Here is a 57,671-nt window from a genome sequence, read left to right as displayed (position 1 = left end):
CAGATTTAAAACTATTGTGTTTAAAATAGATAATGGTAACAAAAGTAACTTTATAGAGTTAGTGTATATAGAGTTAGTGATAGATTTAGTGTATGAAGTCGAAGGAAAATGTGGTTATATAGAATATTTGTGTGCCGACAAGAATCCTTCCTATAGTTATTATAAATTAGCAAATAAAACTATGGACTGGTATTGTGTATATAGTATAATTTGTATTATCTAGATGTCTTTACTTTTTATATAAATCTTATGAATAAGTCAGAGCTTATTACTAAAATTCATGAAAGCTATCCTTTTCTAACAACCGCCCAAGTGGCTGATGTGGTGAATATTGTTTTTGAAGAGATGGTGAGTTCTTTAGCTAAAGGAAAAAGAATAGAGATTAGAGGTTTCGGATCTTTCTCTATAAGGAGAAGAAAGGTGCAGGCTAAATTTCCAACATCCCCTGAAGAAAAAATTGCCTTTGAAGAAAAAAATGTTGTTTATTTTCGCGAGGGTAAAGAATTTTTCAATCAACTAAATTCATCAGATGAGCATTAAGCAGAAGCGCAGTAGATATTATTTCGGATTTTTAGCTGAAGTCATTGCTTCTTGGTATTTGCGCTTTAAGTTTTATAAAATAATTGACCGTAGATATAGAAGTCCTTTTGGTGAGATTGATCTTGTGGCTAGAAAAAATAACCAAATAATATTTATTGAAGTTAAAGCAAGAAGAGACATTAGCTTAATGGATTTTATTAGCAAAAGGCAGCAACAAAGGATTACTAAAGCGGCAGAGTTTTTTCTAATTAGGAATCCTAGATATCAAAGATATCAAATATGCTTTGATGTGATTATTATGAATAAAATTTTCATTCCTAAGCATTTTAAAAATTATTGGTGAAAGTATTTATAAATTTCTTCTGCAGTTTTTTTGCTAATTCCTTTAAGAGCTACTAGTTGTTTGATACTAGCATTTTTAATTTCATCTATTGAAGTAAAATGAAGAATCAGAGCTTTGCGACGTTTAGGGCCAATTCCTGGTATTTGGTTTAGTTCTGAGAAATTCATAGCTGAAGAACGTTTTTTTCTATGGCTGGTGATGGCAAAGCGATGAGCCTCATCACGAAGAATTTGTAAATATTTCATAACGGCAAAGGATTTATCTAAGGTGAAGCTTTCTTTATTCATTCGGTGAAAAACTTCTTTGCCAGCGTTGCGCTCAACTCCTTTAGAGATGCATACTAAAGGAATATCTAAATTTAAGTTCTTTAATACAGAATCTGCCGAAGTTAAGTGGCCTTCTCCTCCATCAATAAGCAGTAAATCAGGAAGGTTTTCTTTCTTAGACAAACGTTTATTTAACATTTCTTTTAGCATTGCGTAGTCATCACCAATATCAGTGGTTTTGATATTATATTTGCGGTAATGTCTTTTGCTGAATCCATCTTCAGTGGCTACAATCATTGCTCCAACAGCGTGAGCCCCCATGATGTGGCTGTTATCATATACTTCAATTTTTTTAATTGGATGATTAATTTCAAATAATTCTTGAACTTGTTTTAATAAGATTTTTTTTTGATGTTTTTCTTCATATTTTCTATTTAAGGCAATTTTACTATTCTCTTGAGCAAATTGTATAGCTTTAAACTTTTCTCCAGATTTAGGAAGAATAATTTTGGCGTTGAATGCTTCTGTTAATTCTTTTAGTTCTTCTGGAAGGATATTTACTATGGTTTCTTTTGGAATTGAATTATTTTGGTATAGTTGGGCAATGAATAAAGCTAAGATTTTTTCTTCCTCTTCATCTGCAACCCTATCAAAGAAGAAGCAACGATTGCCATAATTTTGACCATTACGAAATAGGAATAATTGGATGCAGGCTATGTCTCCTTCTTTTGTTATTCCTATTACATCTGCATCTTCTAAATTAAATAAATTGGCGTTTTTATTTTGGATATAATTTAAGGAGCGTAATTGATCTCGATATTTAGCGGCCTTTTCATATTCCATATTTTTACTTGCTTGTTGCATATTTAAACTTAGCTCTTGTTGAAGCTTGACAGACTTTCCTTTTAGGAAAGCTAAAGCCTGATTTACATTGTCCTGATATGCTTCTGGAGTTATTTTGTTAACGCAAGGAGCAGAACAGCGTTTTATCTGGTATTGCATACATGCAGTTTTACGTGATGAGAAGAAGCTATCAGAACAATTACGCAAGAGAAAGTTTTTTTCTAAGAATTCGATAGTATCGGTGACTATTTTTGAAGAGGCGAAGGGGCCAAAATATTGCCCATTAGTACTTTTTCTGCCGCGAAACTTGAGGAGTTGAGGAAAGTTATGATTTTGAGTTAATAGAATATAAGGCATCGACTTATCGTCTTTAAGCAGAATGTTATATTGGGGTTTGAGACTTTTGATTAAATTAGCTTCTAGGATTAAAGCTTGAGCTTCAGTATTAACAGTTATGATTTCTAATTTTGCAGTTTTATTAATTGCGAGTTTCATTCTTTCGCATAAGCGATTAAGTTGTGTATAATTAATTATTCTTTTAGATAAATCTTTAGCTTTGCCAATATATAAAACTTTGTCATCTTTGTCTAACATGCGATAAACCCCAGGAAGATTAGGCATATTAAGTAATTCTGTTTTTATAATTTCTATAGCAGTTTTTGTTATCATTTTAACCATATTGATTGCAAAAATTTTATACACTAAAAATGTGGATAACTTTGTTGATGTTTTATAGTATAGCTCTCAGGTCTTAGAAAAACTAGTGCTTTAAGATAGTTTATAAAATAATCAAGTGTTTGCAAGATATTATCTTGACATGAGTAAAACTGGGGCTTGTAGAGCATTGGTTAAAATACTAATCTATTTCTCTTTAAAAAGTGAAGGCTTTATAAACGTGTATTTAGTTAATTGTGCATAACTTATAGTTAATATTCATTGTTTAGTTAACTTCTTACTATAATATATAGCTTCTTATAAAGAATATTGTATATAATAATTTATTTTATTTGAGTATTAATAAAATCTTTGGGAGGTTGAGTAATGAAACAAGCAAAATTAGTAGCTATTTTAAATATAACTCCAAATTCTTTTTCAGATGGTGGATTATTTGTTGAGCCATCAGAGGCTTTAAAACAAGTGCAAAAATTGGTTCAAGCAAAACCAGATGTTATAGATATAGGTGCTGTTTCTACCAGACCTAAAAGTGTTGCTCCTAGTATTAAAGAAGAGAAAAATAGGTTTGATAAAGTGTTGCCAGCAATTTTACCGGCTATTAAAGATTCTTCTGTGGAAGTTAGTGTGGATAGCTATAACTTTGAGGTGTTACAATATTTGATGGAGAAAATGCCAATAGCTTGGATTAATGATCAGAGTGGATTTGAAGATAAGAGAATTATAGATCTTGCTAGGGATACAGATATTAAATTAGTTATTATGCATAATGTAACTCTTCATGTGGATCCAAAGAGGACGGTTCCTGAAGATTTAAATGTTACTTCAGTTGTAAAAAATTGGTTGCTAGAAAAAGCTGAATATTTAATGGATAATGGTATTAGAAAAGAGCAGATTATATTTGATCCTGGTGTTGGTATGGGCAAAACTGCCGAGCAAAGCTGGCAGTTAATTAGAGATGCTAAAATATTTGTAGATTTAGGTTATCCCATATATTATGGTCATTCTCGTAAATCTTTCATGAATTTAATTACAGATCAATCATTTTCACAAAGGGATATAGAAACTGCCGTTATATCAAGCTATCTCTCAAGTCAAGGTGTTGATTATTTGAGAGTGCATAATGTTGAAATGAATGCCAGGGCTATAAGCGTTAATAAGTATCTTGGTCGATTATCTTGCTATTATAATCTTATTTCCTAAAGGAAAATTAGGTATTACATATTTTTGCATCATTGTCATGTGTCTCAAAGTGCTTGATCAGATGGAATAAGAATAAAACTTGATTTTTAGAAGCTAAAATATATAATCTACTTTTAAAGTGATTGTTAATTTAGAGGACTAATATTATATGAGAAGAGTAGTTATAACTGGTATGGGGATTGTTTCTCCTTTTGGTGTTGGGCTTGAAGAAAATTGGCAGAAGTTAATTAATAGCAAGTCTGGTATTTCTAAAATTGAGCGTTTTGATACAGCCAATGTTCCTAATAAAGTAGCTGGTGAACTTAAATATGGTGAAGGAGAAGGGAAATTCAATCCTTTGAATTATCTTTCAAATAAAGAAATGAAGAAAATGGACTACTTCATTACTTATGGAATGATTGCTGCAATTGCCGCTGTTGAAGATGCAGGATGGACTCCAACAGACCAAGAAGAGCTGGATATGACGGGTGTTATGATTGGTTCTGGTATTGGTGGTTTGCCAACCATTGAGGAAACATCGATAACTTTAAATAATAATCCTGAAAAGAGGACTAGTCCTTTCTTTATTCCCTCAGCATTAATTAACTTGGTATCAGGGAATTTGTCAATTAAATATGGTTTTAGTGGACCTAACCATTCGGTGGTTACCGCTTGTTCAACGGGTGCACATGCAATTGGTGATGCAGCAAGATTAATTCAATATGGTGATGCCAATGTTATGGTTGCTGGTGGTACAGAAGGAGCCATTTGTAATGCAAGTATCGCAGGTTTCTCTGCAGCCAAGGCTTTATCCACTAGATTTAATGACGTGCCTGAAAAAGCTTCCCGGCCTTGGGACAAAGACCGTGATGGTTTTGTAATGGGTGAAGGGGCAGGTATCCTTGTTTTAGAGGAATTGGAGCATGCCAAAAAACGTGGTGCAAAAATTTATGGAGAGATCGTTGGTTATGGTTTAACTGGGGATGCATATCATATTACATCTCCTCATCCAGAAGGAAGAGGTGGTTTTAGAGCTATGCAAATGGCAATGAAGAGGGCGAATTTAAACATAGATCAAGTAAATTATATTAATGCACATGGTACTTCAACTCCTATGGGGGATGAGCTTGAACTTGGCTCTGTTCAGCATTTATTTGGTGATAATGCTAAGAAGATGGCAATGTCTTCCACTAAATCTTCAATTGGTCACTTGCTTGGAGCGGCAGGTAGCGTGGAGGCGATTTATTCTATATTAGCTATGAGAGATAATATTGTTCCGCCAACTTTAAACTTAGATAATCCTCCTGAAGAGGCGGTGATTGATTTAGTAGCTCATACTGCTCAAGAAAGACGAGTTGATGTTGCGTTATCAAACTCATTTGGTTTTGGTGGCACCAATGCTTCCTTAATCTTTAAGCGTTATGAAGACTAGAATAATACTAATTACGTTAGTATTTATTTCTATGATTGGCTCAAGTTTAGTATATCTAGAATTGAGCCATTATATAAATGCTCCAAATAACCAGAGCAAGGCTGTTCGCCTAATTATTCCTCGTGGATATTCCGTAAAAAAAATTGCTAAAGAATTAGCTAAGCATCAAGTTATTAAATATCCTAGGGTTTTCTGGACAGTACATAGGGTATTCTTCCCCGATACTTACATGCAAGCTGGAGAATATGAAATTCCTCCCCATAGCTCGGTTAGAGACATTATTGATATGATGCATGAGGGGAGAGTTATTGTTCATAAGTTTATGGTTCCTGAAGGTGGTCTTGCAAAAGAAGTTATTGATCAAGTTATTGCTGAAGAAATGTTGATTGGTAATGTAACTCGTAAATTTAAAGATGGAGATTTTTTAGCTGATACTTATCACTATACTTATGGCGAAACAAAAATGATGCTATTGAAGCGTATCTATAATAAAAGTCAGGATATAATTGATGAACTATGGAATAAACGTGAAGCTAACTTGCCTTTATCTAATAAAGAAGAGGCTGTGATTCTAGCTTCAATTATTGAGAAAGAGACAGGTATAGAGTCTGAGAGATCTAGAATAGCTGGAGTATTTGTAAATCGTTTGCGTAAGAAGATAAGGTTGCAGGCGGATCCTACAGTAATTTATGCTATTACTCAGGGTCAATATATTTTTAAGCGTAGCATTACTTCAAAAGACCTAAGAATAAAATCACTTTATAATACCTATTTGTATACGGGGCTGCCTCCTACAGCAATATGCAATCCGGGGATTAAATCACTTGAGGCTGCGCTTCACCCTTTAAATACTAAAGAAATATTTTTTGTCGCTGATGGGAAAGGGGGGCATAATTTTTCAAGTACTCTTGCTTCTCATAATAAATATGTAAATCATTATCGCAGAGAATTAAAAAGAAAGAGGTAAGTAAAAATGTTTGAGGAAGCCATAATCTTAATATTAGCTTATTTTATGGGTTCGATTCCTTTTGGTTTGCTGATTAGTTTATGTTCAGGTCGTGGAGATATACGCAAACTTGGCTCTGGAAATATTGGTACAACTAATGTATTGCGAACTGGCGGTAAAGTATTGGCTCTGCTAACTTTGATAGCAGATAGTGGAAAAATAATATTAGCTATTTTTCTTGCTAAAATGCTAGGCTTTAATATGGATTATTTAGTAGGAAGCGCGAGTTTTATTGGACATTTATTTCCTGTTTGGCTAAAGTTTAAAGGTGGAAAAGGAGTGGCTAGTTTTTTAGGTCTCGGTTTATATTTATTTCCAAAAGTTGCTTTAATGCTGATGGCCACGTGGATTATTACATTTGCAATATCCAGCTATTCTTCTTTGGCTGCAATAGCTGCTGCAATAGCGGCTATTATTTCTTTGAGTATAACTATGCCTGTGGGGGGTAATTTATTTTTAATGATTACTCTTATTATACTTATTTTAATGAAACATAAAGAGAATATTGTTCGTTTGATTGAGGGTAGAGAGTCAAAGTTTTCAAAGAAGTAATCTTTTAGAAAATTGGGTCAGAATCCTGGTAATATTCATAACCTGCTCCCGATAGTTCATTTAGTTTTAATGATTCTATGTCATGGATTGACGTTATTTCATTATAATATTCCATAGCTTTTTCTAAAGATAATCCAATGATTGTTAAGGTTAACCCTACAATTTTTGTATCTGGTCCGTTAAAGTGAAAGGCTTCTCCCGTGTTTGTAAAAGCAATTCCTAATATATTATTGTTTTCAAGTATGAACTTTAATCCTTTATATGTAATCATGTAGGTATCCCTTATTTGTAAATAATTTTTTAACAATATTAACATGGTTTATTGATCTTTGCAACAGATATTAATATTTTTTAACTGCTGTTTTATAATTGAAGGCTTTGATATGGAGCAAATTATATTGCTATATTCAATGAAATACACTACCCTATATGTGAGTTATTGAAGCATTCGTAGCTCAGCTGGATAGAGCATTGCCCTCCGAAGGCAAAGGTCGGACGTTCGAATCGTCTCGGGTGCACCAATGAGCTTTATATAAATGGAGTTAGAAAGAATGTTACACTTAAAGGACTTTAAAGATTTAAGTAAGTTTCTTAAACATCAAGAAAAGGATCAAGAAATAGTGTTCTGTAATTTTCGTTTTACAGATCCTCGAGGAAGATGGCATCATATGACATATCATATCGATCAGCTTTCTCAAGATACTTTTACTAGAGGTGTGATGTTTGATGGCTCATCAATTAGTGGCTGGAAAGAGATTCATCATTCAGACATGATTATGTTACCGGAGTTATCTTCAGCTTTTATAGACCCTTTCTCACTAAATCCAACTTTGGTATTTATTTGTGACATTATTGATCCAGTGGATGGAAAAGCATATATTCGAGATCCTCGTTCTACACTACAAAAAGCTAAAGATTATTTGAGTAAATCTGGCTTAGCGGATGAGGCATTTTTTGGACCAGAATTAGAGTTTTTTGTTTTTGATTCAGTACGTTTTGATGTCGAAGCTAATGAATCTTTTTATAAAGTGGATTCATCTGAGGGGCCTTATAATACTGGTCGTGAATTTAAAGAAGTAGGTAATCTTGGTCATAGACCAGTGGTTAAAGGTGGTTATATGCCAGTGATGCCTATGGATCACTTTAATGATTTACGAGGTGAAATGTGTTTGTTTCTTAAGCAAGTAGGGATAACTCCATTAATGCACCATCACGAGGTTGCTTCGAGTCAATGTGAATTAGGTTTCAGGTTTGGTGATTTAATAGAAACTGCCGATAATATTCAGAAATATAAATATGTGGCGCATAATGTAGCAGATGGTTTTGGTAAAACGGTAACTTTTATGCCTAAACCAATTCTTGGAGATAATGGTTCTGGAATGCATGTTCATCAATCTCTTTGGAAAGATGGTAAGCCATTATTTTCTGGAGATAAATATGCAGAATTATCAGATGAATGTTTATATTATATTGGTGGAATAATTAAGCATGCTAAGGCAATTAATGCATTTACTAATCCATCTACCAATAGCTATAAAAGATTGGTTCCAGGATTTGAAGCTCCAGTATTACTTGCTTATTCTTCGCGTAATCGTTCAGCATCAATTAGAGTTCCTTATGTTCATTCTGCTAAAGAGAAGAGAATTGAAGTACGTTTTCCTGATCCTACAGCTAACCCATATTATGCATTTGCTGCGATGTTAATGGCAGGACTTGATGGTATTAAAAATAAGATCCATCCTGGTGAAGCAAGTGAAAAGAATCTATATCAATTACCAGAAGAAGAATTAGCAAAAATTAGCACAGTGAGTTATTCATTGAAAGAATCTCTATCCAGTCTTTCGGAAGACAGAGAATTTTTAAAAGTGGGTGGAGTGTTTACTGATGATCAGATAGATGCTTATATTAAGTTAAAAATGACAGAAGTTGCAGAGGTGGAACAATCACCACATCCTGCAGAATATAAATTATATTATAGTAGCTAGAGGAATCTTATGCATAAACATATTAAAGTTGGTAATGTGACATTTGGAAATGATTTGCCATTTGTTTTAATTGCTGGACCATGTCAGATTGAGTCTCGTCAGCACGCTCTTGAAATGGCAGAAGCATTATCTTATATCGCTAAGGAGATGAATATTGGATTTGTTTATAAATCTTCTTTTGATAAAGCTAATCGCACAAGTATTGAAGGAAAAAGAGGAGTGGGATTAGCTAGTGGATTACCGATTTTAGAAGAGGTGAGAGAAACATTTGGCTGTCCGGTATTAACAGACGTTCATACAGAGGAACAATGTGCTATTGTTGGAAGGTCTGTTGATATTCTTCAAATCCCTGCTTTGTTATGTCGTCAAACAGATTTACTTGTTGCTGCTGCTAAAACTGGTAAAGTTGTTAATGTAAAGAAAGGGCAATTTATTGCCCCTTGGGATGCGACTAATATTGTTGCTAAGATAGAGTCATGTGATAATAACAATATTATGCTTACTGAGCGTGGTACATCTTTTGGTTATAATACTTTGGTTTCTGATATGCGTTCATTGCCTATTATGAAGAAAACGAATTATCCTGTTATATTCGATGCTACTCATTCTGTGCAACAGCCAGGAGGACAAGGTGGATCCAGTGGAGGACAGAGAGAATTTGTTGAGGTTTTAGCAAAAGCTGCTGTGGCAGTTGGAGTTGCGGCAGTGTTTATGGAAACTCATCAAGATCCAGATAATTCGCCTAGTGATGGACCTTGCATGGTGCATTTAAAAAACATGCCTAAATTGGTGTCTAAGCTAGTTGAATTTGATAAAATTGCTAAAATGGCTTAATTATAATTTAAGTATTAGAAATTAAGCTGGAGGCCTCGAATCCTATAGGGACGGGGAGTTTTTTGCTATAAATTGCTATGGCTTTAAATAATTCTCCCATTTGTTTTGGGTGAATTAGGCGGTTTAGCCTTGAGTCAATATCTTTTTGTACTTCGGGGCTGGCATTTTTCTTAAGCATTTCAGCGCGAATATGAATGCCAAGATTTTTTAAGAGTTCTCCTTGAGGAACACTGCCATATGTTTTGCAATTATTAGCCAAAGCAGATTTTTTAAGAGCAAAAAAGTCTACATGGGCTGTTAGATCCGCTCTTCCAATATCATTAAAGATTGGATGATATTTATGGTCTTTAATTGCTTGAAGAGTGTAATTATAAGCAGTTCTTTCTAATGGATTTATATCATATCCATAATCAATAGCTAATAGATATCCTGGAGTTTTTTTAAAAATTTCTGCTAGATGTTGAATAATTTCTAGAGCTGGATAGCATATTTCAACAATAGATAAATCTTGGCTATTAGGATGTTCTTCATTTAAAGAATTGCTTAAGCTGTCTGGAATGACTGTTTTTATTATATTGTATTCCTCAAGATTTAAGGTGACTGAGCGCTCATACCAAACATCTTTCTCTTTAACGTATTGGTTAATGGGGAGGCAATCAAAAAATTCATTAGCTAAAACAACAATAGGTAAATCATTAGGTAGAGAATAAATGCTATTATGCCATTTACAAAAAATATTATAGGCGTCAAGGCGTTGCTTTTGAATTTCAATTAGGCGCTTATTAGTTTCAAGAAAATGAATATTAAGAGTTTGATGAAAATTTTCTATATGTTTTGTGGCTCTCAGTAAGTCTTCCATTAAGGTAGCGCGTCCTGGACCTAATTCTACCAGGTTAAATTTATCAGGGCTACCTAGTTTTATCCATGAATCAACTACATATATCCCAAGCATTTCACCAAATAATTGGCTTATTTCTGGAGAGGTAACAAAATCTCCATCTTTGCCAATAGGGGTATGTTGAATATAGTATCCTTCATTGAGATTATACATGGCCTCACTCATGAACTGTGCCATGGTGATTGAGCCATAATCTTGAATTGCTTGTCTGAGATTTCCTATAATTTTCATTTTTGCTTATGCTTTATGCTGTAATATATTATATATGATCCTGCTAGTATCATGGGGATAGAAAGTAATTGTCCCATGGTAATCTTAGCAAAGACAAACCCTATATGTAAATCTGGTTCTCGATAGTTTTCAATCAATCCACGAAATAAAGAGTATAAAAGTAAAAATAGACCAGATGCCATACCTTTAAACTTACGAATTTTATCATATAAGAAAAATAAAATTAGAAATAGTATTAGGCCTTCAAGCAATGATTCATATAATTGACTAGGATGACGAGGAAGAATTTGGTTAGGAAAAATTACTCCCCAAGCTACTTCAGTGGTTCGCCCATATAATTCTCCATTAATAAAATTTGCAATACGTCCTAGAAATAAACCAATGGGCGTGGCGCAGGCTAGTAAATCCATAACTCTAAAGAATTCTACTTTATGTATTCTACAAAAAATGTATGAAGCAATAATTACCCCCAGCAGACCGCCGTGGAAAGACATGCCACCTTCCCAGGTTCGAAGAATTTGTAATGGATTGCTTAAATATAAGAAAAAGTCATAAAATAAAACATATCCTAAACGTCCACCAATAATAATTCCTATTATGATATAAGTGATAAGATCATCAATTTTTTTAGTTTCTAACGGATTGGTTTTGTTGAGTTTATTTAGGTGTTTAATATATATCCAAGACAGTAAAATACCTGCCAAATATGACAAAGAATACCAGGTTATTTTTAAAGGGGTGTTGCTTATTGATAATATTACAGGATCAATATTAGGAAAAATAAATGCCATTGGTTAATTAAGTGTTTTGATATTTTTATATTATAATATATTATATATTTAATAATGGGAGAAAATTATGAGCAATTCTTCAGATTTTACAAAAGTAGTGAATAGTGCTTTTTCAGCTGTTGGTGGAGTGGTAAGCGATGCTAAGGCAGAATTAGATGATAGAATAATGAACTATCTTAGCAAAATGGATTTGGTTAAAAGGGAAGAGTTTGAAGTTGTTCAAAAAATGCTTAAAAAATATTGTTTAGAACAAGAAAAGCTAAAAAAAAGAATTGCTGAATTAGAAAATAATTTAAAGGAGTAGTGATGGTAAAAGATTTAAATAGAACAATTAGAGTGAGAGGGGCTATCAAGATTGTTATAGGAATACTGATGTTAGCACTAGTTGATCTGGTAGTATACATAGGTGCTGTAGTCAGATTCATTGGTGGATTGAGTTTGATATCAGGTATAGCAACAAAGATCACTTCTTTCTATTCTCAAGACAAGGAAAAAAAAGCATTCTGGCAAGAGCGCACTAAGAAACTAATGTATTTTGGAGGTGTATCATTTATAGGTGGCTTCGCTGCAGCTATACCTTTTTTAGCAGGTTTTGCTGTAATATTTGAAGGAGTCTATAATATAGTTAAAATGCAGGAATCTTATGGTATTAAACCTGGCTTAAAAAAAGTAGGAAAGTTTATGGAGAATCTTGTGAGTGGTGCTTTTAGATCAAAAGCTTCAGCAGATTCAGATGCAATAGATGTAAAAATTTTAGAGGAAAAGAAACCTGCTGCGAAGAAGCCTGCTATAAGAAAAAATGCTGCCAATAGCGCAAAGAAAAAATCTCCTACTTCAAGTAAAAAATAGAGTAATAATTTCTACTTGAGTTTAGTATATTTTCTGAAGTGACAATTACCAGGCTTTGCAGTAGAATCACAAAATTAGATTTAAGTTGTATAAGCCAGTTTTCCTGTTTTATCATGACTTAAGCTTTTTATTAATATTAAAAATTTCTTAGAAATATGAAAGCTTTATGCGAATAAAACTATCAAAGAAAATTGTAATTGTTATTTTAAGTCTTTTGCTTGCAGCGGGTGTGGGAAGGATATTAAAAGTTAAAGGGTATATCCCTAAGGATGCCTTTTATCAAGGTTTGGTCAAGCTTGATGTTGCCAAGCAGTGTTATAACGCATATAAAACTATGTTAGAAGTTTTTAATCAAGAAGGCTTAGATTACAAAAAAGAAAATGAAAAAATTATAGCTAGTAGTTTAGTTAAACTTTTAGATCAAAATGCTGAAATATCTGAAATTCCTAAAATTCCTTCCGTAACTCATAAAGTATTTTTTATATCACTAAAATCTCCTCCAGTCTTAAATGATTTTTATATTGAAGAAATGAAGGTCAATTTTAGCAAACTAAATAGCTTAGGTCATGATTGGCAGCACAATATTTGGACTAATAAAGCTGATTTTATTCCCGAAGAAATTAGAAATATAAAAGGGGTTCGAATAAGAGATGTGGAGGAATTTAAAGATAGTCAATTATATGAAATATTATTAGAAATTCTTGATAAGGGGCAAGATATAAAACCTCATCTTGCTGAAGCCTCTGATTTGATTCGTTTGATGGTCCTACAAAAATTCGGTGGTATTTATAGCGATATGGATTATGAAATTTATAATCCTAAGGCATTGTATGAATTAATGCAAAAATTTGATTTTATTGGTGGTCGGGAGAAACAAACAGAATTTAGTTATTATGGAAATGCATTTATAGCTGCCAAGCCTAATCATCCTGTTATAAATGAAGCATTAAGAATGTCGTTAAGAAATAGGGTTGTTAATTTAGAGCGACCAATTTATATAGAATATCCATGTAAAGGATATGATAAACTGTATTTTAATGGTCCCCCATTACTTACTATTGCTTATTTTAGAAAGAATAATATAGATAGTAACAATGATGTAATTCTACCCCCGTGGATGATTTATAATTTGAACTTTGCCAGATTTAAAAATGGGATTTCTTATTCTAACGAAGAAGATTCTAATCTTAGCTTCTTTGAAAGAGTTAAAAGAATGTTTAGAATAAATGTTGCAAAAGACATCAATAAAGTTTGTAATTACTCTCGTATTACTAAAGATCATTTCAATCTAAACAATCAAAATTTAGATCAGTTAATTATAGATTTTACAGATAATATTACCATAGAAGATGTTCAAAAATATTATGAAATCGATGATAATATGATTAGTGAAGACTATAAAAATAATATTTATTATAACATACAAAATAGAAGAGATTTCGATATAATAGGCGCAGATATGTTTTGTGGAAGCTGGACCTTTGGTGGAAAGGTTTTTAGAAGAAAATATTATTGGAACCTACCTTGGTCATACTCTAAGTGAAAGATAGTAAATGAAAAAATATTTTATAATAGTTGGTTTATTTATTATAGCTTTGGCTTTTATTCCTGGAGTTCAAAAATTTTTTGAAAAACAAAGATATTATAAATATTTATTGAAGATGAATATAATTAAATATTGTTATGTGGCTCATCCAGATATTAAAGAAATTATTGCTCAAGAGGGGTTCGATTATTTTTCTCAGGATAGGGAGGTTACTTCTAATAGCTTAAGAAAATTGGAAGATAAAACAATTAAGAAAAAAGATACCCCTACTATTCCAACAATTAGTCATCGAGTATATTTTTCTGCACAAGATTCTCAAAAAAAACTAGATGACTTTTACATTGAAGAGATGAAACTTCATTTTAATAATCTGAATAGTTTAAGTAACACTTGGAAGCATTTTATATGGACTAATCAACCGAGTTTATTTCCGGCTGAAGTAATAGATATCAAGGGAGTGGAAGTTAGGTCTATAGAGGAGTTTAAAGATCATCCAACATATGATTATGTTGTTGAAGCTCTTAATAAGGGGAATAATTCAAGGCCATATTTGACAGAGGCAACAGATTTTGTCCGTTTAATGGTTGTCCAAAAATTTGGTGGAGTATATACGGATAATGATTATGAGATTTATAATTTAGAAAAGTTTTCTGATTTAATGAATAAGTTTGATTTTATTGGAGCTAGAGAAACTATAAGATTGGATAGTTTCTATACCAACTCATTCTTTGCTGCTAAACCAAATCATCCCATCTTAAATGACATTTTAGAAAGAAGATTAAGAAACTATAATATAATAGATGCTCCAATTTATACTAAATATCCATGTAATATTTACGATAGAATTTTATTTAATGGTCCAGTATTGATGGCAATTTCTTATTTTGCTAAAAATAACATAGATGGCAATGATGATATAATTTTGCCCTCATGGATGATGATGAATATGGACTTTTCTCGATATAAGAACAACAACTGTAAACTGTCTGAAATTACTAAAGATTCTTTTAAGAAAACTAGTGAAAATTTAAATGAGATTATTGCAAGTTTTGTTATTAAGCCAAAGCTAGAGGAGTGGCAACATACATATAATCTTGAGAATCCTTCTAGTGAGCAAAATATTTACTATAATCTTAAAGATAGAGCTATGTTTAGTATTATAGGTTCAGATGCATCTTGTGGAACTTGGATTATTAAAGGCAATCATAAGAAGTTTCATTATTGGAATTGGCCTTGGAATAAATAATTATGTATATCACTACAAATTTAGAGCTGAAGAAGTTTTGTGATAGTATTAATAATGAAAATTTTATTAGTATTGATACAGAGTTCTGTAGAGATAAAACTTACTATCCTCAATTATGCTTGGTGCAGATAGCTACCAAAGATACAGCAGTTATTATTGACCCCTTAATTGAAGAATTAGATTTAAATATTCTAAATTCTATTCTTCAAAATTCCAAAATTACAAAAGTATTTCATTCTGCGAAGCAAGATTTAGAAATTATACTTATTATTTTTAATGAGTTGCCAAAAAATATTTTTGATACTCAGATAGCAGCAAGTTTCTGTGGAATGGGAAGTTCTATAAGTTATGAGTCCTTAGTGGGTGAGGTTTTAGGAGTTAAGATTGATAAAAGTCATTGTCTTAGTGATTGGACTAAGAGGCCATTATCTAATCAGCAGATTAGTTATGCCCTAGGGGATGTTACTTATTTATATACAATATATCCTAGATTATTGTCTATGTTAGAAGAGCAGGACAGGGTATCTTGGGCTGAAGAAGAAATTAGTAATCTTAATCAAGTAGACAATTTTTTTGTTAATATGGATCAAGCTTGGTCTAAGTTAAGAAACAAGCATCGTATAAAAATTAATTTAGTTATTAAAAGATTGGCGTCTTGGAGAGAATTGCAAGCAAGAAAATTTAATCTTCCTCGTAATCATTATTTAAAAGAACAATACTTATTTGATTTAGCTAGGATTTCACCTATTACTATGGTGGAGCTAAGAAGAATAAAACATTTTGAGAAAGTTTCAGAGGAAGATGGAGAGGAGATTATTTCTATAATTAGGGATGCTCTGAATGAACAAACAGAATTAGATTTATCTGATAAAGGATCAGATGAAGAAAAAATAAACACAACATTATTGTCTAAGCTAAAAATATTATTGGTTGACAAGTCAGAAAAATATTTATTACCACCGAGTCTTATTTCTACCATACAGGACCTAAAAAATTTCTGCAAATTAAATTCTTCAGGTGAGGGTTTGATAGTAACTGGTTGGAGGTATAAAGTATTTGGTGAGGAAGCTATGAGGTTAAAGCAAAATTTCATATCATCTATTTTAGAAAAATAATTTGACTATAATTTATGATTAAGATAAGATTCCACTTAAAGGTTATTATTAATAAATTAACAATAACCTTTAAAGGGGTGATTTAACATTTTTGTATTGGAGAGTTAAACGTGCCTTTTAATGTAGATTCATTCATTTTCCTTGTTTTTTTAGTAATAAACTTAAGTGCCGGTATATTTTTTGGTAGAGGTATCAAAAGCATCAAAGAATATGCAATAGGTGGTAGAAATTTTTCTACCTTAACGATAGCTGCTACATTGGTGGCAACCTGGATTAGTGGAAGCGCTTTTGTTAATGATTTGTCTCAATCATATAGTAATGGTTTATATTTTATTTGGGCAATAATGGGGGCCTCATTATGTTTCTTGGTCATTGGTTGGTTCTTTGCTCCAAGACTTGCTGAGTTTCTTGGGAAAGTTTCGATAGCTGAGGCTATGGGAGATTTATATGGTAAGAATGTTAGAATAATATCCGCTCTTGCTGGATGTGCAGCCACTTGTGGATATATGGCGGCACAGATTAAGGTTTCTGGAATGTTATTTGAATACGCATTTAACCTTCCTAGTGAGTATGGAATGATTGCTGGGGCTACTATTGTGGCAATCTATTCTTCTTTTGGTGGAATTAAATCAGTTACTTTTACAGATGTAATTCAATTATTTACTTTTGGTACCATAATTCCAACGCTAGCTTTTTTTGTATTTGGTAGTCTTGATAGTATGAATGTTGTATTAAGCACTGTTCAAACAAGTGAGCTATTTAATTACAAAGAAGTGTTTGATTTTACTCAGCCGAAATCATTATATTACTTGTTTCTATTTTTATATTTTATGATGCCAGGTTTTGAACCACCAATTTTTCAAAGAATTTCAATGGCAAAAAGTACATCCCAAGTCAGAAAATCATTTATGATTGCTGGATTTACATGCTTATTTATTTTAATTATTATGTCTTTTATTGGTGTGTTGGTTTTATCTTTAAAACCAGGATTAGAAGCAACAGATGTAATAAAACACGTTATTTTCGAATATTCATATGTAGGTTTAAAAGGGTTGACTATGATTGGTATCATGGCAATGGTCATGTCAACCATTGATTCTTTTATTAACTCTACTTCGGTATTATTTGTACATGATTTCTGTAAACCTTTAGGAGTGAAGTGGGTTAAGAATGAGCTTATGTCTTCTAGAATTACAGCTTTAGTTGTAACCATAATTTCTTTAAAACTTGCTTTATCTGGCGGTAATATTCTCCAGCTTATTATTTTAGGAGCAAGTTTCTATGCGCCTGTTGTTACAGCTCCTTTTATTATGGCTGTATTTGGTTTTAGAACCAGTTCTAAATCTGTGTTAATTTCAATGGTGGCTGGTATTTCTACAGTAATCTTTTGGACAATAATTTTACCAGATTGTGATATAGATAGCGTGATTCCAGCTATGTTTGTTAATATCCTATTTTTAGTGGGAAGTCACTATCTTTTAAAACAGCCTGGAGGGTGGATAGGTATATTAGATGAGGCTCCATTAAGAGAATTAAAACAGCAGAGAAAAGTAAGACTAGAGAATTTCAAGAAATCTATAGTAAACTTTAGATTATTTGAGTTTCTTAAAAAATATACTCCTGCTCAGGAACATCTTTATATTTCGGTTAGTTTGTTTTGTATTATTTCAATTTTTGCAGCTATGTATGCTATTCCAAAAGATTTTCATGTTAAATATGAAGATTTAATAGATTTTGCTTTTCCCACTTCTTTAATTTTAACAACTTCTTTGATGAGTTATCCATTATGGCCAAATTTATTAAGAGAAAAACAGGCAATAGTGGTTATGTGGAATTTAGTGGTTTTCTATGTATTAGTTTGTGTAGGGTTCCTATTTGTTATTTGTACAGATTTTGCTCAAGCACAAATGATGATGTTTATGGTTAATCTGATTATGCTAGCTGTAGTAGTTAGATGGAAGTTGGCTTTATTAATGATAATAATGGGAGTATTGAGTACTATTACCCTCTTTAAAATTTACACAGGAGCAGATATTGGGTTAGATGGTCTAGAGGCTTTAAAATTTGAAGTTAGTTATGCTTTATTGTTTATGAGTGCCATATTGGTGGCCTTTTTTAAACCACAACAAGATAGGCAAGAATTAGTGGAAGCTAAAATGGGTCTTTTGGGAGAGCAGATGGATAGCATAGATAATGAGCTCAGAAGATCTATGAAGATTAAAAATGAGTTTCTTAATAATATTAGTCATGAGGTTCGCACTCCAATAACAGGGATAGCGGGTCTAAGTCAATCATTATATGATTCTTACGATAACTTGAGTGAAGATCAGCGACGTGAGACTACAAAAAATATCGCTCAAAACTCACAGCGTTTATATAGTTTGATGGAAAATATTTTAGATATCTCAAAATTGGCTAGTTTAAATTATACTTTAGATAAGAAAGAAATAAATTTAAGTAAACTAATTAGAGATAGAATCAGTATTTGTTCTAAAATATACCTGGAAGATAAAGAATTAGAGTTTATTAGAGATATAGAAGATAATATTGTGGTAAATTGTGATGAACATTATATTCAATCCACTTTAGATAATTTGATCATTAATGCTATTAAATATAGCCAGGCGGGTAGAATTACTATTACTTTAAAGAGAGATAACCATAAAGTAAGATTCAGCATTAAGGATGAGGGAGTTGGAATTCCAAAGTCTGAATTAAAGAATATTTTTGATCCTTTTGTAGTTAGCTCTAGAACTTATACACCAGCTGGCGGCAGAGGAATAGGTCTAACTTTATGTAGAAAGGCTATTGAACTACATGGTAATAAGATATGGGCAGAGAGTGACGGGGAGAAAGGATCAACTTTTCTTTTTGAGTTGACTCTATAATTGATTCTGGCATATGCTATACCAAGTTTTATCTGAAATGTTTTCTGTTTTACTAGAGCCGGTGATGATGATCTCATCTTCAGCTCTAGTTAAGGCTACATATAGCAATCTTAAATATTCTGCGTATTCTTGAGCCATATTTTCAGATTTTATATTTATTATATCTTCCGAATAATATTTTGCTTTTCCTGGCCAGAGTAAATTGTGCTCATTTAGCCAAAAAATACTAGTGTCATTATGAGGAAGGTTGGTAGTGTCAGTTAGGATAACTATTGGAGCCTGCAATCCTTTCGCTCCATGAACAGTCATAATTCTTACTTTATTATTATTTTGAGATAGATCTCTTTGGACCTCCATTTCTGTCTTATTCAAGAAAGTTATAAATAATTGTAGATTAGAAATATTATCTTTCTCAAATTCTTCTACAAGGTCTAGGAAAGCATCTAATACATCATTAACTTCAATACCGAAATATTTGATAAATTTTTCTCTATATCCTTTTGACTCTATTAACTCAAAATAGAATTCATATAATAAATTAGGAATTAGACTCTCCATGAAACAAACAATATCTTGGTATTTTTTGGTTTCTTTTAAGCGGTTCCATAATGATTCTTCTCTTGTGCAACATAGGTTTAGTAAATCTTCTTCAGATAGATTAAACATTGGAGATTTAAGGACTATAGCTAAATTTAGGTCATCATCATTACATAGAACAAAATTACTCAATGCTATTAAATCTAGAACAGCAGGATGTTCAAGTAATTTAATCCTATCTAATCCACTCACGGGAATATTCATCTGTCTTAGACTTTTAATTAGAGTATGGATAAAGTCATTTCTTCTGCGTGTTAGGATTAATATATCACCAGGATTAATATTACGATTTTTGCTAGAGATAAATTTCTTACTTTCTAACCAAAGGGCAATATTTTTTGCAATTTTTATAGCAAGCAAATCATCTGCATTATGATATTTCTTAGAGTTGTAATCATTGGGTAATTGCCATGATTTATCTATTGTTGCTTTTGGTTCAATAACTAAGGGCCATACTTCAACAGATCCCTCAAAATTTTTGCTAACTAGATGCTGAATATTATCTTTTTCTGCGCTTACTAAAGGTCTTATATGATCTTGATTGAAAATATCGTCAACAAATTGTAAAACTCTACTTCCGGAGCGAAAAGAGGTATTTAGTTGGGTGCGAATTACATCTTGGGGTAGATATTGATCCATAGCATTAAAAATAGATGGATCAGCTCCTTGAAATCTAAAGATAGATTGTTTTGAGTCCCCTACTATAAATAAACTCTTGGTTGCTTCGTTGTCGTAAAAAAACTCTTCGCTGATTTTATTTATTATTGACCATTGATTAGGGCTATTGTCTTGTGCTTCATCAATTAGTATATGATCTATTCCTCCATCCAGTTTATAGCGAATCCAGTCGGCATATTCACTATTACTAAGTAAATTACTAGATAAGCTAATTAAATCGTCGTAATCAAGGGTGTTATTTTGCTTTTTTAAATCTTGATAAACTATTCTTATGTAATAACTCAAAGTAATAAATGCTTGAGTTAAATTCTTAGTTTTAATTTCATTGTATATTTTGTTAAACTGTAAAACTCTCTGTTGCTCAGAAATTAATATTTCATATAAATGAGGATTATCTTGGCCAAGTTTCTTAGTTATTATAGATTTTAATGCTGAGCCTGTTTTGCTTAAGAAACAAGATAGATAATCATTTATTATCATAATTTGAATTTCTTTCGTCGTTTCTAAGAATTTGCTTAAGTTATTAGCACGAGTAATATCAGATTTGCTGCCTGTATTTAGTATGTTAATATGAGATTGATTTATTGGTATTGATCTTAAAAATTTGGAGACTTCTATTTCTTCATCATTATGAAGTTCTAAGTTTAAATTTTGGTTGGTTTCAAAGAAATGGTCTAATTTTTCTCTATTATTAATAATTTCTTTTATTAACTCTTCCAAGCTATATTCTTTAATGTGCCAACTTAAGTATTTTATGCTTGGTTCTAGTTGAGGATAGTCATTGATTGAATCTAAAAGAATGTCTTTTGCTTGTTCTATAAAATTTCTTATTTTATTGTTATCTAGCAAAGTAAAGTTTAAATTTACTCCTGCTTCAAAAGGAAATTTTGTAAGTAATTGTTGACAGAAAGAATGAATGGTTTGAATATTTAGAGGGTCTGTAGAATCAACAAATTCTGTGAACAAGACTCTAGCTTTATGTTCTAATTCTGGAGTGATATCATCAAATCCTAGAGCCTTAAGTTCAACAACTAAATCTTCTCTATTACACATACAAAGATAGGATAATTTTTGATTAATACGGCTTAAGATCTCTGCTGCTGCCGCTTTTGTAAAAGCCAAACACAAGATTTTATTTGGTTTAATGTTATGGAGTAATAGATTTAATAATCTATCTATTAGAATTTTTGTTTTACCTGTGCCAGCAGAAGCTGAAACAAAACTAGAAAAATAAGGCGAGATTGATTTTTGTCTCATGTTAACGCCAGAATTCTTTAAGGCTGATATTGCTTGGGTCTAGGGTTTTCCACGAAGCTATATTAGTTTCATAAAGTGCTAAGCTGCCAGGAGAGAATCCTTGCAAAACTTCAAGATAATGGGGAGAAGAGCTAGAGTCTTTAGCAAGAAATTTTCCAGCCTCCGAAATAGTAGGATTATGAGATATAATCAATATATTTTTATTTTTAGGAGTTATAGAAATAATTCTTTGGAAAAAAGAATTTAAAGAGGCATTATAAAGCTCATTTTCATATTGAATAGTTTTTATAAGGTTTAAATTTAATAAAGTAGTTTCAATGGTTTGACGGGTTCTAAGAGACGATGAGCATAATATAAGATCAATGTCTTGAATGTATTTTTTTAGAGTATTAGCAATATCTTGGCATTTTAGAACACCCTTATTGCTTAGGTTACGATTGAAGTCATCTGTATTACTAATGGCGGCGTGCGCGTGACGTAAAAGAAATATGTTTTTCATATGCCATACTCTAAAATTTATTGAGAATGGAACCACTTAAAGAACGTTGACTGAAATAATCCACACGTAGACGGATTTTTAAATGTTGGGCCCCATATGAGAAAACCACGGTCAGCTCAGGAATAGCGCCCTCTTGTAGACTTATTGCCCCTGGGAATTTAGTAATCTAACAGATCTAGCAGCAAGCCATTCTCTTTGGAGATTATACACTAATATTGCCATAATTACAAGACGCTTGACAATGAAAGGGGTTTTTATTACACTGCAATTATATTCATCAGGGGTGCCTTAGAATTAATTGATTTTTTGAGGCTGAGAAATACCCTTAAAACCTGATCTAGTTAATACTAGCGGAGGAAGCGTGAACGTTATAACCATGTTTGGTCTTGTGGCCACCATTACTTCTTTTGTTGGGCTAATGCCTCAAGTATATAAAATTTATAAAACCAAATCAGCCCATGATGTATCTATGATTATGCTTTATAATTATCTGATATGTTCTATATCTTGGATTGGTTATGGAATTTACACCTCATCTGAATTCGTAGTTTATAGTAATATTGTTGGTTTTTTAACTAGTTTAATTTCTATTTTTCAGAAGAGGTATTATGATTCCGCATAAGTATTTTCCAAGGCATAAATCTATTTTATGTTTAAATGGTGACTTGCCAGGTTCTGATTTTTTTATTCAAGATAAAACTATTATTGCTGCCGATGGAGCTCTAGATAAATTGCTTAAGGTAGGAATAAAACCTTCTATCATTATTGGTGATTTAGATAGTATTGAGCAAAGCACATATCAAGATGTAGAAATAATTCATCGTCCTAACCAGAATAAATCTGATTTCCAAAAAGCTATGGAATATCTTAAAGAGCAGAAGTTACTGCCGGCTATTATTTGTGGAGTAAGTGGTGGTTTTATTGATCATATTTTACAGAATATTAATGTGGTTCTAGAAAATGACTGCATATTTTATGCTCCTCCAGTTATTGGTTATGTAATCAATTCTCCTTCTGTTTCAAATTATAATTTTAATAATAACACTAAGATATCTTTATTTGGTATTCCTAAAGCTAGGATTAAAACTTTTGGTTTAAAATGGGAGTTAAATAATGCTATATTAGAGTTCCCAGGGTTTAATTCCTGCTTTAATAGAACGGTTTTAAAAAACGTTTCTATAGAAGTTATTGAAGGTAAAGTGCTAATGTTATCTTATTTGGAATGAAGATATTGGTAAATTATGAATCGTATGAAGCTTTGTTTGGTAACTAATATAAATGATAAAACTATAGATGAATATTTAAATTTTATAGCCAAAGCCGTCCGTGGTGGAGTTACTATGGTCCAGTTACGTGAAAAGTCTAATGATTATAATAAGATAAAGGCAAGAGCTTTAGCTTTAAAGAATTTTTTATCTCCTCTTAAAATTCCTTTAATTATTAATGACTTTGTTGATATGGCTATTGAAATAGATGCAGATGGAGTGCATGTGGGAAATGAGGATATGGATGCTTCTCTTTTAAGAGAAAAATTGGGGCCTAATAAAATAATAGGAGTATCTGTTGAAACTTTAAAAGATGTGAATAAGGCTAATAATTTACCCGTAAATTATATAGCGGCAAGCGCTGTGTTTCCAAGTTCTAGTAAGCTTAATTGTAAAACCTTTTGGGGCATTGATGGACTTAAAATGGTTGTAGAAGAATCTATTCATCCGGTTGTAGCTATTGGAGGAATCAATTCCACCAATATACAAGATATTTCTCAAGCTGGAGCTGAAGGAGTGGCTGTTATCGGCGCCATTCATAATGCTCATGATCCATATGAAGCAACGAAGAGGTTATTAATATGATAGATGAAATTGAAAATAGTTTAGAAAATTTGCATAAAATTAAGCCGTTGGTGTTAAATTTAACAAATTCTGTGACAATGGATTTTGTAGCTAATAGCTTATTAGCATTGGGTGCTGCCCCTATTATGTCTGAAGATATAAGAGAAATGGAAGAGCTTATTCAAATAAGTTCAGCAGTATATATTAATATTGGCACTTTAACAGTAGAGTTTATAGAAAGAGCAAAATTTGCTTGTATTACTGCTAAAAAATATAATAAAGCAGTTATTCTTGATCCAGTTGGTGTAGGAGCGACTGTAATAAGAAAAAAAACAGTGAAAGAAATTCTACCATTTATAGATATTATAAGGGGCAATGCTAGTGAAATAATGGCTGTGTATGGACTGGAAGCTATGGGATTAGGGGTGGAGTCAACTCATCAAGTAAATGATGCTTTAGAATCAGCAAAAGAATTGGCATTACGACAAGATATAACAGTTGTGGTAAGTGGATCCCAAGATTTTATTACTGATGGTAAGCGAGAGGAGATATTAAGTTTTGGATCAAAGGTAATGCCTTTTATAACCGGAATGGGATGTAGTTTAACAGCAGTGATTGCAGCTTTTAGAGCGCTGAATTCTGATTCATTCGAGTCAGCAAAATTGGCTGTAGCTTATTTCAGTTTATCAGGACAAATAGCTGAAGGTTCTGCTAGAGGTTCTGGTTCATTTAGAGTAGAATTTATTGATTGTCTTAATAAACCTAATTGGAATAAAATGAGAGAATTGTTATGAAACACAAAGTATTATCTATTGCAGGGTTCGATGGTTCTGGAGGTGCAGGTCTGCAGGCTGATCTCAAAACTTTTTCTGCTCTTGGTTGTTATGGAATGAATGTATTAACTGCTTTGTCAGTGCAGAATACTTGTGGAGTGAGGGCTTGTTATGACATTCCATTGGTGTCGATAGATGAGCAGCTTGAAGCAATTTTTGATGATATTCCTCCAAATAGTATTAAAATAGGAATGTTACTTAATAGTGATATTATTAAAGTCGTGGCTAAATTCCTTAAAGATAATGCAAAGAATATCCCCATTGTTCTTGATCCTGTTATGGTCGCAAAAAGTGGTAATGCTTTATTATTGCCAGAAGCAGTGGAAGCTTTAAAAGAATTACTCATGCCTATTAGTACTATTATTACTCCTAATTTACCTGAAGCTATAGAATTAACAGGAATATCATCACCTTCATATAATAATATGATTCTAATGGGAGAAAAAATACTTGAGTTTGGTCCTAAGGCGGTATTGGTGAAGGGGGGGCATTTAGATTGTAAGACATCAAATGACCTATATTTAGATAATGAAGGTAAGAGCAGATGGTTTGAAGGTTCTCGTATTAAATCTAAAAATATACATGGTACGGGCTGTACTCTTTCTGCAGCTATTGCTTCATATTTAGCTCTTGGTATGGGGTTAGAAGAATCTTGTAAACTTGCAAAAGAATATTTACATGGAGCAATTAATGCTGCTAAGAATGAAAAGATTGGTAATGGATGTGGTTCAGTGCATCATTTTTATAAAATATGGAGTTAGTATATGCGGTTTTCAGATATAGCTTGGAAACAGTCTGAAGATATGTTCTATAAAATTATAAATCATCCATTTAATCAGGAAATGATGAATGGAACTTTAAGTATGGTTACATATGCTAATTATTTAGAACAAGATTATAATTTTGTTACTGTGGAGAGTAAATTTGAGGCGATGATTGCTGGTAAGATTGCTTCAGAATATAGGGAATTTTTCTTAGAATATTCAATTTCAGCTTCTGATTATGCCGAAGAGATTGAAGTGTTTTTTCAAGAAAATAAAAATATTTCTAAAACTGGAGAAAATACTCCTGCAACCTATAAATATACAGATGCTTTGCTTCGTAGCACTGTTGATAAATCTATAGAAGTTCAAGTTGCTAATTTCTTGCCTTGTGTTTGGTATTATAGAGAATTAGGTGAATATTTTGCGAATCATCCTTATCCCGATAATCCATATCAAGACTACATAGATTCTTTGAATGATCCAAAATATATTAAAGATGTTTATGAGGCCATAGACATTTTTAATGATTTGGCTGAAAGCTCCTCTCTAGAAGTAAAAGAACAAATGTTAGATGCATTTTCTAAAAATGCTGGATATGAATTTGATTTTTTTAATGATGCTTACAATATTTAAATTATAAGAGAATATGGTAATGAAGTTATCTACTAGAGCTTGGAATAAATCTTCTTCTATTTATCAGGCAATAATAAACCATCCATTTAATCAAGAGCTTATGCAAGGAATTTTGGCTAAAGATAAATTTGCTTGTTATATAGAGCAAGACATTTTATATCTTCAAGATTTCGCTCGATGCCATGCAATAATGGCTAGTAAAGTCTCTCTTGAATATGTAAGAGCTTTTCTAAAGTATTCAGATTATACCTTTGTTGCAGAGCAAGAAGTGGTACATCAGTTTTTTAAAAAGGCTTTTGGTTTTAAAGAAACAGGTTTAGTCACTTCTGCCACTCTTAGCTACACAAGTTACATGTTGAGATCTTGCTTGAATGATTCTCTTGAAGTTGGGATGGCTACACTTTTACCATGTTTTTGGATTTATAGAGAAGTTGGTAATTATATTGAGAAACATGCGGATAAAAGCAATCCATATTATCGTTGGATTGAAACTTATGCTAGCGAAGGTTTCAGTAATACTGTGGATGAAGCAATTGGAATCTTTGATATGTTAGCTGATAACACCACTGAAAATATGAGGCAGAGAATGCTAGACGCATTTTATAAAAGCGCTTGTTTAGAATGGCATTTCTGGAATGATGCATATAAAATACAATCATTTGATGATGTAAAATGTTAATTTTCTACAGAAATTTCTATAGCATCAGTTATTCCTAGAAATTCACAAGCTGAGTCTATAATTGGGTAGGTGCAGATATCCTCTTTATAATCAGAGATAAATTGTATTCCTGTAACGGCAGTGGCTTTAGCAAAGGAAAATGCAGCTAATTTAGAAATTGTTACAACAGCATCATCATAGCTTGATGTGATTAGTTTCGCTCCTGTAACAGCAGATAAACCAAGTATATTAACAAGTTTAAATCCTAGAACTTCAGTTTCTTCAAGTTCTTTAACTATTTCATTATCAAAAATTGTGTCAATCATAATAATACTTGAAGCAGCAACCACAATGTTATTTTTACTTAGAATCAGCATAGATGTCATTGTAGAATATTCTAGAAGTTTGATTGGGTTTATTTTATCTATACCTAACTCATGAATAGCATAGGGAGCTAAAAATGATCCAACGAGTCCTGTTGTGGCTATTATAGCGCTTATAGGAGATAAATTGATTGCTCCAGATTCTGTTAGAACATTTCCCATCCAAGAATAAGCATAATATCCTATGCTACCTGCAGCGACGCTATATACAAAACTAGTTTTATAAGCTAAATCTGTGATTATATTCTCTATAGCTCCAATAGAAAAGAAAACAGTCATTCCAGTGGAGGTAATGGCAAATGTTTTTGCTGCTTTTACTCCAATAAAATCATCTTTATTGTATAGCATTTCTTTCATGCTATTTTGAATTAAAAGATTTGGTAGATATTTTGCTGTTTGGAGCATTCCTAAACAAGGTATATTGGGGAGAGTTGCATTAATTGGAGAATAAAATTGGTCTTGAATTACGTTATAAGCACCAACATCTACAATTCTATTGTAAAATGGTTGAGTGTGAAGAGGAAATGGAGTGGATATAGGAGCCACTATAGAAACGGCCTCACCTACTTGCAATCCTAGTAGAAGATTTTTTTTGTATAATTCAATATAGTTTTTTGTATTATTATAAGTCATAACTCCTCTTTTATTTATAAAATTGTAAAGGTCTGCTAAGGGATTAGTTCTTTGTTATGTTTTTAATTTGAGCGTTAGAAAAGTTTTTTAAAACTTCTTTCACCATATCATTTTCTAAGAATTTATCTCTTTCTTTAGCTTTGGCATCTTCAGCTTGTGAAGATAAGGTGGGGGTACCGTTATCTGTTGATAGAATAATATTCCATTTATCTCCAGTCCATTCTTGTAAAAAAGAGGCAACTTTCTTAGCAAAGTTAGGTGGTACAGAATTGGTGTGACGAATTGTCACTTTTAAGGGCTCGAAATCTATTAGATGTACATCATTAAGCAAATATTGATAGAGAAGCATTTCTCGATTTTGATGAAATAATTGAACTAATTCTTCAAAGTCATTAATTGCTAATTTAGGGCGAGAAATAGATTCTTTAGTTTTTATAGGAGCTTTAATAGGTTCAGAGCTTTCTATACTATTAATTAAATCTTCTGGAGTAGGGATTTCACTTAAATAACATAAACGAATTAGTAACATTTCACTAGCAATTAGTTGATTATGCGAGGCTTGTATTTCTTGTAGTCCTTTTAATAGCATTTGCCATAAAATTGTTAAAGAAGCTATGCTAATATTATTGGCTAAAGATTCTAAATTTGTTATTTCTTCTTCGCTATATTCGAAGCTTGGAATATCTATATTTAATTTTAGTTTTGTAATATTATGAACTAACTCCATCATTTGCTGGAATATATAAACCAGATCTTTGCCTTCATAATAGGAGCCTTTAATTAATTCTGTAGTTTTTTGAGCTTCTCCAGAGATTGTTGCAGATAATAAGTCAATAACCCTAGAATTATTGCTATAACCAAGTAGATCTTTAACTTGTTCTTTTGTGATTTTATTGTTATTGGCATTAGAAATTATTAAGTCTAATAATGATAGACTATCTCTCACAGAACCTTCGGCATGAAGAGCAATTAAATGCAGGGCATCATCATCAGCTAAAATCTTTTCTTTATTTATAATGTCTTTAAGATGATCTACCAATTGTTCTGAAGTTAACCTCTTAAGTTCAAATTTCTGACATCTAGATAAAATAGTGATTGGTACCTTGCGAAGTTCGGTAGTAGCAAAAATAAATTTTACATGTTCAGGGGGCTCTTCTAATGTTTTTAATAATGCATTGAAGGCGCTATTAGAGAGCATATGTACTTCATCGATTATATATATTTTATATTTTCCAAGAAGCGGTAAGTAACTGGTGTTTTCTATAATTTCACGGACATCATTAACTCCAGTACGGCTAGCAGCATCCAGCTCAATAATATCTGGATGGGTTGCAGATATAGCAGCTTGGCAATTATCACATTCTCCACAAGGAGTTACTAGTTTTTCATCAATAGTAGGAGAAGTGCAGTTTAAGGTTTTAGCTATGATTCTTGCAGTTGTAGTTTTTCCTCCACCTCTAATTCCGGTGAGCAGGAAAGTATGAGCAATTCTATCAAGCTTAATGGAATTAACAATTGTTGTTACTAGAAATTCTTGTCCCTTAAGATCAATAAAACTTGATGGACGGTATTTGCGTGCTAAAACTAAATAATTTTTACTCATATCATCAACCAACAAAAATTTGAAGCTAGTAACGGCCTATCTGAATCTATAATGCGGCTGCTTTCTTTCGAACCTGACCGAGTCTTCATAGAAAAAATACCCATTACTAGCCACATTGACTATAAAGGAAATGGTAAGTTGTGGCAAGATAAGTTTTAATTATCAGTATTTCTGTGTTTTTGATAAATTCTATAGGGTACTAACCAGGTGAAGACTAAGCTTAAGAATCCGAGTATAGTGATTATAATAAAAAAGTTTATCCATCCTTGAGAATCAACGATGATACCAGAGAAGGCGGGGAATATCACTCTAGACATTCCAATGGCAGAAGCAAGTAATGCATATAAAGTGGTAACATATTTTCCGCGAGATAATCCACTTATAAACGCTATATAAGCTGTTGTGGCCATTCCTCCGGTGAAAGACATATATCCAATTATAAAGCCTAAGGCTAATATGTTTTTATCAAAAGATGCTAGGAAAATAAATAGCGCATGACCAAATATATGAAGAAGTCCAAAGTTTAACAGGCAGCTTTTAATATCAAATCTATGGAGAAGTGGGCCACTTACAATTCCACCTATAATCGCCATTGTAATGCCAAAGATTTTGGCAATGCTAGCTATTTCTTCTGCGCTATATCCACTTTGAAGGAGGAATGGGTTAAGCATAATAATAAACATACTTTCAGGAAGTTGATATAACATGATAAATAATATAATCCAAATAAAGTTCTTATAACCTAAGAAATGCTTAATAGGATTAATAAAAATATTATGGAATAAAGTTTTCTCTTTATTAAACCATGAATTATGTGTTGTTATATTTTGTTCTTTGTAACTATGGTAAATTAGAATGAGGAATACGCTATAAAAAACGGCTAATGCTATATATATATGAAACCAGCTGATATAAGCTGAGGCAAAGATTACTCCAGCGCCAGTTAAAAACATACCGAAGCGATGGCCAACACTATAAATGGCAGCTCCTGGTCCTTGCTCAAAAGTTTCTAGAGCTTGAATACGATTTCCATGAAAAATGACATTTTGAATAACCGAGAACAAAGATATAAAAAATCCTGCAATAGCTATCATCCCTAGGTCATGAGAGGGGTTTAAGAATCCCATAGTTGTTAACGAAATAATTAATGAGATTTGGCTAAAGATGAGCCAAGCTTTATATGGGCCTATTTTATGTAATATAGGTATTTGATGTTTGTCAATAAAGATAGCAATAAAATATTTTAGAGCATAAGGTAAAGTAATTAGTGAAAATAATCCTATTGTTTTATTGTCAATTTCAAAGTCAGCTAGCCAGAAATTTAAAGTATTTCCACTAAGAAGAAAATTCATTCCGTTTATAAAACCAAATAAACATACTCGTAATAGCCGGATTTGAAGATATATTGCTAAGGATTTATACATTAAGTTAGAATATGATTATTTATAGTCAGATTATATTAACAAATACGCATTCCTAAAACAACTACTTAAACCTAGGGGGTTTTATAGATTTGATAAATTCTATCTGGTATGAAATATGTAAAAGATAATGTAAAGAATCCAATAACGGTCAGGATAATAAAGAAATTATACCAACCAGAATAGGATGCAATAACACCAGATATAGCAGGAAATATGATCCATGATAGACCAATAATGGAGCTTAATAATGCGTATAAAGTTGTAACATGTTGACCGCGAGATAATCCACTGATGAATGAGATGTAAGCGGTTGTAGTCATTCCTCCAGTTAGTGCTACATACCAAGTTATAAAATATAAAGCAGCTATATTCTTTTCTATAGAGGCAAATATAATAAACATAGCATATCCAAGAACATGAAAAATTCCAAAGCTGAGCAAGCTTCTTCTAATGCCAATTTTATCTATAATAAAACCACCAATGAGACCACCAATGATAACCATAAAAAGACCGCATAATTTAGAAGCGCTAGCTATTTCTTCTGCATTATAATTTTTATGGAGTAAGAATGGGTTAAGCATAGTCATTAACATGGTGTCAGACAATTGATATAATAGAACAAATAAAACTATCCAAGTGAAATTCTTAAATCCAGAAAACTGTTTTATTGGCCCTATAAATATATTATTTAACAGACTTTTTTCTGGTTTAAACCAAGCATTTTGTTCTAAGGATTCTGGTGCTGTATAGTAACGATAGATCATAAGAGCTAATATAGAATATACAAAAGCGAGTCCAAGATAAATATTATGCCAGGATATATGGCTTGAAATAAAGATAACTCCAGCGCCAGTTAAAAACATCCCCAAGCGATAGCCAATATTATATATGGCACTACCAGCACCTTGTTCAGACTCTTTTAGAATTTGGATTCTATTTCCATTTAATATTATGTATTGGATAACCGCCGCTAATGATATAACAAATCCAGTTATAGCAACAAGAATTAAATTTTTTGTAGGATCCAATAAACTCATTATAAGCAGCATTATAATTAAAGTGATTTGACTAAGAATGATCCAGCTTTGATATGATCCAAATTTAGGGTTTGAAAGAGATATTTTATCTATAAAGATAGCTATAAAATACTTAAATGCATGCGGTAAGGCAATAAAAGAGAAAAAACCAATAATTTTGATGTCAACTTCAAAGCTGGCTAGCCAGAAGTTTAAAGTATTGCCACTAAGTAATAACCCCATTCCATTGATCAAGCCGTATAGACAAATTTTTATAATATTAGCCTGGTTATGCATTTAAGTTTTACAATATGGCTTGTTAACATCCGTTGATATTAGCAAATAGCTCGTTCTAACACAACTAGATTGTTACTCATTACATACATCATAAGATTTCTCTGTTCTCCATAAGAACATATTTGTATTTCTGGCGCTGTTTCCATAGGTGTATCCTGAGATGTCACCGGGGAGATCTTTACCTATGGTTATTTCTTGGATACATCCATCTTGATACGGCCATGAACCGTCCATATTATTTCCGTCATAACATGAATTCCAATACTGTCTAGAGATATATGAGTAGTTTCCTCCTTGGTTAGCTGACTCTCCTTGTTTGCTTGTGATATTTAGGGGGTCAATATCTATAGGTCCTGGTAAATAGTCGCTTATACTTTCACGGCTGCTTGAATCGGGATCAGAATAATTTATTGGTCCTCTATATTGAGATAACGCACATGCTGGATAGTTATTAGTAGATTTTTGTTCATCATATTTATCATTATCGTAAGATTTATTATCTCCGCCGCCGCAACTATAGGGGCTAGCGAAAGAATACTTAGAATAATCATTATGTCTTGTTTGTCCCCAGCTGTTCTTATAGCTAGTTTTCCAGTTATATACTCCAGCAAAGTAGAAGCTCGTAGCAATCTCCTCAGCAGTTTCTATCTTTACAAAATCTGAAGGAGGAGGGCCTGGAACCACTTCATCTGTTTCAAAAGGATCAAAGCCATTTTTATCTATTACAATGCCATGGTTTAGATAGGTATGGTATTTATTTTTTTTATTTGGTAGGCTGTTATTGGTTATTGTTGTTTTTGGTACGAAGCCTCCATTGTAACTGACATTGTCTGTTACATTTTGTGTGGTATATGCATCATAGGCAATAATATTAGACTGCATGATATAAGCAATATTTGTATAATCAGTAGCAGCATTATATGCCAGATCGACTAAAGAGAACGAAACTTTATTATTATATTTACAAATTTTCATTCCAATTTTTAAAGTTCCATCGTTTATAAGGTCAATAGTGCTGTTGCTTACATTAACATTTGTTCCCAAATCGTAAACATAACAGCCATTATGACTAGCATCATCCACTAAAAGCCAAGTTAGATCTTGACGATTCCATAAACTTCTCCAATTATCTTCTGTTAAGTGAAGCATTTCCTGGTCACCATTTGTAACATTTCTTTTTGTATTTGATGTGGTCCTAGAGCCTTGATAGTTTTTACAAGAGTTATATGAGTTAGTGGTATACCAGTCTTCAATCCAGGTAGAATCGTTCTTTAAATCTATAGATTGCACATCATATGGATTATAATTTGCGCTTTTAGGAATGAATATGTCTTCATACGGCGGTGCAACATTGAATTGGTTAAATATGGCTCCTTGAAGAGAGGGTTTATCCCTTAGGAACTCACTAGGCCACCAAAACGGTAGTGAAGCTTTTGCACATGGATTATCTACAGCAACAAAAGCAATAGTGTATTTAGGGCATCCATTCTCTTGAGTGGCAGTTTTTCCACCGCTTTCATATTCGTCGATATATCTGCAGTAACGTGTTGGAATGAGGTCTACAGAGGTGCCGTCTGAGCGTCGATCTTGTTGCGGTTGAGTTCCTTCAACACAAGAGGAATATTGAGTTTCCTCGTCAACATTTGTTTGTGGCCAGTTTGCATAGCCATTATCTTCTGCTGTTGCTGAATCCACGGTCTCTCCGGTGATTGCATCACAAAAGGGTTTTGCTGCATCTACACACTGCGCTAACTCCATAACATTTAGAGCTCTTTTCATATATTGATCTATAGGGTAATAAGTGGTGGTGTCAGTGGTAGGATCGTAGTACTTATAACCATCTAATGTTTGAGTGTCACTGCTTGTGGTTTTTGACCAGACATATTGGCATTGGCTGTTGGTGCATGAATATGAACCATCATCGCTATAGTTTGCTGTACATTCAGAGTCATTTTGGTCACAGTCAGTCGTTCTTCCAGTTTCATTATAGCATGTGCAACTTATATCACCTGATGGAGTATCCGTATCTATGTCTGGTATTGCACCATTTGCGGTGCACATTATATAGTTTGCGCTTTCTTCTTCTCCTGTGTTACAATAGGACTGAGGTATGTAGCTATCTGGATCATTAGGGTCTGCCTCAGGATCTCCGCTTAGATAACCAAAATATGTGTTTGTTACTGGTTGTGAAGTATCCGTTATCCAATCATGATCCGTGGGGTTATATAATATCTCATCAGGTAGAGGATATGTCTCTTCTTCTCCATCTGCGGGGGGAGGAGGAATAACTCTATCTGATATAAGATTACTTGCCACGTTCGTTGTTGTTGCATTACCATTGCTATCATAGGTGGTTAATGGAACTATTTTAGATATAACTTGCTTTGCAGAACTATAACCAGTGAGACAAATTTTTGTTGCTCCACGACAATACACATGGTTTACATACTGCATTCCCCCAGTATATGTTCCTGTTTCTGGATCAGGATCGGGGGTAACAGTGCCATCATCATCTGCGGTTAGTTCATAATTATTATCATCAGTTAAATAAGCTGAAAATAGTTTTGCTTTATATACAGTGCATGGAGCGGTGTTATCATCATCATCTTCTTCTTTGCTTTCGGTTTGAGGAGTTGTATAATAATCATCCATTACGCAGAATGTTTTGGTGGAGGAATCGTTGGGGATATCAATCCCTATAATCCCTGATTTGGCAGGGGTTCCAACATCAAAGTCTATTCTAGGCTGCTCATATGGTTTGGCGCCGCTAGGATATTGGCAGTCAGTTGAATTAAGGCATGGATATACGGTAGGAGCAAACATTTTTGGTCTAGGAACACAAGTTATGGTGTCTAAAACGTCCACTTCATCACTATCTTCATAAGCACATAATGTCATTCCATCTTCACTATCATCTTCTCCAAGATTAAGGTATGATATGAGGTTTCTAGTTAAGGATGTATAATCAACAATTTGAACTTTATATACTTTATCTGAGTCCATATCAAAACTATCTGTCATATCTTCATAATAACTATCATAGAGACCAGCAAGTTGAACTTTGGGCGCGGCATCAGGATTTGAAGTGTAGTCAACTCCATAACTATAATCAGCATAAGGCATAGTATCAGTTTCTGATACAACGCTAGATCCAAAAACGTTATAATAAGTTCTAAAGTATTTATACTCTTCTCCAAAGGTAGTACTGCTTCCTGAAGGGCCCATTGTTCTTGGAGAATAAAAACTAAAACAATCCGGTCCAGTTGACCCCTCATCGCAAACAGGAATAAGGCCTTTTTTATCTTTCCAAATTTGTTCAGCGGTTAAACTAGACTCAAGAAACCGAACACAACTATCATTTGTAGGGGTTTCCTTGGGATCATAGTCGCTTGGGCATAATGGGAGGGTGCTTGCAAAAAACACTCTAACAAGGGGTTTTTCAAATGTACTATATACAGGTTCATCTGAAGGATCCCCTGATGTGGTGGAGAGTTCACAAATAGTATCACAGTTTGAAGATCCATCACTACAAGCTATAGAGGTTTGTTTATAATTTCCATCAGGGTAATTAGGATCATCAGAGTCTAATTCATAGTCAGGAGAATATTGACAAATATTAATGTCAACGGCACCCGGAGTTTGTCCTTGTATAGGGTCGCATAATGGTGGAGGGTAAGGCCCTAAGGGTATATCAACACATCCTATATGGTCAGCGGTGCCATTTAATTTTCTTCCGTCCGGCTGAGTGCCGTTTCCACAAGGATTAGAGCCCCATGCGTTACAGCCATTCATGCCACAACATGGATTATCTGAATTTTTGTGGTAGGGCTGATAATTATAAGTAAGGGGAGGGTCTATACAGCAATAACGGTAATCTTCATTGCTAGTATCAGTATAATTTCCAACAGTTCCATAGTATGGTTCATAATAATCTTCTCCGAAGCTGGAGCCTTGAGCGTCATTATATGCGCATATACGTTGAGTACATTGACATCTACATTTGTCGCATTCACCGTCATCTCCAATGCTGTTGCCGTCACTATCATAATTACAATTGATTGTAGATGGTTCTACTTCTTCTCCCTCAATGTATACTGCTTCTGTTGTTTCACAAGCATAGATATTTCCATGTTCATTGGGTTCAGTAAAACGAGCGCAATAACGTACTAATCCTGTATAATTAAATTTACACTCAGAAGCATTTAACGTGAACGTTTCTGTGCATTTAATAGAGGCAATGGTTTCTTCCCGTTTAACTTTAATTGTGGGATTAAAGAGCGTTGAATCATCGGGCTGAGAAACTGTTTGTTTTAGCTCATAATCTACAAAAGGCCAGACTCCTTTGCACGATAAAGCTTCTGCATTATTGGTAAATAATGTTAAAAAAGATATTATAAAAAAGAATAATAAAAACGCTTTGGTGAAGCGTTCTTTATTAAGTAGATAACTTTTTCTTTCTGATAACATAATATTCTAATTAGGAATTAGATTTTGATAGAAAGGAACTATCCAAGTATTTGGATTCTCTCCATGTTTGATAATTGCTTTTTCCATAGCTTCAAGGGCGTCCTCTTGTCCACCTAGAGTTTTTATTGCGTAATCTAGGCCGTCAAGATTTAGTTCTACTATTGTTCGTTTTTGTCTTTGTTTTATCATAAAGTGACGATTTATAGATTTCATTTTTTTTAGATCATTAACTTCATCTTCTGTTAATTTAAATGCTTTTTCATAGGCTTTATAATCAAAATACAAAGATAAAAGATGAGTAGATATTTTATCATGAATATTTTCTAAGTTTTTATTTAGTGAGTGTTTAAGGTCCCACATAAATATGGCTATAGCATTATTAGACGTTAGTTTATCAAGCCATTTAGGTAGCATAGCACTAAAAACTTTATCTTCAAGCAATAGATTTGCATCATCAATAGCAATAATGGTTGGAGGAGAATTTTGTAAATTAGAATATTTATATAGGCAATAAAAGGTTAAAGCTTTTAATGCATCTGGATTACTAGATAAGGATTTTACATTAAAGCCAATAATTTTAGAGCTAGATTCAAATTCATCCATAGGATTATCGAATAACATTCCAAATTTATTTGGTCTGCACCATATTGCAAGATTCTCTTTTATAGTTTTATCTTCAAATAATTCCTCTAACATTGATATTTGTCTGCTGCCAACAGGCATTTTGGTAATAAATTTGTCTATAGCATCATAAACCATTTGTTTCTGCTCATCGCTATGAGAGCCATCAGGAAAAATTAATAGCAACAACCAATCTTTGAGGAATTGATGATTTTCTTCTGTATCGGGTAAATGAAAGGGGTTAAAAGAAAAATTTAGTTCTTCTTGTTCTAAGTTAAGAATTTCATGCCTACCTTCTATAGCCTTTACGGTTACTCGGGATGTTTCATTTTGGTCAATATAAAGAACATGAGGGGCATATTTGGAAGACTCGGATAATAATAGATTTAATAGTGTTTTCTTGGATGATTTAAAGTCTCCAGCAATGATAGTATGCCCAGATTTTTCTAGGTGGAAATTGAAGTAATGTGGTCCTCCATCCTTACGACGGAATAGAGTTACTGCTGGTCCCCAAGGATTTTCTCTTTTTCCTGAGGGGTTATTATTTAAGGAAGCAAAACTTGCTGATTTCTTAGTATTAATATAGCTAGGGCGACGAAAGAAACTAAAGTTTCCAGGTAACTGAGACCAAAAACATAATTCTATATTTAAATCTTCTCGAACTGCAACAATTCCCAGTTTGTTTAATTCAGTTATAGTGCTTCCTGCCGTTCTTTCTAGTTCTTCTAATGTGTCTCCCACTATCATAAAGTTCATTTGTTGTGTGCCATAATCATTTGGATTGCCTTGATCGCTATCCATCATATCTGCAAGTCCACAGTCTTTTCTTAATTGTTCATCCTTACTAACTCCTAGAATATAATTGAAATATTCAGAGGGCTTTTTTGCTTCTGCAGCATCTACAAAAGTTAAAGTTTGTGATATTATATATTCACTTGCTATTCCTAAGAACTTATCTAGAGCTTTTGCTGCCAATTCGTGGTATTCTTTAATGCTAAAAAGTGCTGCGTAATGCTTTTTATTTTCATCAAATATTTCCATGGCATTTCCACCAAAGGCAACTTGACTGCGATAGAAAATATTATCAATACTTTGAATTGGTATGGCCACCCTTTTGCTATGAAGGCATATGATTTTGCTTAAGAATTCTAAGATTTCTGAATGTGCTCCATAGCTATCATGCTTCACCTCTAGTCTTTTTCCGCCAAAAGGCTTTAAAATGGTGAGCATATTAGTTATTATTTTATCTAACTTTTCTGAATTATAAGCTAATTTATTTAAGTGGTAATGTTTTAATAACTTAGGAGTAAAAGAAAGAGTAAGGTTTTTTTTGTCAGATCCACTGCCTTCATACAATATGGTTATATATAATTCATTGACAAATTTATCTCTCCAATGGTTTTTTCTTGCCCAAGAGTCATGAGTGTCTTTAGCAAAAGTAGAAGAAAAGTAATTAATTGAGTCAAGATTATGCTTGCGTCTGATAGTATGGAACCAAATTGCTACTTTACGATCAGTAACATTTTCCATAATTGCTTTACGAATTATACCTCTTAAATCAACGGTATCATCAGAATTCATCATTTCTTCTGAGTAACCTTCAATTTTAATTACTTGTAGTAATTCACCATTTTTTGTCAATATGCTCTGATCATTATAATGACAGGCATAAGGAATAGTAGGTTCTTCTAAATGTTCTAGAGAGAACTCAGGCTTGTCATTTTTTTTAAAGAAATTAAACATTCAACCAAACTAATTTAAGCATATTATTATGAATAGGAATGAGTTAATTATAACTTATAGTCACTGTTTGTCTATATATTTTCTATTAATAAAAATGATTTATTAGTAAATGGAGGTAGGTTATGATTATAGTAATTTAATATTGTATTTGTTGAATGCCATTGTTAGTGTGTATTTAATATGTGTAACAAGTAAATGAAATGAAAAAGATTGATATTTTGCTATCTGTTATGGTGGCAGTGGTTTGGGGAAGCTATTTTAGTGCAAGCAAAATAGCTCTTAATTCATTTCCACATATGCTTTTTGTGGGTCTGCGCTTTCTTATATTATTCCTTATAACTTCTACTTATCTTTTTAAAGATATACTGCCTATAAAGGAGGTGTTCTATTTTAGCTTAATAGCTTTGTTTAATATGTTTGCTATAAATAAAGCTATAGATTTATGTTCAGATCTTTCTCCTATTATTTTGATTAATGAGCTATCAGTTCCTGTTGCAGTATTATTAGGGGTTGTTTTTCTGAAAGAAAAATTTTATTTTAAAGATATTATAGGGATGGTTATAGCTTTTATTGGTTTAAGCATAGTTATTAATACTCGTTCAGAGGATAAAGTGCAGGAAGCAGGGATGTTTTTTGCTATTATTGCATCACTGTCATTTGCTCTTTATAATTTATATTTAAAGAAATTATCTAAATATAATCTTGTTTCTATCATTTCACTTTCAAGTTTATTTATTTTTCCGGTATTTATAGCATTATCTTTTTTTCAAGAAGAGTGGCCCTCCTTAGATGATATTAAATTAGAGTCAGTATTATCCTTAATATATGTGGTTGTTGTTATCAGTTTTTTATCAATGCTGTCTTGGATGTATTTATTAAGAACATATTCTATGAGTAAAGTTGTGCCATTCAACTTGTTAACCCCCGTATTTGGGTGTATTATTAATACAATGGTTTTAAATGAGAGAATAGGAATGAGCACTATATTGGGAGGCGTTGTAATTATAACTGGGCTTGTAATAATAGAGTTTAAAAAGGATTATGCTGCCAAAAAGCCTTGAATACAGATCGCCTAATTTTAACGAGCGTCCTGAAAATACAAAGATTGATACCATAGTTATTCATTACACTGAAAAGGAAGATGATGTTACTTGGCACTTAGAGGCGTTAGAGCTAAAGGTTAGTGCACATTATTTAATCAACAGAGAAGGAAAAGTTTTTTCAGTGGTTCCAGATCATTTAAGAGCTTTTCATGCTGGAAAAAGCTTTTGGAGAGGAAGAGAAAAAGTAAATGATTTTTCTATAGGTATAGAGCTTGATAACAATGGAAAAGAAAATTTTTCTGACGCTTTGATGGATTCACTAATATCTTTATGTAAAGAATTAATTTACAAACATCCTATTGATCCATTTAATATTATTGGTCATTCAGATGTGGCGCCAGGAAGAAAATCTGACCCTGGTAGATTGTTTGATTGGGACTTGCTTGCTAAGAATGGGATAGGGGTGATGCCTAAAAACCTTGTTCCAACTACTGTTATACCTAATATAGAAGCTATTCAGATGATGTTTAGTGAGTATGGTTATAAAATAGAGGTTAACGGGGTTTTAGATCAGAGCACCTTGGATGTTATGAAGGCTTTTAATGAGCATTTTAACCAAAGATGCTTAGAAAATTGGGATATTAAATCGCAGATGATGTTAGAGAGTTTGCTCATTTCTTAGGAAATTCACTTGAGATTAAGAGAGTATATGGAGTTATACCATAATTCCTTAAGGGTAATATTAACTTTGATCTTTTGATGCAACTATAAGTTTGATACTGCTATAGTATTATTGTTGTAAATCTTGTAATATATATATTATCGTAATAATGTTGGAGGATGAAATAGTGCAGGTTTCAAATAAAGTATTAAGTTTGGAGGAACAAAGAGACTTTGTTAAAGGCATTCAGGTAAAGATTAAAACTTTGTATACAAAAGCGGATACTCTTCAAACTAGTCTTAGTAAGCTAAGAAATAGATTATTGTTGGTTAAAAAAAATATTGTAAGTGCAAAATCTAAAAGAAAGGAATTAGTATCACAGAAAAAAAGTTTAATTGAAGAAGAGAAAGCTATAAAAAGACAGAAATCTGCAAAGAAAAAAGAAAGATCATTTTTAAAAGTAAGCAAAAATAAAAGTAAAAAAGAACTTAAGAGTTTTGATAAGAAGTTCAATAAAGAAATTAAATTGCTTGAAAAAAAACAGTCTAAAGAAGCTCTCTCGGAGGAAGAAAGAGATAGATTATCAGAGCTTTCAGGTAAAAGAAATTTGTTGGTTAGTAAAATAGATTCTTATATTCATAATATTGATCAACTTAAAGGAGATATAAAATCTTTTGATAAGCAGCGAAATAAACTCTCATCGGAAAAAAAAGCTATAAAAGAAGATATACATAAGGTTAAACAAGAAATTTCTAAGAATAAGGTTAATAAGAAGTCTATAAGTTCTGAAATAGATTTAGTTAACAAAAACATATTAAATAATAACAAACTTATCTCTTCTACTAACACTGTTTTAAAGAAGGAAAGTTTAATTCTTGAAAATAAAGAACAAGATAGAGTTAGAGCGCAAGAGGCTAAGAAATCTAGGGATAGAGAAGAAGTCAAGGCAAAGGAGCGCCGTCGTCAAGCATATATAAAAAAGGAGCAAAAAGAAGAAAAACTAAAGAAAGTTAAGGCTGCTAAGGCAAAGGAGTTAGGGATTACACCTCTTAGTGATGAAAAGGCTGCTGCTTTAATGAAATCTGCACGAGATATTCCTGCTGAACTTAATGTAATAAAAATGAAAGAGACTCTTAAAAGAGAGAAAGAAACTAGATTAAAAGAGAAACTTAAGAATGTTAATAAGATCAGAGATAGTTTAGAGAAAAGTAAGCCTCAGGATAAATTTTTAACTGGGGCGAGAGGTAGACTAGATGCACTTTATGTCAAGCCAAAAGGTCGTGGTAGAGGTGATAGGTAACTTATTAGCTAATACTTTTGTAGTTAAAATAGCTGCCTTAACTCTTTGTGTAACTTAAGCTGATTTTTAGAAAGAAAGCCTTTAGCGAATATTTCCTGAATACTTATTAAACGTCAGATGTCAGCCCCAAGAAATATATTATATCTAACTAATAATTAAGACAATGTAGATATAATTTTAGATAGTGATCAAATGGGTTCTTATATAGAAAACTAATATAATTTTATGCTATATTTATGAGTTTGGATGTTAGCTCAAAGATTCCTGGTAGTGGAGAATATTTAATTGGTAAAGATGTAGGTGAGCATTTTAGTTGGATGAACAATGCAAATGAGTTGTAATATAGGTGTTATGTAGTCGTAGTTTATTTGCCTAATTGTCTATCAACAGCCTTTTTACTTTCTTTTACTTTCTTTTCAAAAGATCCTGTTGGAGTTTTTATATTTCTTTTTTCTAAATTAGAAAAAGCTTTATCAAGTTTACCAGTGATTTCTTCTCCTTGTTTTTTTAGAGATTGAAATTTATCTGTTAGGTTCTTTATGGATGAATCATTCATGTTAAATCCTTTGTTAGTACAACTTGAATTAAAAAAAAGCCTTCAGCGATAATACCCTGAAGGCTTCCTAAATGAAAAGTTATTCAATATTATTGATTATCTTTTACAAAATTTACTGCATCTGAAACCTTAGCAATTTTTTCTGCAGCTTCATCAGGGATTTCAATGTTAAATTCTTCTTCAAAAGCCATAACCAGCTCAACTTGATCTAAACTGTCTGCGCCTAAATCATCAACGAAACTCGATTCTAGAGTTATTTTATCTTCTTCTGCACCTAAATGCGATGCAACTATTTTTTTTACTTTGTCTTCTATGTCGCTCATAGTTTATATTTCCTTACTGATACTTTAAAGTTAAGTGAATAAGAACTATATAATTATATAGTTCTTATAAAATAATTACCATCAATATATAGGTAATTTATAAAAATCGCAATATATAAAAATAATAAAAGTTAAATCATTGCCATTCCGCCGTTAATATGTAATGTTTGTCCGGTAACATAATTAGCTTCATTACTTGCTAAAAACACTACTCCATTAGCGATATCGTCAGGGGACCCTAGACGTCCACAAGGAACTTTTTTTAGTAATTCTCCTTTCATGTCGTCGGATAATTTATCTGTCATAGCTGTAGCAATAAATCCAGGCGCTACACAATTAACTGTTACTCCTCTGGCCGCTACTTCTAATGCAAGACTTTTTGACATTGCAACCATTCCAGCTTTAGCAGCTGTATAATTCGCTTGGCCTGGGTTTCCAGTTGTTCCAACAATAGATGAAATATTGATGATTTTACCAGATTTTTGTCTAACCATTTTTTTGATTGCTGCTTTATTCAAAATGAAGGAAGATCTTAGGTTGATTTTGATAACTTCATCAAAATCTTCTACACTCATTCTTAAGGATAGATTATCTTTTGTGATACCCGCGTTACAAACTAAAATATCTAATTTGTTATGCACAGCAAAAGCTTTATCTACTAATCCTGAAACTGCTTCGTCATCATGTAGATTACAGGTTTCTATAGTTACTCTTGTCTTTAGCTCAGAAGCTAGTTTTTCTAAAGATGTCATATTAGTGCCAGAAATGATCACATGCGCGCCTTGGCTGTGTAATTTACGTGCTATTGATCCACCAATGCCACCTGATGCTCCTGTTACTAAAGCTACTTGTTCTTCTAAATTAAGCATTTTTTCTCCTTACATATTAATTTATACAAACATTCTCAAAGGATGTTCTATGAACTTTTTAAAGCTTGCTAGGAATTTGGCTCCTACAGCGCCATCAACAACCCTATGATCACAAGAAATACTTATGTCCATTATAGTTGCCATTGTTATTTGATCTTTCATAACAACAGGACGTTTATTGCTTGTTCCCACTGCCATAATGCATGATTGTGGAGGATTCACTATAGCTTGGAATTGTTTTATTCCAAACATTCCAAGATTTGAAATACTAAATCCTCCACCCTGGAACTCTTCAGGTCTTAATGCATTCTCACGCGCTTTTTTCGCTAAAGATTTCATCTCATTAGAAATATCAATAACAGATTTTTGGTCAGCATTATGAATGATTGGGGTAATTAGTCCATCAGAAATTGCCACTGCCACTGAAATATCTACATTATTATATTGTAATATTGCTTCTTCACTCCATGAAGCATTTGCTTCTGGAACTTCAGCTAATGCCATAGCGGTTGCCTTTATAATACAATCATTTATTGATACTTTGAATTCTGGATTATCTTTATCAGTTGTAGCGTTTAATTCTTCTCTTAAGGATAATAATTTATCAATATTACATTCAATTGATAGATAAAAATGAGGAATGTTTTGTTTTGCTTCAAGCAAGCGTTTAGCTATCACTGTGCGAATATTACTATTTTCAATAGAGATATATTCATTTGGATTTCTTTCTACAAAGCCATGAGAATTTGATCTCTTTCTTGATTTGGATTTTAAAACATCAGCCTTAACGATTCTGCCATTTGGACCTGTGCCCGTAATTCTAGCTAAATTAATATTTTCATTTTCTGCAATACGCTTTGCTAAAGGGGAGGCTTTTATTCTTGTTTCTTCTTTCTGTACGGGAGAAGGAGCAGAAGCGGATGGCTCCTTCTTTGCTGGTTCTTCTTTGGGAGAGCTAGGAGTACTAGTTTGTACGTTTTTTATTATAGTTTTAGGTTTGTAATCCTTTATAGAATCTAGCGATTCATCTTCCTCTAACAAAAGGGCGATTAGATCATTAACTGGAACATTCTTGCTACCAGCATTAACCAGAATTTTTCCTATAACACCTTCGTCTATCGATTCAACTTCCATAGTAGCTTTGTCGGTTTCAATTTCTGCCAATACATCACCAGGCTTAACTTTATCACCTTCTTTTTTTAGCCATTTTGTCAAATTACCTTCAGTCATGGTTGGCGATAAAGCTGGCATTAAAATTTCAATAGGCATAATTGATTATCTCCTTTAAGATTTACTAAAACAAACTTTTGTACAAGCTTCTACAATGTTATTAGCATCAGGTATTGAAAGTTTCTCTAAATTATTAGCATAAGGAAGAGGAACATCTTTTTGATGAACCCTTATTATTTCGGCATCTAGGTAATCAAATGCTTGTTCAACCACAATTGCAGCTATAGTAGCTCCTATTCCAGCGAATCCCCAGCCTTCCTCAACTGTAACTAAGCGATTAGTTTTCTTGACTGATTCAATAATAGTATCTGTATCTAATGGGCGAAGTGTACGTAAATCTATAACTTCTGCAGATATACCTTGTCCTTCTAAAATTTCAGCTGCAGCTATTGCATTTCCAACTTGCATTGAAAATGCAGTTATGGTTATATCTGTTCCTTCGCGAACAACATTAGCTTTACCAATTTCTATTGCTTCATCAAAGTCATCATTTACTTCAAATTTATGACCATACATTAATTCATGTTCTAAAAAAACTACTGGATTAGGGTCTTTAATAGCGGCTTTGAGGAGGGCTTTACAGTTTTTTGCGTCATATGGAGCAATAACTTTTAATCCAGGAACATGGCTGTACCATGCAGCAAAGCATTGAGAATGCTGTGCTCCAACTCTACTAGCAGCGGCATTAGGTCCACGAAATACTATTGGGCATTGAACTTGTCCACCAGACATATAGTAAGTCTTAGCAGCTGAATTAATAATTTGATCAATGGCTTGCATAGCAAAATTGAAAGTCATGAATTCAACAATCGGTTTAAGTCCGGTCATAGATGTTCCCACGCCTAGTCCTGCGAATCCATGTTCAGTGATAGGAGTGTCTACAACTCTTTTGTCACCAAATTCTTGTAGTAGACCTTGAGTAACTTTATAAGCTCCTTGATATTCTGCTACTTCTTCGCCCATCACGAAGACATCTTTATCATTACGCATTTCTTCAGCCATTGCATCACGCAAAGCTTCTCTAACAGTGATCATTTTCATATATAAACTTCCGTGTGTAATTCATCTTCATTTGGTTCTGGAGAATTTTGAGCAAATTCAACAGCTTCTTCAATGATTTTCTTTACTTCTTTTTCTATTGACTTTAGATCTTCTTCTTTTGCAAGCTTGTTTTTTAAAATATGATTACGGTAAAAATTAATCGGGTCATGATTATCTCGAACATTGCTTACTTCTTCTTTACTACGATAAGTAGCAGGATCTGACATTGAATGCCCACGATATCTATAAGTTTGCATCTCTATCAACATGGGGCCGTTTCCAGCGCGAACATAATCAACGGCTTCTTTACCTTTTTCCATTACTTCTATGATGTTCATACCATCAATTTTAATTCCAGGAATACCAAAAGATTCTCCTCGTTTAGATAGATCATCAATTGAGCAATGTCTTTTTATTGAGGTTCCCATAGCATAGCCATTATTTTCTACTATATAGATTATAGGTAGTTTCCATAAAGCGGCCATATTAAAAGATTCATATACCTGTCCTTGGTTCAGTGCTCCGTCACCAAAATATGCTAAAGTAATAGAATTGTCCTCTTTATATTTTGCGGCAAAAGCCATTCCAGTTCCAATTGGAACTTGTGCGCCTACAATACCATGGCCACCATAGAATTTTTTCTCAAGGTCAAACATATGCATTGATCCACCTTTGCCTTTTGAGCAGCCAGTGGATTTACCCATTAATTCAGCCATTATGGTTTTTGGATCGCTTCCGGCTACTAATATATGGCCATGATCTCGATATGCTGTAATAGTAGAGTCATTTTTATTAATAATGTTATGCATGCCAACGGCAATTGCTTCTTCTCCGCTATATAGATGGCAGAAACCTGCAATCATTCCCATGCCATATAACTGGCTGGATTTCTCTTCAAACCTACGGATTAATAACATCTCTTTATAAAGTTTTAACGGTTGCAAAGAATAATTCTCCTAATTTTACTAAAGAATAGAATTTAGCAAAACTTAAGGAAATAGTCAAATAGCTTTGTAATTATTTGAAGTGTTCGTAAGTGGTGTTTCTATCTTTTAGAATGTGAAGAATAAGACTTGTGAGGGGGGGAGGGGCTTACTTCGTAATCTCGTAATGAATTTCTTCTTTTTTCTGGAGGAACAAGTTTAACAAATTTCTCTTTTGTTGCATTTGAGGCGCTTTGAAAAGCTTCTGACTGAATTAATTTACTAATTGTTGCGTTAAGAGTTTCGTTTTTGATCCCTTCTTTATCATTTAAGTATTCAAAAATGCGGTCAGCAATAAAAAGTTTCTTTTCGATAGATTCTTCTGAATTTATAACTAAATTTACTACTTCGGGAATATCTGGTTCCTTTATCATATTTAGCATAGGTAGCAACAGAGTGTGGTCTGCATCAAGAGCTGCTTTAATAGATCTACTAGCAAACTCTTTTGTGTCAGATATAGAATTAAATGATTTTGTTAGAAGGTTTTTTATTTTGTCTATAGATTGTAGTGTATTATCTATTGAGCGTGGATCTGGAGGTAGACTGTCTTTGGTGAGCTTCTTTCGGAAAGCATCCAGAACAGGTTCATTATTACTATTTGAGAATGCAACTCGTAGTAAATCTTCATCATTGCTACAATTGATTATATCATATATATTTTTCTCACTTAATTTAGCGCCAGATTTAATAGTTCTATGAAGTAGTTGTGTATATTTGTTGAATCTTTGCTTTGCAGCTTTATTAGATACTCCAGGAGTTTTTGCTTTATATCGTTTAATGTCTAATTCTGGGATTAATATATCTAATGAAGTTCTTCCGTTGTTATTTTTATGGTGAGCAAAAGCATTACGAGCATCTGGTCTTTCGTTTAGAATTAAATTTGTAAATTTTGGATGATTTTGTTTTATGCAGTAGGTAAATAAAGTATCTTCTCCAGTAAAAAAACTATCATGGTGTTTTAATTTCTTGAGAAGATATTTAAAAAGTTTTTCATTATCTTCTATCATTCGATCTACTTCGCTGTCACGAAATTCTATTCTAAGTTTTTGTTCATTCTTGAACATTTGAATTAGTTTTTGTGATAAATGAGTTAGAAGTATTCTTGCTTGTTGTTCATCGTGGACGTCGTTATTAACCAGAGTATCAATTAAAAATTCTACCACCTCTGTTTGGCTTGAATCTGCTGCATGAGCTATGAGGTCATGACCATGAATATTCCTTGAGATTAGTTCTAAGAAGGAATCAGGATTTCGCTCTTTAAGATGATTTAGATCTCTAACTATTTTTCTATGGTCAGTTTCATTGGTAATACTGCCATATATATAATCCAAATAATCTTCGGAAGAGATTGGTGATATTTGAGGAGGATTTTCTCCAATTGCATTAGAATAGCTTGATAAATCTCCTAATGACGATGAAAGCTCTTTATGGCAATGATTCATTTGTCCTTGTAAATATCGGTCAACATTTTTAAGGTTGCTCAAAAGAAGTTTAGGAGGTCTGAAGGTGTAAGAGGATTCTTTTTTTCTTCCTTCTGAAATACTTATTTTTATAGGATTCATAGTATAGAGAGGAAGGCTATCAGCTATTTGATCTAAAGAAGATTTTGGTGAAGAGGATTGGTTTTGTATGTTTTCTAAATGGCTATCTAGTAATTTTATAAGACTATGTGTTCCTGGTTCTCCTAAAAAGAATTGATCTTCAGGTGTATGGCTAATTAAAGAAGATCCCTTTTTAAGGATGTTTTCTGCTAGTCCTGCAAAACAGCATCTTAACTCTACATTCAACGGAGATTTGCTGCAGTTATCCAGAGTTGTTAAGAATTCATCGGATGTTGAAATTTCTCCTTGGTCATTATCTATCTGTAATAGAAGTTTGTCACGCTGTCTTGAGTGCATAACAGCATCTATTCTTGTTGATGAGTCAATTCTTCCATTTAGTTTGTTTCTTATTTCGCTTAAGGATAAAGGGCTTGTGCCATCTCCTATAATCAAGCCGTTATTTTTTTCTCGATAAGCTTCATGATTGGATAAGCTAGTGTATTCAGGGCTTCCTGGGCCGATTATTAAAACAGTTTTAAGGGGCATAAAGCTTTATTTATAATAATTTTATATATTATAATGATAGCACATTCTTATGAATATAAAAATTTTTAATTGACCTTTATTAGGCGTGATAAAACCTTAGGGATTTCATCTAGTAAATCTTCTGAAATAAGGCCCGGTCCAAAATTTCTTGCAGCTTCTGAATGAATATAGCTTGCTATGCAGCAGGAGATGAAGCCCGAGATCCCTTGGGCCATGAATCCAGCTATTAGCCCAGCAAGAACATCTCCACTTCCTGCTGTGGCTAGGGATGTTGGGGCTGATTTATTGACTATGTATTCTCCTTTGGGGGAGGCAATAATTGTATCATGTCCTTTAAATAAAACAGTTGCTCTACTCAAGTAAGCAGCGTCAATTGCTGATTCTAAATTAGGAAAAATTCTTTTAAATTCACCTGCATGAGGAGTTAACACAACGTCGCCATTAATTGTATCAAAAAGCTCTTGCGGATTATCTTGAAATACAGTTAAAGCATCTGCATCTAGGACTGTATTTTTAGAAAGTTTTAGAACTTCTAGTACATTATGTTTTGTTTGTTGGTTAACTCCATTTCCTGGGCCAATTAAAATAGATTTTACTCGAGGATCTTTTAATAACTCATAGTCTGTTTTTATCATCATAGACATCATAGAGGCTGCATATATTTTAGCGGTTTCTTCGTCGCAGATGATACTAGCTAAGCCTGCTCCGCTACGCAGAGAAGCATATGCAGCAAGCTTAGTTGCCCCAGTGGATCCTGTGCTGATATTAGCTCCCATTATAATAGCATGGCCTCTATCATATTTATTATGTTCTCTTTTGATAAAGGGAAGAGATTTATGCCATAGCTTTGGTGAATTGATTTGCATATAAACTTATTGCTTAAATTTCAATATATTTAATTATATCAGCAAATCATGTGTGAGAACAAGGAAATGATAACGAGGTGCTTCATTCTAAGTGTTTTTTGATGGACTTAAGAAGAGTTTGTTTTCCATAAGGTTTTCTTATGCACTCTACCGCACCTACATTTATAGCTTCTTCTATATCTTTTTCGTTTGAGGTTGCTGTTTGTAAAATTACAGGTATTCGCTTTAAAATTGGATCGCTTTTTATAATTTTTAATGTCTCTATTCCAAGAAGATTATCGTGAAGGCTTGGCATAACTAGATCTAGAAGAATTAAATCAATATTATTTGGCTTGTGGTCTTTAAGAATTTTTAAAGCTTTTCTGCCGCTGTTTGCTTTAATAAGGGAGCAATTAGTGTTGTGTAGAATTACTTCTATGCCAAGTAAGCATATTTCTTCGTCGTCAATTGCTAAAATATTAGTTTTTGGACAGTTGCATTTTTTATGTTTTATAGATTTATTAGAATTTACTCCTATAATAGTAGGTATATTTTTGAATGTTTCTTTGTCTTGGATAAGGTATCTAAGATTGCTGATGTTATGTTTGATAAGTTCTGTTTGATCGATGTGATATTGTAATGTGTTCATAAACTCTCTTAATTGATTAGGGTTGTTAGTTAAAAAATATTATAAAATAATACATAATAGTTTAAATATTAATCTTTTATATAGCGTATAAGTTAATAAATGGTTAATTCAAAGATCTAGCGCAACAAAAAAGTTTTATAGCGCATCAGAAGTGATGACATAGATGTTTTCTTGGCATAATTGCTAAAAGCAAATTCACAGATTAAATACTTCAAGGCAACCTGCTGCACAGGAACTAAAGTTGCCTTGAAGTATTTAAGACAGAATTTATATTAAGCAACACCAAGAAAAGAAATGTAATATTCAAATAAAGAGGAAGTGTGATAACCTAAGTTGTCGACAAACAAGAACAGGTTATCACAGTGCAATACTATAATAGACTTAACTTAGAAGAAAGAGAAAATATCAATCACTATCTAAAATTAGGAGCGAGTATAACTAAAATTGCGAAAGTATTGAATCGATCCAAATTTACAATATCAAGAGAAATAAAAAGAGGAACATTAGGTGTTAGGTTGTCCTATTCCTCTTGAAGTGCTGCATCAAAACATCCTGTTGAGCTAGATTCTTGAATCCACTATCTGTTAGAACTTTTTGATGAGTTTTATACACTTATGCCATTTGCTTTATATTGATTACAGTTTTCTCTAATTGACTTGAGGGGGTAAGGAATATAGTATTATCTAATATTATAATAAAAGATGAATAAAAAATGGAAAGTCCAGATATAATATATGTTGATAGTAATAAAGTTCAGTGTGAAGGTGATGGCAAGTCTATTGGTCACCCTAGGGTATATTTAGAAATTAAGGACGGTGAAATAGAATGTCCTTATTGTAGTAGAACATTTAAATTAAAGAAGATAAAAGAATGAAAGTAACTCAGAAGGTCAAGGATATTTTAAGTTGTTATGAATCAGATAATGCTGGTACTAAGAATAATTTAGCTAGCATTTTAATGCATGGTAAACTTGGTGGAACAGGAAAATTATTAATTCTTCCTGTAGATCAGGGCTTTGAGCATGGTCCTGCTAGAAGTTTCGCTGCTAATCCTGATGCATATGATCCTTATTATCACTGGGGCTTAGCTATTGAGGCTGGCTTAAGCGCATATGCAGCTCCTCTAGGAATGCTTGAGGCAGGGGCTAGTAATTTTGCTGGAGAAATTCCAACAATTTTAAAGCTAAATAGTGCAAATTCACTAAGTGATTCTAATTTGGAGCCATCACAGGCTATTACTGGATCTATTTCTGATGCTTTAAGACTGGGCTGTTCTGCTATAGGTTTTACTATTTATCCAGGGTCGGATGAAGCCTATAATATGATGAATGAGATAAGAGAGTTATCTGAAGAAGCTAAGCATTATGGGTTGGCGGTAGTAATTTGGTCTTACCCCAGAGGTGGGAATATTTCTAAAGATGGTGAGACAGCTTTGGATATTATTGCTTATGGAGCGCATATGGCAGCTCTTTTAGGGGCGCATATAATAAAAGTTAAACCCCCAATAAATTACTTAGAAAATGCAGAAGCTAAAAAAGTTTATTTAGACAAAAAAATCCCCATGGATACTTTATCTCAAAGAGTTCATCATGTTAAAGATGCTTGTTTTGCTGGAAAAAGAATAGTGGTTTTTTCTGGTGGAGCAAATAAATCCATAGAGTCGCTCTATCAAGAAATAAAAGAGATAAAAGACGGAGGAGGGAATGGTTCTATTATAGGTAGAAATAGTTTCCAAAGACCAAGAGACCAAGCATTAAAAATGTTACAAGAAATTATAGATATATATTCTATGAGTTAATAACTTCTTTACACATTTCTGCTATACAATTAATAATTGCATTGCATTTTAGGGGTAGGAAATGTTTTCTTTTAAGGAAAAATTTAGGCGGAGTATTAAGTTTAGATCACATGTAGTTATTGCAACCGCTGTGACCTTAATACAATTAGTGTCAATGGTTGTTTTGATTATATTCAATTTTAATAACTTAAAGCAAAGTTTTATTCAAAGAATAGATATGCTTGCAAGATATCAAGCCGATTCATTATCCAGTCCTATGTGGGAGTTTGATGATAAATCAATAAAGTCAATTTTTAGATCTTTTGAAGAGTCTTCCACGATTATTTATGCTGCCATTTATAATGAAGATGGTGAAGTCATGTATTCAACAGGGGATGATTCTAAATTAGATAGGGTGATTTCAATGGAGAAGTCTATAGTGTATGAGCCTCAAAAACAGTTCTTAGGTAAGATACAATTAAATGCCTCTCTTTCAAGTGTATATAGCCAATTATGGAATAATATTTTTATTAGTATTGTTAATTTTATAATTATGCAAATTTTTATACTTGGAGCAACTTATTGGGTGTTTCGTGATACTATTGACCCTATCCAAAGTATTACTCGTATTGTGCATTTAATTAAAGATGGTAAATTAGAAAATGAAATTCCCGATTTGCGGAGACAGGATGAAATAGGAGCAATTGCTAATGCGGTTTATTCATTGCAGACTTACACTAAAGGTATTAATGACTATCGTCAACAAAGAGAGTTAGAAAAAGAAAATAGACATAATAAAATATCTAGTTTGATTGAAGGTTTTTATAAAGATTCATCAAGTATAATTAAGTCTGTGGAGCAGTCTTCTCAAGAGTTGGATAGCACGGCACAAAAAATGTCTAAAATTATTAAAGACGTAGATCAAAGAGCATATAATGTAAATAATATTTCAGAGCGCACATCTCATAATATAGAGAATGTATCAAGTGCTGCTGCTGGAATAAAAGATTCTATTGAGCAGATCTCGCTTCAAACGAATAAGTCTACAAAAATTGTGCATGAGGCTGTTGATCATACTGAGGAAGCAAGAGTTATAACAGATTCTTTAGATGATGCAATGAAACAAATAGGTGAAGTTGTTTTGTTTATAGGAAGGCTTGCTAAGCAAGTAAATCTTTTATCTTTAAATGCTACTATAGAGTCTGCAAGGGCTGGAGAGGCAGGAAAAGGATTTGCAGTGGTGGCTTCTGAAATTAAGAGTCTTGCCCATCAAACAAGTGATGCTACTGAAAATATTGGCGGACAAATTGCTAATATTCAAGAGGTTTCTAGTGAAGTAATAGGGTCTATGACTTTAATCAAAGAATCAATTAGTAATGTGAATCAATATGCTCAAATTGTGGCCTCAGCAGTGGATAAACAGAGTGCTGTAACTAAAGATATTTTTCTAAATATAAAAACAGCTGTTGAGGGAGCTAAAGAAGTGAATAGTGATATGGCTGATATAAAATCTCTTACTTCTAATGCAAATAAGTCAACTCTAGATGTGCTAAAAGCTGCTAACGTTCTTTACGAACAAGCAGACTTATTAAATAAAACTATAAATAAATTTACTCAAGAGATTCGTAAATTGTGATAAAGTTTTATTGCTGTTTCAAGAGGATAAAAGTATGGTACCCGCAGCCAGACTTGAACTGGCAAGGGCTGACGCCCCACGGATTTTAAGTCCGTTATGTCTACCATTCCATCATGCGGGCAAAAGTAGCTTCCAATGTTTTACATCGACATTTGATTATAGGCAAGTAAAATTTGTTAAAATAACAAAAAAATATGAAATAGATCCTTTGAGGCTTTATTGGCATATCTTATTGAAAGACATTAAAAGATATAGTATAACCTAGTGGTTATCAAAACTATTTAGAATTTTTTGGGAAAGCTATGTTGAAATCTTTAGGTAAATTTTTGTTTGGTTCAGTAAATGATAGGGCAGTCAAGTCTTTATCAAAAATAGTGGATCAAGTAAATGCATTAGAAGACGGCATGCTATCTTTGTCAGACAGTGAGCTCTCTGCCCAAACGGTTAAACTTAAGCATAAACTAAGTGAAGGCTTTTCTTTAGATGATATTTTGCCAGAAGCATTTGCAACAGTGAGAGAAGCCTCTAGGAGAGTGCTCAATATGCGTCATTTTGATGTTCAGATAATGGGAGGCATTGTTCTGCATCGTGGAATGATTGCTGAAATGGGCACGGGGGAAGGAAAAACATTGGTAGCAACGTTAGCAGTCTATCTGAATGCCCTTACAGAAAAAGGAGTTCATTTAGTTACCGTAAACGATTATTTAGTAAAAAGAGACTCGGAATGGATGGGGAGAGTTTATAGATTTTTAGGGCTATCTATAGGTTGCATTACTAGTGATGTTGATGATGAAACTAGAAAAGAAGCTTATGATTGTGATATTACTTACGGTACAAATAACGAAGTTGGGTTCGATTATTTAAGAGATAATATGAAACACGATATAGAGCAATTATCTCAAAGAAAATTTAACTTTGCCATTGTTGATGAAGTAGATTCAGTTTTGATTGATGAGGCGAGAACGCCTTTAGTTATTTCTGGCCCTGCAGAAGATAGCTCTGCTTTATATACCTCAATAAATAAACTTCTACCTAAGCTTAAAGATAGTGATTATGAAATTGATGAGAAGTCTAAACAGATAACTTTAACTGAAGATGGAATGACCAATGTTGAATTACTGCTGAAGAAGCATAAATTAATAGAAGAGGATGGTAATTTTTATGATTTGCATAATATGCCATTAGTTCATCATGTGAATCAGGCTCTTAGAGCACATAAATTATTTACTAAAGATATTGATTACATGGTATCTAACAATCAAGTTCTAATTGTTGATGAGTTTACTGGTAGGGCCTTAGAAGGAAGAAGATATTCAGAAGGATTGCATCAAGCATTGGAAGCAAAAGAAGGCTTACAAATTCAGAACGAGAATCAAACTTTAGCATCAATTACCTTTCAAAACTATTTTCGTCTCTACCCAAAGTTAGCAGGTATGGCCGGTACCGCAATGACTGAAGCAACGGAGCTATATGATATTTATAAGCTTGAGGTAATAGAGCTTCCAGCTAATAAAACTAGGATCAGAATGGATGAAGATGATCTCATTTACCGTACAGCGGTTGAGAAATATAAGGCTATTATAGAACAAATAGTTGAGTGTCATCAAAGACAGCAGCCAGTGTTGGTGGGGACTGTAAGTATTGAGAAATCAGAATTTATTTCAGCAATGCTTAAGAAAAAGAAAATCCCTCATAATGTTTTAAACGCTAAGCGTCATGATAAAGAAGCTATGATTATTGCCCAGGCTGGTAGAGCTGGTGCCGTAACTATTGCAACTAATATGGCTGGTCGTGGAACGGATATTATGCTAGGAGGTAATCCAGAATATTTGCTAAATGATAAGATGACTAAGGAAGAAAGGTCTGCAATAAATAAGCAAGTTGAGAAAGAAAAGGAAATAGTTTTAGCCGCTGGTGGATTATTTATTATTGGTACTGAAAGACATGAAAGTAGAAGAATAGATAATCAATTGCGTGGTCGTGCTGGCCGTCAGGGAGATCCTGGTCAAACCAAATTTTATCTATCGCTCGAAGATGATTTAATGCGTATTTTTGCTTCGGATAAAATGGGGGCTATTCTACAGAAATTAGGTATGGAAGAAGGAGAAGCTATTTTCCATCCAATGATTAGCAGAGCGCTTGAGAAAGCACAGCAAAAAGTTGAGGGTAGAAATTATGAGATTCGTAAGAACTTACTAAAATTTGATGATGTGGTAAATCATCAACGCTTGGTAATTTATGATCAGAGAAGAGAAGTTTTAGAAGCAGATGAGCTTACGGATGAAATAGAACCGATGTATCATGGAATTAATAGCAGTATAGTTTCAAGATATACTCCCCCCAGAACTTATCCTGAACAATGGGATATTGATAGCTTTAAGCATGAAACTTTTCGTATATACGGTGTTGAGATTCCGATTGAGACTTGGGCTGGATATGATAAGATTGATGATGAGCAGGTGTTACTTTATTTAAATGATGAGATAGAGAAGCTTTTTAAAGCTAAGCAAGATAATTATACCGATCAAGTTTTCCAAACAATGGCCAAGCGTTGTTTATTATCTACTATCGATCAATTATGGAAAGACCATTTATATACTTTGGATCATTTAAGACAGAGTATTGTTCTTCGTGCTTATGGTCAAAAGGACCCATTAAATGAATATAAGCGAGAAGCATTTCATATGTTCGGATCAATGATGGAAAACATTAAAGAGTTATTTATTCAAAGATTAGCTCATTTAGAATTGAAGTGGGTTAAAAATGAAGATGGTACTTTTTTAGTTGATTCTCGTATACCAACTCAAGGAAAAACTTTTGAGAGCCGAAGTGATCCTGCTATGGTTCAGAGCAACAAAGAGGATTTTCAATCTTCTAACCGTGTATATGTAGCCCCTGAGGAGCGTGATTCTAAAGATCCTTTGAGTTGGGGAAAAATAGGGCGAAATGAACCATGTCCATGTGGATCAGGTAGTAAATATAAGCAATGCCATGGAAGAGTTTAAAAATCTAATTAGCCCAAAATTTTTCTGTATGATTCAAATTAGGAGAATACTGAGATAAAAATATAAGTTTACAACCAACTGGTTAAATCAAATTTTTAGTTTTTTGGGACCGATGAAATGCAGCGTTGTCCATAATCACCATTCTCCCTGCTTTTGGTTCTTTTATGAATGAATTCTGCTTTAATTTAAAATGCTTAACCAGTACAATTATTTAAGATTAAAATAAAGCTAGAACAGTCATAAATGAAATTATGTTATGATTTTGTTGAGACTAATCTCTAATTTCTGATAGAAAAATTTTTAACTACCAAAATCTCTAGAACCTTATCTCACAACGGACCCTACTATAGTTTTTGTGCTAAAGTCCTTATGAGTTTTAGCATTCATTAATTATTGCATCACAATTAGTGATCGCTCTAAATTTTATTAGATGTCAATATTAGTTATTTCCCTCTTCCTTTTGATCCTTTGTTTTTGCCCATTATATTTGGCATAGAAAAATTGGGTATAGAG

Annotated in this window: 49 protein-coding genes, 2 tRNA genes, 1 other RNA gene and 1 riboswitch; of the genes, 29 read left to right on the top strand and 23 right to left on the bottom strand. The window is 32.9% G+C overall.

Annotation, left to right across the window (positions count from 1 at the left end; all coding sequences use genetic code 11):
• Positions 1-249 precede the first annotated feature (249 nt).
• Together N4A31_05530 and N4A31_05525 are read left to right on the top strand one after the other, a co-directional pair.
• Entirely contained in the window at positions 250-540 is a 291-nt protein-coding gene (locus tag N4A31_05530) for an integration host factor subunit beta (protein ID MCT4635681.1), read from the top strand.
• A complete protein-coding gene (locus N4A31_05525) occupies positions 530-883 on the top strand; it encodes a YraN family protein (protein MCT4635680.1) in 354 nt (117 codons plus the stop codon). Before N4A31_05530 ends, N4A31_05525 begins: the two co-directional genes overlap by 11 nt.
• On the opposite strand, the gene uvrC is transcribed toward N4A31_05525, so the two are convergent.
• Positions 874-2,661: an excinuclease ABC subunit UvrC gene (gene uvrC / locus N4A31_05520; protein MCT4635679.1), complete on the bottom strand. Its 1,788-nt coding sequence runs from the start codon at positions 2,659-2,661 to the stop codon at positions 874-876. The genes N4A31_05525 and uvrC overlap by 10 nt on opposite strands.
• A gap of 372 nt (positions 2,662-3,033) precedes the next feature.
• Here uvrC and folP point away from each other — a divergent pair, with 372 nt between their 5' ends.
• From folP to plsY, 4 genes are all read left to right on the top strand, one after another.
• Positions 3,034-3,867 (top strand): dihydropteroate synthase, encoded by an 834-nt coding sequence (gene folP, locus N4A31_05515; protein ID MCT4635678.1) that lies wholly within the window; start codon positions 3,034-3,036, stop codon positions 3,865-3,867.
• Positions 3,868-4,015: 148 nt separating this feature from the next.
• Positions 4,016-5,278, top strand: coding sequence for a beta-ketoacyl-ACP synthase II (gene fabF / locus N4A31_05510; protein MCT4635677.1), 1,263 nt, complete (start codon positions 4,016-4,018; stop codon positions 5,276-5,278).
• Entirely contained in the window at positions 5,268-6,245 is a 978-nt protein-coding gene (mltG, locus tag N4A31_05505; GenBank protein MCT4635676.1) for an endolytic transglycosylase MltG, read from the top strand. The genes fabF and mltG overlap by 11 nt, the downstream gene beginning before the upstream one ends.
• Positions 6,246-6,251: 6 nt before the next feature.
• The gene (gene plsY / locus N4A31_05500) at positions 6,252-6,836 is read left to right on the top strand and encodes a glycerol-3-phosphate 1-O-acyltransferase PlsY (protein MCT4635675.1); all 585 of its coding nucleotides are present in this window, start codon (positions 6,252-6,254) and stop codon (positions 6,834-6,836) included.
• Positions 6,837-6,840: 4 nt separating this feature from the next.
• On the opposite strand, the gene N4A31_05495 is transcribed toward plsY, so the two are convergent.
• On the bottom strand, positions 6,841-7,107 hold the full coding sequence (locus N4A31_05495) for a hypothetical protein (GenBank protein MCT4635674.1): 267 nt from the start codon (positions 7,105-7,107) through the stop codon (positions 6,841-6,843).
• A gap of 173 nt (positions 7,108-7,280) precedes the next feature.
• Here N4A31_05495 and N4A31_05490 point away from each other — a divergent pair.
• The 3 genes from N4A31_05490 (at position 7,281) to kdsA (ending at position 9,655) form a co-directional block, all read left to right on the top strand.
• A tRNA-Arg gene (locus N4A31_05490) sits at positions 7,281-7,357 on the top strand.
• Between the two features lie 30 nt (positions 7,358-7,387).
• Positions 7,388-8,821 carry a type I glutamate--ammonia ligase gene (glnA, locus tag N4A31_05485; GenBank protein ID MCT4635673.1) on the top strand — a complete coding sequence of 478 codons (1,434 nt, stop codon included), beginning with the start codon at positions 7,388-7,390 and terminating at the stop codon, positions 8,819-8,821.
• Between the two features lie 9 nt (positions 8,822-8,830).
• On the top strand, positions 8,831-9,655 hold the full coding sequence (kdsA, locus tag N4A31_05480; protein ID MCT4635672.1) for a 3-deoxy-8-phosphooctulonate synthase: 825 nt from the start codon (positions 8,831-8,833) through the stop codon (positions 9,653-9,655).
• Between the two features lie 7 nt (positions 9,656-9,662).
• Here kdsA and N4A31_05475 read toward each other — a convergent pair whose 3' ends face one another.
• Positions 9,663-10,784: an SAM-dependent methyltransferase gene (locus N4A31_05475; GenBank protein MCT4635671.1), complete on the bottom strand. Its 1,122-nt coding sequence runs from the start codon at positions 10,782-10,784 to the stop codon at positions 9,663-9,665.
• Positions 10,781-11,575, bottom strand: a complete 795-nt coding sequence (lgt, locus tag N4A31_05470; GenBank protein ID MCT4635670.1) for a prolipoprotein diacylglyceryl transferase — start codon at positions 11,573-11,575, stop codon at positions 10,781-10,783. Before lgt ends, N4A31_05475 begins: the two co-directional genes overlap by 4 nt.
• A 67-nt stretch (positions 11,576-11,642) precedes the next feature.
• Between lgt and N4A31_05465 the strand changes: the two genes are divergently transcribed.
• The 6 genes from N4A31_05465 (at position 11,643) to N4A31_05440 (ending at position 19,219) form a co-directional block, all read left to right on the top strand.
• Positions 11,643-11,879: an accessory factor UbiK family protein gene (locus N4A31_05465; protein MCT4635669.1), complete on the top strand. Its 237-nt coding sequence runs from the start codon at positions 11,643-11,645 to the stop codon at positions 11,877-11,879.
• Between the two features lie 2 nt (positions 11,880-11,881).
• Complete coding sequence (locus N4A31_05460) at positions 11,882-12,424, top strand: hypothetical protein (protein ID MCT4635668.1); 543 nt, start codon at positions 11,882-11,884, stop codon at positions 12,422-12,424.
• A gap of 166 nt (positions 12,425-12,590) precedes the next feature.
• Positions 12,591-13,967: a hypothetical protein gene (locus N4A31_05455; protein ID MCT4635667.1), complete on the top strand. Its 1,377-nt coding sequence runs from the start codon at positions 12,591-12,593 to the stop codon at positions 13,965-13,967.
• A gap of 10 nt (positions 13,968-13,977) precedes the next feature.
• Positions 13,978-15,216: a hypothetical protein gene (locus N4A31_05450; GenBank protein MCT4635666.1), complete on the top strand. Its 1,239-nt coding sequence runs from the start codon at positions 13,978-13,980 to the stop codon at positions 15,214-15,216.
• 2 nt (positions 15,217-15,218) lie between these two features.
• Entirely contained in the window at positions 15,219-16,331 is a 1,113-nt protein-coding gene (gene rnd, locus N4A31_05445; GenBank protein MCT4635665.1) for a ribonuclease D, read from the top strand.
• 110 nt (positions 16,332-16,441) lie between these two features.
• On the top strand, positions 16,442-19,219 hold the full coding sequence (locus N4A31_05440; GenBank protein MCT4635664.1) for an ATP-binding protein: 2,778 nt from the start codon (positions 16,442-16,444) through the stop codon (positions 19,217-19,219).
• Here the strand turns inward: N4A31_05440 and N4A31_05435 are convergent.
• Positions 19,214-21,751, bottom strand: a complete 2,538-nt coding sequence (locus N4A31_05435; protein MCT4635663.1) for a UvrD-helicase domain-containing protein — start codon at positions 21,749-21,751, stop codon at positions 19,214-19,216. The two genes, N4A31_05440 and N4A31_05435, sit on opposite strands and share 6 nt — an antisense overlap.
• A gap of 1 nt (position 21,752) precedes the next feature.
• Entirely contained in the window at positions 21,753-22,250 is a 498-nt protein-coding gene (locus N4A31_05430; protein ID MCT4635662.1) for a histidine phosphatase family protein, read from the bottom strand.
• A 269-nt stretch (positions 22,251-22,519) separates the two neighbouring features.
• A riboswitch (TPP riboswitch) is annotated at positions 22,520-22,627 on the top strand.
• Between N4A31_05430 and N4A31_05425 the strand changes: the two genes are divergently transcribed.
• The 7 genes from N4A31_05425 (at position 22,612) to tenA (ending at position 26,988) form a co-directional block, all read left to right on the top strand.
• Positions 22,612-22,872 carry a SemiSWEET family transporter gene (locus N4A31_05425; protein MCT4635661.1) on the top strand — a complete coding sequence of 87 codons (261 nt, stop codon included), beginning with the start codon at positions 22,612-22,614 and terminating at the stop codon, positions 22,870-22,872. It overlaps the preceding riboswitch by 16 nt.
• A complete protein-coding gene (locus tag N4A31_05420) occupies positions 22,859-23,476 on the top strand; it encodes a thiamine diphosphokinase (protein ID MCT4635660.1) in 618 nt (205 codons plus the stop codon). The genes N4A31_05425 and N4A31_05420 overlap by 14 nt, the downstream gene beginning before the upstream one ends.
• A gap of 15 nt (positions 23,477-23,491) precedes the next feature.
• Entirely contained in the window at positions 23,492-24,100 is a 609-nt protein-coding gene (thiE, locus tag N4A31_05415) for a thiamine phosphate synthase (protein ID MCT4635659.1), read from the top strand.
• Positions 24,097-24,873, top strand: a complete 777-nt coding sequence (gene thiM / locus N4A31_05410) for a hydroxyethylthiazole kinase (GenBank protein ID MCT4635658.1) — start codon at positions 24,097-24,099, stop codon at positions 24,871-24,873. The genes thiE and thiM overlap by 4 nt, the downstream gene beginning before the upstream one ends.
• The gene (gene thiD, locus N4A31_05405) at positions 24,870-25,673 is read left to right on the top strand and encodes a bifunctional hydroxymethylpyrimidine kinase/phosphomethylpyrimidine kinase (protein ID MCT4635657.1); all 804 of its coding nucleotides are present in this window, start codon (positions 24,870-24,872) and stop codon (positions 25,671-25,673) included. The genes thiM and thiD overlap by 4 nt, the downstream gene beginning before the upstream one ends.
• A 3-nt stretch (positions 25,674-25,676) precedes the next feature.
• A complete protein-coding gene (locus N4A31_05400; protein MCT4635656.1) occupies positions 25,677-26,309 on the top strand; it encodes a hypothetical protein in 633 nt (210 codons plus the stop codon).
• Between the two features lie 19 nt (positions 26,310-26,328).
• Positions 26,329-26,988 (top strand): thiaminase II, encoded by a 660-nt coding sequence (gene tenA, locus N4A31_05395; GenBank protein MCT4635655.1) that lies wholly within the window; start codon positions 26,329-26,331, stop codon positions 26,986-26,988.
• Here tenA and N4A31_05390 read toward each other — a convergent pair.
• From N4A31_05390 to N4A31_05360, 7 genes are all read right to left on the bottom strand, one after another.
• The gene (locus N4A31_05390; GenBank protein MCT4635654.1) at positions 26,985-27,983 is read right to left on the bottom strand and encodes a hypothetical protein; all 999 of its coding nucleotides are present in this window, start codon (positions 27,981-27,983) and stop codon (positions 26,985-26,987) included. The genes tenA and N4A31_05390 overlap by 4 nt on opposite strands.
• A gap of 43 nt (positions 27,984-28,026) precedes the next feature.
• Entirely contained in the window at positions 28,027-29,586 is a 1,560-nt protein-coding gene (gene dnaX, locus N4A31_05385) for a DNA polymerase III subunit gamma/tau (protein ID MCT4635653.1), read from the bottom strand.
• A gap of 18 nt (positions 29,587-29,604) precedes the next feature.
• An RNA gene (gene ffs / locus N4A31_05380) (signal recognition particle sRNA small type) lies at positions 29,605-29,700 on the bottom strand.
• Between the two features lie 41 nt (positions 29,701-29,741).
• Positions 29,742-31,010, bottom strand: coding sequence for an MFS transporter (locus tag N4A31_05375; GenBank protein ID MCT4635652.1), 1,269 nt, complete (start codon positions 31,008-31,010; stop codon positions 29,742-29,744).
• A 71-nt stretch (positions 31,011-31,081) separates the two neighbouring features.
• Positions 31,082-32,323 carry an MFS transporter gene (locus N4A31_05370; protein ID MCT4635651.1) on the bottom strand — a complete coding sequence of 414 codons (1,242 nt, stop codon included), beginning with the start codon at positions 32,321-32,323 and terminating at the stop codon, positions 31,082-31,084.
• Between the two features lie 72 nt (positions 32,324-32,395).
• Positions 32,396-36,790, bottom strand: coding sequence for a hypothetical protein (locus N4A31_05365; protein MCT4635650.1), 4,395 nt, complete (start codon positions 36,788-36,790; stop codon positions 32,396-32,398).
• A gap of 6 nt (positions 36,791-36,796) precedes the next feature.
• Positions 36,797-39,154, bottom strand: a complete 2,358-nt coding sequence (locus N4A31_05360) for a hypothetical protein (GenBank protein MCT4635649.1) — start codon at positions 39,152-39,154, stop codon at positions 36,797-36,799.
• 200 nt (positions 39,155-39,354) lie between these two features.
• Here N4A31_05360 and N4A31_05355 point away from each other — a divergent pair, with 200 nt between their 5' ends.
• The 3 genes from N4A31_05355 to N4A31_05345 all read left to right on the top strand — a co-directional run bounded on the left by N4A31_05355 (position 39,355) and on the right by N4A31_05345 (position 42,158).
• Positions 39,355-40,215 carry an EamA family transporter gene (locus tag N4A31_05355; protein ID MCT4635648.1) on the top strand — a complete coding sequence of 287 codons (861 nt, stop codon included), beginning with the start codon at positions 39,355-39,357 and terminating at the stop codon, positions 40,213-40,215.
• Complete coding sequence (locus N4A31_05350; protein MCT4635647.1) at positions 40,196-40,879, top strand: N-acetylmuramoyl-L-alanine amidase; 684 nt, start codon at positions 40,196-40,198, stop codon at positions 40,877-40,879. The genes N4A31_05355 and N4A31_05350 overlap by 20 nt, the downstream gene beginning before the upstream one ends.
• Positions 40,880-41,045: 166 nt before the next feature.
• Complete coding sequence (locus N4A31_05345) at positions 41,046-42,158, top strand: hypothetical protein (GenBank protein ID MCT4635646.1); 1,113 nt, start codon at positions 41,046-41,048, stop codon at positions 42,156-42,158.
• Positions 42,159-42,522: 364 nt separating this feature from the next.
• Here N4A31_05345 and N4A31_05340 read toward each other — a convergent pair whose 3' ends face one another.
• The 9 genes from N4A31_05340 to N4A31_05300 form a co-directional block, all read right to left on the bottom strand.
• Entirely contained in the window at positions 42,523-42,714 is a 192-nt protein-coding gene (locus N4A31_05340; protein MCT4635645.1) for a hypothetical protein, read from the bottom strand.
• Between the two features lie 89 nt (positions 42,715-42,803).
• Entirely contained in the window at positions 42,804-43,037 is a 234-nt protein-coding gene (locus tag N4A31_05335; protein ID MCT4635644.1) for an acyl carrier protein, read from the bottom strand.
• Positions 43,038-43,168: 131 nt separating this feature from the next.
• Positions 43,169-43,906, bottom strand: coding sequence for a 3-oxoacyl-ACP reductase FabG (gene fabG, locus N4A31_05330; GenBank protein MCT4635643.1), 738 nt, complete (start codon positions 43,904-43,906; stop codon positions 43,169-43,171).
• Positions 43,907-43,927: 21 nt separating this feature from the next.
• Complete coding sequence (locus N4A31_05325) at positions 43,928-45,175, bottom strand: pyruvate dehydrogenase complex dihydrolipoamide acetyltransferase (protein ID MCT4635642.1); 1,248 nt, start codon at positions 45,173-45,175, stop codon at positions 43,928-43,930.
• 15 nt (positions 45,176-45,190) lie between these two features.
• Positions 45,191-46,177, bottom strand: a complete 987-nt coding sequence (locus N4A31_05320) for a pyruvate dehydrogenase complex E1 component subunit beta (protein MCT4635641.1) — start codon at positions 46,175-46,177, stop codon at positions 45,191-45,193.
• Positions 46,174-47,121 (bottom strand): pyruvate dehydrogenase (acetyl-transferring) E1 component subunit alpha, encoded by a 948-nt coding sequence (gene pdhA, locus N4A31_05315; GenBank protein ID MCT4635640.1) that lies wholly within the window; start codon positions 47,119-47,121, stop codon positions 46,174-46,176. The genes N4A31_05320 and pdhA overlap by 4 nt, the downstream gene beginning before the upstream one ends.
• Positions 47,122-47,222: 101 nt before the next feature.
• A complete protein-coding gene (locus tag N4A31_05310) occupies positions 47,223-49,247 on the bottom strand; it encodes a hypothetical protein (GenBank protein MCT4635639.1) in 2,025 nt (674 codons plus the stop codon).
• A gap of 65 nt (positions 49,248-49,312) precedes the next feature.
• Positions 49,313-50,113 (bottom strand): NAD(P)H-hydrate dehydratase, encoded by an 801-nt coding sequence (locus N4A31_05305; GenBank protein MCT4635638.1) that lies wholly within the window; start codon positions 50,111-50,113, stop codon positions 49,313-49,315.
• 82 nt (positions 50,114-50,195) lie between these two features.
• Complete coding sequence (locus tag N4A31_05300) at positions 50,196-50,741, bottom strand: response regulator (protein ID MCT4635637.1); 546 nt, start codon at positions 50,739-50,741, stop codon at positions 50,196-50,198.
• A 712-nt stretch (positions 50,742-51,453) separates the two neighbouring features.
• On the opposite strand from N4A31_05300, the gene N4A31_05295 reads away from it, so the two are divergent.
• The 3 genes from N4A31_05295 to N4A31_05285 all read left to right on the top strand — a co-directional run bounded on the left by N4A31_05295 (position 51,454) and on the right by N4A31_05285 (position 54,153).
• Positions 51,454-51,615, top strand: a complete 162-nt coding sequence (locus N4A31_05295; GenBank protein MCT4635636.1) for a zinc-finger domain-containing protein — start codon at positions 51,454-51,456, stop codon at positions 51,613-51,615.
• Positions 51,612-52,538, top strand: a complete 927-nt coding sequence (locus N4A31_05290; GenBank protein MCT4635635.1) for a class I fructose-bisphosphate aldolase — start codon at positions 51,612-51,614, stop codon at positions 52,536-52,538. Before N4A31_05295 ends, N4A31_05290 begins: the two co-directional genes overlap by 4 nt.
• A gap of 61 nt (positions 52,539-52,599) precedes the next feature.
• Entirely contained in the window at positions 52,600-54,153 is a 1,554-nt protein-coding gene (locus tag N4A31_05285) for a methyl-accepting chemotaxis protein (protein ID MCT4635634.1), read from the top strand.
• A gap of 35 nt (positions 54,154-54,188) precedes the next feature.
• On the opposite strand, the gene N4A31_05280 is transcribed toward N4A31_05285, so the two are convergent.
• Positions 54,189-54,274 (bottom strand) — tRNA-Leu (locus N4A31_05280).
• A 184-nt stretch (positions 54,275-54,458) separates the two neighbouring features.
• Between N4A31_05280 and secA the strand changes: the two genes are divergently transcribed.
• Positions 54,459-57,158, top strand: coding sequence for a preprotein translocase subunit SecA (gene secA, locus N4A31_05275; protein MCT4635633.1), 2,700 nt, complete (start codon positions 54,459-54,461; stop codon positions 57,156-57,158).
• The last annotated feature ends 513 nt before the right edge of the window (positions 57,159-57,671 follow it).

This window comes from Rickettsiales bacterium, assembly GCA_025210695.1.
Lineage (GTDB): Bacteria > Pseudomonadota > Alphaproteobacteria > Rickettsiales > CANDYO01 > CANDYO01.
This window is presented reverse-complemented; position numbering and strand designations above follow the sequence as displayed.

Excerpts from the sequence above, each read along its gene's own strand:
- rnd (MCT4635665.1), top strand. The coding sequence starts at position 15,219 with ATGTATATCACTACAAATTTAGAGCTGAAGAAGTTTTGTGATAGTATT.
- N4A31_05355 (MCT4635648.1), top strand. The coding sequence starts at position 39,355 with ATGAAAAAGATTGATATTTTGCTATCTGTTATGGTGGCAGTGGTTTGG.
- N4A31_05295 (MCT4635636.1), top strand. The coding sequence starts at position 51,454 with ATGGAAAGTCCAGATATAATATATGTTGATAGTAATAAAGTTCAGTGT.
- N4A31_05460 (MCT4635668.1), top strand. The coding sequence starts at position 11,882 with ATGGTAAAAGATTTAAATAGAACAATTAGAGTGAGAGGGGCTATCAAG.
- thiE (MCT4635659.1), top strand. The coding sequence starts at position 23,492 with ATGAATCGTATGAAGCTTTGTTTGGTAACTAATATAAATGATAAAACT.
- N4A31_05335 (MCT4635644.1), bottom strand. The coding sequence starts at position 43,037 with ATGAGCGACATAGAAGACAAAGTAAAAAAAATAGTTGCATCGCATTTA.
- N4A31_05420 (MCT4635660.1), top strand. The coding sequence starts at position 22,859 with ATGATTCCGCATAAGTATTTTCCAAGGCATAAATCTATTTTATGTTTA.
- fabG (MCT4635643.1), bottom strand. The coding sequence starts at position 43,906 with ATGCTTAATTTAGAAGAACAAGTAGCTTTAGTAACAGGAGCATCAGGT.
- kdsA (MCT4635672.1), top strand. The coding sequence starts at position 8,831 with ATGCATAAACATATTAAAGTTGGTAATGTGACATTTGGAAATGATTTG.
- folP (MCT4635678.1), top strand. The coding sequence starts at position 3,034 with ATGAAACAAGCAAAATTAGTAGCTATTTTAAATATAACTCCAAATTCT.
- N4A31_05375 (MCT4635652.1), bottom strand. The coding sequence starts at position 31,010 with ATGTATAAATCCTTAGCAATATATCTTCAAATCCGGCTATTACGAGTA.
- N4A31_05475 (MCT4635671.1), bottom strand. The coding sequence starts at position 10,784 with ATGAAAATTATAGGAAATCTCAGACAAGCAATTCAAGATTATGGCTCA.
- N4A31_05450 (MCT4635666.1), top strand. The coding sequence starts at position 13,978 with ATGAAAAAATATTTTATAATAGTTGGTTTATTTATTATAGCTTTGGCT.
- N4A31_05530 (MCT4635681.1), top strand. The coding sequence starts at position 250 with ATGAATAAGTCAGAGCTTATTACTAAAATTCATGAAAGCTATCCTTTT.
- glnA (MCT4635673.1), top strand. The coding sequence starts at position 7,388 with ATGTTACACTTAAAGGACTTTAAAGATTTAAGTAAGTTTCTTAAACAT.
- tenA (MCT4635655.1), top strand. The coding sequence starts at position 26,329 with ATGAAGTTATCTACTAGAGCTTGGAATAAATCTTCTTCTATTTATCAG.
- N4A31_05390 (MCT4635654.1), bottom strand. The coding sequence starts at position 27,983 with ATGACTTATAATAATACAAAAAACTATATTGAATTATACAAAAAAAAT.
- N4A31_05400 (MCT4635656.1), top strand. The coding sequence starts at position 25,677 with ATGCGGTTTTCAGATATAGCTTGGAAACAGTCTGAAGATATGTTCTAT.
- N4A31_05430 (MCT4635662.1), bottom strand. The coding sequence starts at position 22,250 with ATGAAAAACATATTTCTTTTACGTCACGCGCACGCCGCCATTAGTAAT.
- N4A31_05310 (MCT4635639.1), bottom strand. The coding sequence starts at position 49,247 with ATGCCCCTTAAAACTGTTTTAATAATCGGCCCAGGAAGCCCTGAATAC.
- thiD (MCT4635657.1), top strand. The coding sequence starts at position 24,870 with ATGAAACACAAAGTATTATCTATTGCAGGGTTCGATGGTTCTGGAGGT.
- N4A31_05465 (MCT4635669.1), top strand. The coding sequence starts at position 11,643 with ATGAGCAATTCTTCAGATTTTACAAAAGTAGTGAATAGTGCTTTTTCA.
- N4A31_05325 (MCT4635642.1), bottom strand. The coding sequence starts at position 45,175 with ATGCCTATTGAAATTTTAATGCCAGCTTTATCGCCAACCATGACTGAA.
- mltG (MCT4635676.1), top strand. The coding sequence starts at position 5,268 with ATGAAGACTAGAATAATACTAATTACGTTAGTATTTATTTCTATGATT.
- N4A31_05360 (MCT4635649.1), bottom strand. The coding sequence starts at position 39,154 with ATGTTTAATTTCTTTAAAAAAAATGACAAGCCTGAGTTCTCTCTAGAA.
- N4A31_05305 (MCT4635638.1), bottom strand. The coding sequence starts at position 50,113 with ATGCAAATCAATTCACCAAAGCTATGGCATAAATCTCTTCCCTTTATC.
- thiM (MCT4635658.1), top strand. The coding sequence starts at position 24,097 with ATGATAGATGAAATTGAAAATAGTTTAGAAAATTTGCATAAAATTAAG.
- N4A31_05365 (MCT4635650.1), bottom strand. The coding sequence starts at position 36,790 with ATGTTATCAGAAAGAAAAAGTTATCTACTTAATAAAGAACGCTTCACC.
- N4A31_05285 (MCT4635634.1), top strand. The coding sequence starts at position 52,600 with ATGTTTTCTTTTAAGGAAAAATTTAGGCGGAGTATTAAGTTTAGATCA.
- N4A31_05435 (MCT4635663.1), bottom strand. The coding sequence starts at position 21,751 with ATGAGACAAAAATCAATCTCGCCTTATTTTTCTAGTTTTGTTTCAGCT.
- uvrC (MCT4635679.1), bottom strand. The coding sequence starts at position 2,661 with ATGATAACAAAAACTGCTATAGAAATTATAAAAACAGAATTACTTAAT.
- N4A31_05455 (MCT4635667.1), top strand. The coding sequence starts at position 12,591 with ATGCGAATAAAACTATCAAAGAAAATTGTAATTGTTATTTTAAGTCTT.
- lgt (MCT4635670.1), bottom strand. The coding sequence starts at position 11,575 with ATGGCATTTATTTTTCCTAATATTGATCCTGTAATATTATCAATAAGC.
- plsY (MCT4635675.1), top strand. The coding sequence starts at position 6,252 with ATGTTTGAGGAAGCCATAATCTTAATATTAGCTTATTTTATGGGTTCG.
- N4A31_05320 (MCT4635641.1), bottom strand. The coding sequence starts at position 46,177 with ATGAAAATGATCACTGTTAGAGAAGCTTTGCGTGATGCAATGGCTGAA.
- dnaX (MCT4635653.1), bottom strand. The coding sequence starts at position 29,586 with ATGAGTAAAAATTATTTAGTTTTAGCACGCAAATACCGTCCATCAAGT.
- N4A31_05340 (MCT4635645.1), bottom strand. The coding sequence starts at position 42,714 with ATGAATGATTCATCCATAAAGAACCTAACAGATAAATTTCAATCTCTA.
- N4A31_05495 (MCT4635674.1), bottom strand. The coding sequence starts at position 7,107 with ATGATTACATATAAAGGATTAAAGTTCATACTTGAAAACAATAATATA.
- N4A31_05525 (MCT4635680.1), top strand. The coding sequence starts at position 530 with ATGAGCATTAAGCAGAAGCGCAGTAGATATTATTTCGGATTTTTAGCT.
- N4A31_05350 (MCT4635647.1), top strand. The coding sequence starts at position 40,196 with ATGCTGCCAAAAAGCCTTGAATACAGATCGCCTAATTTTAACGAGCGT.
- N4A31_05370 (MCT4635651.1), bottom strand. The coding sequence starts at position 32,323 with ATGCATAACCAGGCTAATATTATAAAAATTTGTCTATACGGCTTGATC.
- N4A31_05300 (MCT4635637.1), bottom strand. The coding sequence starts at position 50,741 with ATGAACACATTACAATATCACATCGATCAAACAGAACTTATCAAACAT.
- fabF (MCT4635677.1), top strand. The coding sequence starts at position 4,016 with ATGAGAAGAGTAGTTATAACTGGTATGGGGATTGTTTCTCCTTTTGGT.
- N4A31_05290 (MCT4635635.1), top strand. The coding sequence starts at position 51,612 with ATGAAAGTAACTCAGAAGGTCAAGGATATTTTAAGTTGTTATGAATCA.